At 43.5% G+C, this 57671-nt stretch carries 66 protein-coding genes (2 of these 66 only partly in view); 2 read left to right on the top strand and 64 right to left on the bottom strand.

Annotated features, from left to right (window positions below; all coding sequences use genetic code 11):
• The 51 genes from NQ117_RS04405 to NQ117_RS04655 all read right to left on the bottom strand — a co-directional run.
• Window positions 1-152, bottom strand: the beginning of a protein-coding gene (locus NQ117_RS04405; protein WP_258276779.1) for a redox-sensing transcriptional repressor Rex. Its footprint begins 517 nt before the window's first position; 152 of the gene's 669 nt are visible here — the first part of the coding sequence; it begins with the start codon at window positions 150-152; its stop codon lies beyond the left edge, outside the window.
• 77 nt (window positions 153-229) lie between these two features.
• Window positions 230-3085, bottom strand: a complete 2856-nt coding sequence (gene dinG, locus NQ117_RS04410; protein WP_258278166.1) for an ATP-dependent DNA helicase DinG — start codon at window positions 3083-3085, stop codon at window positions 230-232.
• Between the two features lie 112 nt (window positions 3086-3197).
• Window positions 3198-3878: a tetratricopeptide repeat protein gene (locus NQ117_RS04415; RefSeq protein WP_258276780.1), complete on the bottom strand. Its 681-nt coding sequence runs from the start codon at window positions 3876-3878 to the stop codon at window positions 3198-3200.
• A gap of 118 nt (window positions 3879-3996) precedes the next feature.
• Window positions 3997-4380 carry an aspartate 1-decarboxylase gene (gene panD, locus NQ117_RS04420; protein WP_028593565.1) on the bottom strand — a complete coding sequence of 128 codons (384 nt, stop codon included), beginning with the start codon at window positions 4378-4380 and terminating at the stop codon, window positions 3997-3999.
• Between the two features lie 123 nt (window positions 4381-4503).
• Window positions 4504-5382, bottom strand: coding sequence for a pantoate--beta-alanine ligase (panC, locus tag NQ117_RS04425; protein WP_258276781.1), 879 nt, complete (start codon window positions 5380-5382; stop codon window positions 4504-4506).
• Window positions 5379-6251 (bottom strand): 3-methyl-2-oxobutanoate hydroxymethyltransferase, encoded by an 873-nt coding sequence (panB, locus tag NQ117_RS04430; protein WP_258276782.1) that lies wholly within the window; start codon window positions 6249-6251, stop codon window positions 5379-5381. The genes panC and panB overlap by 4 nt, the downstream gene beginning before the upstream one ends.
• A gap of 253 nt (window positions 6252-6504) precedes the next feature.
• The gene (locus tag NQ117_RS04435; RefSeq protein ID WP_258276783.1) at window positions 6505-7476 is read right to left on the bottom strand and encodes a biotin--[acetyl-CoA-carboxylase] ligase; all 972 of its coding nucleotides are present in this window, start codon (window positions 7474-7476) and stop codon (window positions 6505-6507) included.
• Entirely contained in the window at window positions 7473-8918 is a 1446-nt protein-coding gene (locus NQ117_RS04440; RefSeq protein WP_258276784.1) for a CCA tRNA nucleotidyltransferase, read from the bottom strand. Before NQ117_RS04440 ends, NQ117_RS04435 begins: the two co-directional genes overlap by 4 nt.
• A 60-nt stretch (window positions 8919-8978) precedes the next feature.
• Complete coding sequence (gene bshA / locus NQ117_RS04445; RefSeq protein WP_258276785.1) at window positions 8979-10148, bottom strand: N-acetyl-alpha-D-glucosaminyl L-malate synthase BshA; 1170 nt, start codon at window positions 10146-10148, stop codon at window positions 8979-8981.
• Between the two features lie 100 nt (window positions 10149-10248).
• On the bottom strand, window positions 10249-10959 hold the full coding sequence (gene bshB1 / locus NQ117_RS04450) for a bacillithiol biosynthesis deacetylase BshB1 (RefSeq protein ID WP_258276786.1): 711 nt from the start codon (window positions 10957-10959) through the stop codon (window positions 10249-10251).
• On the bottom strand, window positions 10959-11384 hold the full coding sequence (locus NQ117_RS04455; RefSeq protein ID WP_258276787.1) for a methylglyoxal synthase: 426 nt from the start codon (window positions 11382-11384) through the stop codon (window positions 10959-10961). Before NQ117_RS04455 ends, bshB1 begins: the two co-directional genes overlap by 1 nt.
• A 79-nt stretch (window positions 11385-11463) precedes the next feature.
• Window positions 11464-12264 carry a 4-hydroxy-tetrahydrodipicolinate reductase gene (gene dapB / locus NQ117_RS04460; protein WP_258276788.1) on the bottom strand — a complete coding sequence of 267 codons (801 nt, stop codon included), beginning with the start codon at window positions 12262-12264 and terminating at the stop codon, window positions 11464-11466.
• Complete coding sequence (locus NQ117_RS04465) at window positions 12261-12671, bottom strand: nucleotide pyrophosphohydrolase (protein WP_258278167.1); 411 nt, start codon at window positions 12669-12671, stop codon at window positions 12261-12263. The genes dapB and NQ117_RS04465 overlap by 4 nt, the downstream gene beginning before the upstream one ends.
• Before the next feature lie 206 nt (window positions 12672-12877).
• Window positions 12878-13708 (bottom strand): sporulation protein YpjB, encoded by an 831-nt coding sequence (locus tag NQ117_RS04470; protein WP_258276789.1) that lies wholly within the window; start codon window positions 13706-13708, stop codon window positions 12878-12880.
• 65 nt (window positions 13709-13773) lie between these two features.
• On the bottom strand, window positions 13774-14529 hold the full coding sequence (locus NQ117_RS04475) for a class I SAM-dependent methyltransferase (RefSeq protein ID WP_258276790.1): 756 nt from the start codon (window positions 14527-14529) through the stop codon (window positions 13774-13776).
• A 62-nt stretch (window positions 14530-14591) separates the two neighbouring features.
• Window positions 14592-15227 (bottom strand): DUF1405 domain-containing protein, encoded by a 636-nt coding sequence (locus NQ117_RS04480; protein ID WP_258276791.1) that lies wholly within the window; start codon window positions 15225-15227, stop codon window positions 14592-14594.
• Window positions 15228-15308: 81 nt separating this feature from the next.
• Window positions 15309-16178: a menaquinol-cytochrome c reductase cytochrome b/c subunit gene (locus NQ117_RS04485; protein ID WP_258276792.1), complete on the bottom strand. Its 870-nt coding sequence runs from the start codon at window positions 16176-16178 to the stop codon at window positions 15309-15311.
• A gap of 16 nt (window positions 16179-16194) precedes the next feature.
• Window positions 16195-16866 (bottom strand): menaquinol-cytochrome c reductase cytochrome b subunit, encoded by a 672-nt coding sequence (qcrB, locus tag NQ117_RS04490; protein ID WP_028593553.1) that lies wholly within the window; start codon window positions 16864-16866, stop codon window positions 16195-16197.
• Window positions 16867-16882: 16 nt separating this feature from the next.
• The gene (locus NQ117_RS04495) at window positions 16883-17419 is read right to left on the bottom strand and encodes a QcrA and Rieske domain-containing protein (RefSeq protein ID WP_258276793.1); all 537 of its coding nucleotides are present in this window, start codon (window positions 17417-17419) and stop codon (window positions 16883-16885) included.
• Between the two features lie 170 nt (window positions 17420-17589).
• Window positions 17590-18042, bottom strand: coding sequence for a YpiF family protein (locus NQ117_RS04500; RefSeq protein WP_258276794.1), 453 nt, complete (start codon window positions 18040-18042; stop codon window positions 17590-17592).
• 89 nt (window positions 18043-18131) lie between these two features.
• The gene (locus NQ117_RS04505) at window positions 18132-18311 is read right to left on the bottom strand and encodes an IDEAL domain-containing protein (protein ID WP_258276795.1); all 180 of its coding nucleotides are present in this window, start codon (window positions 18309-18311) and stop codon (window positions 18132-18134) included.
• Window positions 18312-18335: 24 nt separating this feature from the next.
• Window positions 18336-18842, bottom strand: coding sequence for a gamma carbonic anhydrase family protein (locus NQ117_RS04510; RefSeq protein WP_258278168.1), 507 nt, complete (start codon window positions 18840-18842; stop codon window positions 18336-18338).
• Between the two features lie 91 nt (window positions 18843-18933).
• Window positions 18934-20055 carry a hypothetical protein gene (locus NQ117_RS04515; RefSeq protein WP_258276796.1) on the bottom strand — a complete coding sequence of 374 codons (1122 nt, stop codon included), beginning with the start codon at window positions 20053-20055 and terminating at the stop codon, window positions 18934-18936.
• A gap of 234 nt (window positions 20056-20289) precedes the next feature.
• The gene (locus tag NQ117_RS04520; RefSeq protein ID WP_258276797.1) at window positions 20290-20895 is read right to left on the bottom strand and encodes a histidine phosphatase family protein; all 606 of its coding nucleotides are present in this window, start codon (window positions 20893-20895) and stop codon (window positions 20290-20292) included.
• A 44-nt stretch (window positions 20896-20939) separates the two neighbouring features.
• The gene (locus NQ117_RS04525) at window positions 20940-21548 is read right to left on the bottom strand and encodes an anti-sigma factor family protein (protein WP_258276798.1); all 609 of its coding nucleotides are present in this window, start codon (window positions 21546-21548) and stop codon (window positions 20940-20942) included.
• A gap of 7 nt (window positions 21549-21555) precedes the next feature.
• Complete coding sequence (locus NQ117_RS04530) at window positions 21556-22131, bottom strand: RNA polymerase sigma factor (RefSeq protein ID WP_258276799.1); 576 nt, start codon at window positions 22129-22131, stop codon at window positions 21556-21558.
• Between the two features lie 784 nt (window positions 22132-22915).
• Window positions 22916-24010 (bottom strand): prephenate dehydrogenase, encoded by a 1095-nt coding sequence (locus NQ117_RS04535; RefSeq protein ID WP_258276800.1) that lies wholly within the window; start codon window positions 24008-24010, stop codon window positions 22916-22918.
• A complete protein-coding gene (gene hisC, locus NQ117_RS04540; protein ID WP_375163047.1) occupies window positions 24007-25104 on the bottom strand; it encodes a histidinol-phosphate transaminase in 1098 nt (365 codons plus the stop codon). Before hisC ends, NQ117_RS04535 begins: the two co-directional genes overlap by 4 nt.
• Before the next feature lie 47 nt (window positions 25105-25151).
• Complete coding sequence (trpA, locus tag NQ117_RS04545) at window positions 25152-25973, bottom strand: tryptophan synthase subunit alpha (RefSeq protein ID WP_258276802.1); 822 nt, start codon at window positions 25971-25973, stop codon at window positions 25152-25154.
• A complete protein-coding gene (trpB, locus tag NQ117_RS04550) occupies window positions 25966-27183 on the bottom strand; it encodes a tryptophan synthase subunit beta (protein WP_258276803.1) in 1218 nt (405 codons plus the stop codon). Before trpB ends, trpA begins: the two co-directional genes overlap by 8 nt.
• On the bottom strand, window positions 27149-27856 hold the full coding sequence (locus NQ117_RS04555; RefSeq protein WP_258276804.1) for a phosphoribosylanthranilate isomerase: 708 nt from the start codon (window positions 27854-27856) through the stop codon (window positions 27149-27151). Before NQ117_RS04555 ends, trpB begins: the two co-directional genes overlap by 35 nt.
• Complete coding sequence (gene trpC / locus NQ117_RS04560) at window positions 27853-28677, bottom strand: indole-3-glycerol phosphate synthase TrpC (RefSeq protein WP_258276805.1); 825 nt, start codon at window positions 28675-28677, stop codon at window positions 27853-27855. The genes NQ117_RS04555 and trpC overlap by 4 nt, the downstream gene beginning before the upstream one ends.
• Window positions 28667-29707, bottom strand: a complete 1041-nt coding sequence (trpD, locus tag NQ117_RS04565; protein ID WP_258276806.1) for an anthranilate phosphoribosyltransferase — start codon at window positions 29705-29707, stop codon at window positions 28667-28669. The genes trpC and trpD overlap by 11 nt, the downstream gene beginning before the upstream one ends.
• 677 nt (window positions 29708-30384) lie before the next feature.
• Window positions 30385-30759, bottom strand: a complete 375-nt coding sequence (aroH, locus tag NQ117_RS04570) for a chorismate mutase (protein WP_258276807.1) — start codon at window positions 30757-30759, stop codon at window positions 30385-30387.
• Window positions 30760-30761: 2 nt separating this feature from the next.
• Entirely contained in the window at window positions 30762-31883 is a 1122-nt protein-coding gene (gene aroB / locus NQ117_RS04575) for a 3-dehydroquinate synthase (RefSeq protein ID WP_258276808.1), read from the bottom strand.
• A 10-nt stretch (window positions 31884-31893) separates the two neighbouring features.
• A complete protein-coding gene (aroC, locus tag NQ117_RS04580) occupies window positions 31894-33063 on the bottom strand; it encodes a chorismate synthase (protein WP_258276809.1) in 1170 nt (389 codons plus the stop codon).
• 197 nt (window positions 33064-33260) lie between these two features.
• Complete coding sequence (locus NQ117_RS04585) at window positions 33261-34127, bottom strand: CheR family methyltransferase (protein ID WP_258276810.1); 867 nt, start codon at window positions 34125-34127, stop codon at window positions 33261-33263.
• A 134-nt stretch (window positions 34128-34261) separates the two neighbouring features.
• Window positions 34262-34705 carry a nucleoside-diphosphate kinase gene (ndk, locus tag NQ117_RS04590; RefSeq protein ID WP_258276811.1) on the bottom strand — a complete coding sequence of 148 codons (444 nt, stop codon included), beginning with the start codon at window positions 34703-34705 and terminating at the stop codon, window positions 34262-34264.
• A gap of 141 nt (window positions 34706-34846) precedes the next feature.
• Entirely contained in the window at window positions 34847-35821 is a 975-nt protein-coding gene (gene hepT, locus NQ117_RS04595) for a heptaprenyl diphosphate synthase component II (protein WP_258276812.1), read from the bottom strand.
• An 8-nt stretch (window positions 35822-35829) separates the two neighbouring features.
• Window positions 35830-36702: a menaquinone biosynthetic enzyme MqnA/MqnD family protein gene (locus NQ117_RS04600; protein ID WP_258276813.1), complete on the bottom strand. Its 873-nt coding sequence runs from the start codon at window positions 36700-36702 to the stop codon at window positions 35830-35832.
• Entirely contained in the window at window positions 36650-37300 is a 651-nt protein-coding gene (locus NQ117_RS04605) for a UbiX family flavin prenyltransferase (protein ID WP_258276814.1), read from the bottom strand. The genes NQ117_RS04600 and NQ117_RS04605 overlap by 53 nt, the downstream gene beginning before the upstream one ends.
• Entirely contained in the window at window positions 37297-38169 is an 873-nt protein-coding gene (locus tag NQ117_RS04610; RefSeq protein ID WP_258276815.1) for a UbiA-like polyprenyltransferase, read from the bottom strand. The genes NQ117_RS04605 and NQ117_RS04610 overlap by 4 nt, the downstream gene beginning before the upstream one ends.
• Window positions 38162-38899, bottom strand: coding sequence for a demethylmenaquinone methyltransferase (locus NQ117_RS04615; protein ID WP_258276816.1), 738 nt, complete (start codon window positions 38897-38899; stop codon window positions 38162-38164). Before NQ117_RS04615 ends, NQ117_RS04610 begins: the two co-directional genes overlap by 8 nt.
• A gap of 88 nt (window positions 38900-38987) precedes the next feature.
• Window positions 38988-39818 carry a heptaprenyl diphosphate synthase component 1 gene (locus NQ117_RS04620; RefSeq protein WP_258276817.1) on the bottom strand — a complete coding sequence of 277 codons (831 nt, stop codon included), beginning with the start codon at window positions 39816-39818 and terminating at the stop codon, window positions 38988-38990.
• An 84-nt stretch (window positions 39819-39902) separates the two neighbouring features.
• A complete protein-coding gene (locus NQ117_RS04625) occupies window positions 39903-40469 on the bottom strand; it encodes a hypothetical protein (protein ID WP_258276818.1) in 567 nt (188 codons plus the stop codon).
• Window positions 40470-40584: 115 nt separating this feature from the next.
• Entirely contained in the window at window positions 40585-40806 is a 222-nt protein-coding gene (mtrB, locus tag NQ117_RS04630) for a trp RNA-binding attenuation protein MtrB (RefSeq protein WP_375163019.1), read from the bottom strand.
• Window positions 40807-40895: 89 nt separating this feature from the next.
• Complete coding sequence (locus NQ117_RS04635; RefSeq protein ID WP_144988771.1) at window positions 40896-41168, bottom strand: HU family DNA-binding protein; 273 nt, start codon at window positions 41166-41168, stop codon at window positions 40896-40898.
• A 180-nt stretch (window positions 41169-41348) separates the two neighbouring features.
• Complete coding sequence (locus NQ117_RS04640) at window positions 41349-42356, bottom strand: ABC transporter permease (RefSeq protein ID WP_258278170.1); 1008 nt, start codon at window positions 42354-42356, stop codon at window positions 41349-41351.
• Window positions 42357-42370: 14 nt separating this feature from the next.
• Window positions 42371-43864, bottom strand: a complete 1494-nt coding sequence (locus NQ117_RS04645) for a sugar ABC transporter ATP-binding protein (protein ID WP_258278171.1) — start codon at window positions 43862-43864, stop codon at window positions 42371-42373.
• A gap of 132 nt (window positions 43865-43996) precedes the next feature.
• On the bottom strand, window positions 43997-45136 hold the full coding sequence (locus NQ117_RS04650) for a sugar ABC transporter substrate-binding protein (RefSeq protein ID WP_258276819.1): 1140 nt from the start codon (window positions 45134-45136) through the stop codon (window positions 43997-43999).
• A gap of 187 nt (window positions 45137-45323) precedes the next feature.
• The gene (locus NQ117_RS04655; RefSeq protein ID WP_258276820.1) at window positions 45324-45605 is read right to left on the bottom strand and encodes a hypothetical protein; all 282 of its coding nucleotides are present in this window, start codon (window positions 45603-45605) and stop codon (window positions 45324-45326) included.
• Between the two features lie 503 nt (window positions 45606-46108).
• On the opposite strand from NQ117_RS04655, the gene NQ117_RS04660 reads away from it, so the two are divergent.
• Both NQ117_RS04660 and NQ117_RS04665 read left to right on the top strand, forming a co-directional pair.
• A complete protein-coding gene (locus NQ117_RS04660; RefSeq protein ID WP_258276821.1) occupies window positions 46109-47155 on the top strand; it encodes an ArsR/SmtB family transcription factor in 1047 nt (348 codons plus the stop codon).
• A 106-nt stretch (window positions 47156-47261) separates the two neighbouring features.
• On the top strand, window positions 47262-47612 hold the full coding sequence (locus tag NQ117_RS04665; protein WP_258276822.1) for an MFS transporter: 351 nt from the start codon (window positions 47262-47264) through the stop codon (window positions 47610-47612).
• Window positions 47613-47768: 156 nt separating this feature from the next.
• On the opposite strand, the gene spoIVA is transcribed toward NQ117_RS04665, so the two are convergent.
• The 13 genes from spoIVA to NQ117_RS04730 form a co-directional block, all read right to left on the bottom strand.
• The gene (gene spoIVA, locus NQ117_RS04670) at window positions 47769-49247 is read right to left on the bottom strand and encodes a stage IV sporulation protein A (protein ID WP_258276823.1); all 1479 of its coding nucleotides are present in this window, start codon (window positions 49245-49247) and stop codon (window positions 47769-47771) included.
• 433 nt (window positions 49248-49680) lie between these two features.
• On the bottom strand, window positions 49681-50412 hold the full coding sequence (locus NQ117_RS04675; RefSeq protein ID WP_258276824.1) for a hypothetical protein: 732 nt from the start codon (window positions 50410-50412) through the stop codon (window positions 49681-49683).
• Window positions 50413-50431: 19 nt separating this feature from the next.
• Window positions 50432-50797, bottom strand: a complete 366-nt coding sequence (locus NQ117_RS04680; protein ID WP_258276825.1) for a 2Fe-2S iron-sulfur cluster-binding protein — start codon at window positions 50795-50797, stop codon at window positions 50432-50434.
• Window positions 50798-50861: 64 nt separating this feature from the next.
• Window positions 50862-51485, bottom strand: coding sequence for a nucleotidyltransferase family protein (locus tag NQ117_RS04685; protein ID WP_258276826.1), 624 nt, complete (start codon window positions 51483-51485; stop codon window positions 50862-50864).
• A 22-nt stretch (window positions 51486-51507) separates the two neighbouring features.
• Window positions 51508-51810, bottom strand: coding sequence for a 2Fe-2S iron-sulfur cluster-binding protein (locus NQ117_RS04690; protein ID WP_258276827.1), 303 nt, complete (start codon window positions 51808-51810; stop codon window positions 51508-51510).
• A gap of 13 nt (window positions 51811-51823) precedes the next feature.
• Complete coding sequence (locus NQ117_RS04695) at window positions 51824-52003, bottom strand: DUF2768 family protein (protein WP_258276828.1); 180 nt, start codon at window positions 52001-52003, stop codon at window positions 51824-51826.
• A 114-nt stretch (window positions 52004-52117) separates the two neighbouring features.
• On the bottom strand, window positions 52118-52396 hold the full coding sequence (locus NQ117_RS04700; protein WP_258276829.1) for a stage VI sporulation protein F: 279 nt from the start codon (window positions 52394-52396) through the stop codon (window positions 52118-52120).
• 96 nt (window positions 52397-52492) lie between these two features.
• Window positions 52493-53515, bottom strand: coding sequence for an NAD(P)H-dependent glycerol-3-phosphate dehydrogenase (locus NQ117_RS04705; RefSeq protein ID WP_258276830.1), 1023 nt, complete (start codon window positions 53513-53515; stop codon window positions 52493-52495).
• Window positions 53505-54119 carry a glycerol-3-phosphate 1-O-acyltransferase PlsY gene (gene plsY / locus NQ117_RS04710; protein WP_258276831.1) on the bottom strand — a complete coding sequence of 205 codons (615 nt, stop codon included), beginning with the start codon at window positions 54117-54119 and terminating at the stop codon, window positions 53505-53507. The genes NQ117_RS04705 and plsY overlap by 11 nt, the downstream gene beginning before the upstream one ends.
• Before the next feature lie 12 nt (window positions 54120-54131).
• Complete coding sequence (gene der, locus NQ117_RS04715; protein ID WP_258276832.1) at window positions 54132-55454, bottom strand: ribosome biogenesis GTPase Der; 1323 nt, start codon at window positions 55452-55454, stop codon at window positions 54132-54134.
• Window positions 55455-55527: 73 nt separating this feature from the next.
• On the bottom strand, window positions 55528-56154 hold the full coding sequence (locus NQ117_RS04720) for a hypothetical protein (protein ID WP_258276833.1): 627 nt from the start codon (window positions 56152-56154) through the stop codon (window positions 55528-55530).
• Between the two features lie 87 nt (window positions 56155-56241).
• Window positions 56242-57456, bottom strand: a complete 1215-nt coding sequence (rpsA, locus tag NQ117_RS04725) for a 30S ribosomal protein S1 (protein WP_258276834.1) — start codon at window positions 57454-57456, stop codon at window positions 56242-56244.
• A 145-nt stretch (window positions 57457-57601) separates the two neighbouring features.
• A protein-coding gene (locus NQ117_RS04730) for a lysophospholipid acyltransferase family protein (protein WP_258276835.1) crosses the window boundary here: on the bottom strand, window positions 57602-57671 show its 3' portion. Its footprint extends 512 nt past the window's final position; 70 of the gene's 582 nt are visible here — the last part of the coding sequence; its start codon lies off the right edge, out of view; the stop codon is at window positions 57602-57604.

Below are 57671 nucleotides of genomic sequence, written 5' to 3' on the forward strand. Positions count from 1 at the left end.
TCCTTTCGAATTTGGGCTGGATTCAGATCTAGTTTCTGTCCCAAATCCTGAGACGATATGGTTAGTACTTCACTCTGTTTTAGTTCTTTCAGATGTCGCAAATATACAGGCAATCTGCGTACGACAGCTTCAGAAATTTTTAGTGTTTTCATATACCAGTCCCCCTTTCGTTCTACCTATCAACATGCCAACTCTTATTATAATAAACCTTTTACATTTCCACTACTGGTTACTGCTGTTCCTCTTTCAGCCACGTTTCAACTCTCGGAACAACGTGCTCTGTAGCCATATGTTCCATTTTGGGACCAGGTAATGAATACAGAAAATGCTTCCCATAGCTTGTTTCGATAACTCGCGTATCATAAATTAGTACAATTCCTTTGTCCTGTGTTGTTCGAATAAGACGACCAAAGCCCTGCTTGAATCGAATAACAGCTTGAGGCACGGAGTATTTACGAAACGGATTTTGTTTGCGTCGCTTCAATAAATCACATTTTGCTTCAACCAACGGATGATTCGGCGGTTGGAATGGCAATCGAACAATTGCCAAACAAGTCAAAGCGTCACCTGGAATATCTACACCTTCCCAGAAGCTGCTTGTACCAAGAAGCACCGATGCTGATTGTTCCTGAAAACGACGTGTAAGCTTACTACGGTTCCCACTATCCATTCCTTGACCAAGCACTTGAATCCCATGAAGCTTCAAGTGTTCCTTCAAAGGCTCATATACGTCCTTGAGCATACGATAGGAGGTAAACAGCACAAGCATTCTACCTTTCGTCACTTTAGCAATATCCGCTAAAGAGGTGGTCAGGTTTGAGTTAAAATGAGGATCGCTTGAACCTCTCACTGTCGGGAAATCACGCGGTATAATGACCAGAGCCTGTTCACGGTAATTAAACGGAGAAGGCAAAATAACCGTATTCAAACGTCCATCCCTAGCAGCATCTTTCAAACCGATCTGTTCTTCCACAAAGCTGAAAGATTTATCTACAGACAAGGTTGCAGATGTAAGAATGACACTTTTCTTCGGTTCAAAGAAGTACCGGTTAAGCGCTTCACTAACGTCTACGGGTACAGCATACATATTCATGGATTTATGCTTGTATTGCGGATTGCCTTCCATCCAATAAACAGTCTCAGGATCACTAACTTGGACAAACATTCGGAATTCATCTTTAACATTCGCCAAATCTTTTAACAATCCTGTTACATCTGTAATAACACCCTGTAACTCCTCGTCATCAGCTTCTTTCCACTCTTGAGTCAGTTTCTCGCCGGAACGCACGATTTCATTTAATCTTGTATGAATTTCTTGTTCCATCTCAGAAATGGCTGACCATGCTTCGGGCTTATTTGACGATTGCAACCTTAATACAGCCTGTCCCACTTCAGCTTGGCCTGCTTCTGGCGCTGGAAGCAACTGATACATAGCTTCATGCAGCCGATCCCAACTGTCTTTCATCTCAACAATTTGATTCATTAGCTTATCAATGCCTTCTGCCCACACCAATGATTTCTCACTGCCAGATAATCGCAAGCGGGTTTGCAGCAGAACAAGTGAACCGTTCTTACTATCTTTGTACAAACGTACGAGCGGATGTATTAAGGAGAAATATTGCACATGTACGCCAAGATGCTTTCCAGCAGTCTCTTCAAAATGATGTGCCTCATCAATGACCAAATGCTCATATGCAGGTAGCAATCGATGCTCCGCGATCACATCAGTAAACAATAGAGAGTGATTCGTAATAATGACGTCCGATAAATTTGCATTGTTCTTGGCACGATGATAATAACAGCGTCGGAACCAAGGACAGGCACGATTCAAGCAAGAATCGCTGTCGCTGGAGACTGTATCCCAAAAATCAGGCCCTTTATGAACCAAGTGAAGCTCTTCATCATCACCATGTTCGGTCTGACTTAACCAAACAACCATCTGCGCAGCTGTGATGAGATCATCACGAGCATGCACAAACTCTCTATGATTTATTTTATGTTCAAACTTTCTCAAACACAAATAATGACTGCGGCCTTTTAATACCGAAGCTTTGAATGGCACAGGCATTATCATGTCAAGCAGCGGCAAATCCCGTTGGCGCAACTGCTCTTGCAAGTTGATTGTATGTGTACTGATAATGACTTTCTTGTCATTCTTCACACTGTGATATAAAGCTGGGAGCAAATACCCAAGAGACTTCCCAGTCCCCGTACCAGCTTCAATAAGTAAGTGCTTGTCTTCATCCAAACACTCCATAACTTCGTCAAACATCTGCTCTTGCGCAGAGCGAGGTTCATAGTTGGTGAACCGCTGTTTGAGATTATCTTTCACTTGATCCATAAAGGAGCGGAAAGAAACACCTTCTAACGCCTGATCTTTCATGCCCTCGCGCGGTGGTAGCTCATCTGTCCATTCATCCGTCTTAAAACTAAGCTGACGGTACGATTGCTGATCATGACGATCATTGAATCGGGTTGCATCTTGTTCGATACGTGCAAGCTCAGACTGCAGCAGCCAAGCTAGATCATTATCTTCATTTGCAAACAATTCAACAATACGCTGCAGCGTCAAAAGGGGAAGATCTCGAATCGCTTCTATGCAACGAACAAATATGTGTGCGGTTGCCAGTGCGTCACTATCTGCCTGATGCGGCCGCTCGTGTTCGATTCCAAATGTTTGCGCAACCGAGCCTAATTGATAAGATGTTAATGACGGAAATAAGATTCGCAGCATTTCAATCGTATCCAATATGCGGCCTGTAAAAGGCAAATAGCCCGTCTGTTCAAGTGCATTCCTTAAAAATTGATAATCAAAAGCTACATGATGACCCACCAACGCCACATCGCTTAATAGTGGCACGAGTCCTGTCATCGCCTCATCCAAGTCAGGAGCATCGGCAACCATTTCATCAGTAATTCCTGTTAATTGTGTAATAAAAGCAGGAATCGGGATAGAAGGACGGACAAGAGTATGATATTGCTGTTCAATCGTTAGCTGTTCATTTAGCACAACGAAGCCAATCTGTATAATTTCATCGCCAGGCTGATTGCCTGTCGTTTCAAAGTCCAATACGGCAAATCTCATCATTTACATATTCCTCTCGCCCAATTCTGTTTATATAGCATAACAGATGTTCGGTTGTTTGGAAATGAGTAGAGGGGTACATCTTACGAAAAGATGTTCCCCTCTTGTAATTTCATCCCATATGAACCATTCGCTTTTCTCCTAACTGGAGACAGCCATGATTATCTATACATACTTGTAAATTAGCAATTGGCTCGGGAATCGTTGGATCAGCAACATGCGCTTGGTGAAAATAGTGCTGTGCTTTCTCCGTATTTCGATCCATCGCTTGAATACAACCTAATGCATTATACGCCAATGCTTTCAGCATTGCATCTTCCGTCAACGGAATAATAAAATGAAAATGACGGCATGCTTCCTGCTTGCGACCGAGATGCAAATAAGACAATCCCAAATATGCTCTTACTAATAATCGTTCAGGTTGCTGTAGGGCAGCCTGCTCAAACTGAGGTGCTGCTTGATGATACATCAAAAGCGTAAAGTAACCTTGCCCCCGTTGAAAAGGATCACTGTAATCCAAATCCAAAATAGACTTCTGTACAGAGGGCTCTTTTTTGGAAACGATACTTTTTAGACTGTTGCTTGGGCTGTTATGCTCGCCTTCCTCTTGCTTACGAAGTAATGCCAGCTTCTCTTCAAATCGAAGCCATTCTTCCAGAAAATGATCACTCATGGAAGTGAGCAGTTGAATTTGCTGTTTCAGCTCTTCACGCATTTGCCCCTTCGCTTTCGGATAGTGCTTCATAATGTCATCCAACTGATCATTCATCGTCGCGAACATGTGCTGCAACACGATTCATCCCACCTCTACATGTGATGCTGTGCGTTGTTGTTTGGCTCACGTTCATTGTGTGTATCAACGATGCTTTTCATGCGGGATGGCATTGATTCAACAATACTGCCTCAAGCTGTTATCGAATTGTTGCATGAATCTCGACACCCGCTGTTTCAGTGGGACGATTGCGCTCATCAACAAAGACGATCCGAGGCTCATATTGACGCGCCTCTTCATTGGTCATGCCAGCATAGGAAATAATTATGACGTTATCTCCGGGTTGAACAAGTCGGGCCGCTGCACCATTCAAACAAATAACACCAGAATGACGCGCGCCACGGATCACATACGTTTCGAGACGAGCACCATTATTATTATTTACGATTTGAACTTTCTCATTCGGCAGCAAGTCTGCTAATTCCATAAGATGCTCATCAATGGTAATACTTCCGACGTAGTTCAAATTTGCTTCTGTTACCGTCGCACGATGAATTTTCGATTTCATCATTTCACGAATCACGGCATAATCCCCATTTCTTTATGATTCATATATTTGAAAAACATAAATAAGTTAGAAACTAAATTTCGCCTGACATTGAGTGAGTATATAGAACATAAATCGTTATCGGTCGCACACCCGTTCTTATGATTGGTATGGCAAATATAAGTTATCAATCAATCTCGTATTGCCAAATCTGACAGCAAGCGCGATTAATATGTCAGAGTTGTGTTTCGCCAACTGAACAGATGCAGCAAAGCGCTCCATACTTGGATACTGAACAATCTCTACATAGTCAATATTTGCAATTGGCATTGCCTGAATATATTTAACGATTACGTCATTCAGTTCGGCAGCAGTAATGGTTGACTGTTCACGAATTAGCGAATGTGCCATTTGTAAGGACTCAGACAAAACAAGCGCCTGTCTACGTTCTTCATCGGATAGGTACACATTACGTGAACTAAGTGCTAGACCATCTGCTTCTCTGACAATCGGACAAGGTACGATTTGCACATCGATATTCAGGTCATTTACCATCTGTTGAATAACAGCCACTTGCTGCGCATCTTTCAAACCAAAATAAGCACGATCCGGTTTTACCATATTAAATAATTTAGCTACGACAGTCGTTACTCCATCAAAATGACCAGGTCTAGATGCCCCACATAATCCTTCTGTTACTTCAGCAACTCTGATCTTAGTCTTTGTCGCTTGCGGGTACATGACATCAACAGATGGTAAAAATACGATATCAATACCACATTGCCCAGCGAGCTGTAAATCACCTGACTCATTTCGCGGATAGCGTTCTAAATCTTCATTTGGGCCAAATTGAATCGGATTCACAAAGATGCTAAGTACAGAGATCTCATTTTGTTCAACCGACTTCCGCATCAGACTTGCATGTCCTTCATGCAAATAGCCCATTGTCGGTACAAAACCAACTGTACTATTAGGGCGATTGCGGCGCAATTGCTGCACCGCCGCTCTTATTTCTTCAACCGTACGTGCTACGATCAACGAACTTCCACCTTTCCTGGGCCATACAAATGCTCAACTACATCATCTTCTGCTCGGAAGCTGTTTACTTCTGCAGGGAATGCACGTGTCTTGACATCTTGTACATAAGATTGGATGCTTTCTCTTATTGTTGTTCCGATATCGGCATAAGTCTTAACAAAGCGCTTCTCGCGGTAATCTGGTGAGTAGCGGACAATATCATGGAATACAAGCACTTGGCCATCACAGCCTGCACCTGCACCAATACCAATGGTAGGAATGCTCAGGCGCTCACTAATATAAGCAGCCACTTGATCCGTTACTAGCTCAAGCACAATTGCGAATGCACCTGCGCGCTCCAATGCAAGCGCATCTTGTAGCAAGCGTTCTGCATCTTCTTTTGTTTTGCCTTGAATGCGGTAGCCTCCAAGTTGATGTACAGATTGAGGCGTTAGTCCGATATGACCTAGAACAGGCACTCCTGCCTTAACGCACGCGTCAACCATTAAAGTAATCTCCGCGCCGCCTTCCATTTTAACAGCGTTTGCATGACCTTCTTGCATGAGTCGACGAACGTCATTTAACGTCTCTGCAACCGTGCTGTGATAGGTCATGAACGGCATATCGGCTACAATAAATGTATTAGCCGCTCCACGGCGTACAGCGCGCGTATGGTAAACCATATCATCAATGGTGACTGGCAATGTGGAATCGTATCCAAGAACGACATTTCCAAGCGAGTCTCCAACTAGAATCGTATCTACCCCAGCTTGTTCGACAAGTGCTGCAGTTGGATAATCATACGCAGTCACCATTGTAATGGGGTTTTTATTTTCTTTCATATTCTTCAATTTAACAATGCTTACAGGCTGTTTTTTGACTACTGACATGTAAGTCAACTCCTTTGGTTTTTCCTTTTTAGTTTACGCAAAACAAAAAAACCTTTTAGCGTTTCCACTAAAAAGGTCCCAAAGCAAAAAAGAAGTCACATGCGGACGTCTTTCTGTCTCGGTCCCTTCGGCTCAGAGCAGAAATGTGCAGCACAGCTACTATGCAATTAAAGGCACAATTCCGTTGCTTTGCGAGTGCGGTTCCAGTCGGATACCGCCTACAAAGCTAGTATACCAGAAATGTGCCTTCAAATCATGTACTAAATTGCACGTCTCCAGAAAAAACTTTCTTATAACAGCCATCTGCATCCAGCAATAGAAGCGCACCGGATTCATCTAGTCCTTGAGCTACACCGCTAACGCGTCCAAAAGGAGTATCGACGTTAAGCGAGCGCCCGATCGTAATACTTTGCGCTTCCCATAACGAGCGAATTGGGCCGAAACCTTGCTCTTCGTAGAGACGGTACAATTGCTCCCACTCGAACAATACTTCGGCAAGCAGTGCAGCGCGGTCTACTTCTTGTCCACTTTCCCGACGCAGCGAAGTCACAACTTGTCGAAGCTCCTCTGGAAAGTCCTCTTCTTCTAAATTAACGCTAATGCCCACACCTGCGATAACACTGAGCAATCGCTCATCCTCTGCTTGAGACTCCAGCAAAATGCCGCATACTTTTCGTTCACTTACGAGTAAATCATTCGGCCATTTTATACCTACTGGTAAGGAGACAATACGTTTGATAGCTCGACATATAGCTACTGCAGTGAGCAGTGTTAAATGAGGAGTGAAATGAAGCGGTATACGCGGCTTAAGCACGAGACTCATCCAAATCCCTTTACCCGCAGGTGAATGCCATGCTCTCCCCCGACGACCTCGTCCTTCTCCTTGCTCTTCAGCAATGACGACTGCACCCTCTTCTGCCCCTTCTAGAGACCAAGCGAGTGCTACGTTCTGAGTTGAATCTGTGCGTTCAAGCAGCTTCAACTGTTGGCCGAAGCTGCTTGACTTGAGATGCTCTCTAATCGATGATTCATCGAGCTTAGTAGGCTCGCCGATAAGGCGGTATCCAAGCTTCGGAACGGCTTCAAATCGATAGCCTTTTTTGCGCAAACGATTAATTTGCTTCCATACCGCTGTACGCGATATGGACAGCTCCCGACTTATCTCTTCGCCAGAAATATATTGATCTTGATGGGATTGGAACCATCCTAAGAGCGGATCGCTCACACTGTATCCTCACCTTTCATTACTTCATTCATTAAGGCATCGCGCTCGTTCGGGAGCGCACCGATTGCCACCTCTAGCCAGACACGTTCTAGGCTGACTCGTACCCAAGGGCCGGCAGGATGCTCGCTTGTCGCGAGGATGTCGCGGCCCTTAATGGCAAGGTCCGACAGCTGCCGGACCGGCATGTCCTTGAGCCACTGCGGCGCCATGCGCAGCAGCGTGCAACCAGCCTCTGGTTGCGCGTATGCCCGCTGTAGTTCGTCTGCGGCCTGTGGCTGTGCGTATGCAGCCTGTGCCTGCTGTAGTTCGTCTGCGGCCTGCGGCTGCTCGTGTGCTTGCTGTGCTGCCGCAGGCTGCTCGCCTAAACTTACGCCTAGCATCGCTTGGCGGCAAGCCAGGGCTCCGCGCACAGCCGTTTCGCCATAGGCGAGCACGGCTTGCGCGAACGCGCGGCGCAGCGCAGCTTCGCCAGCGCTAACGGCGCTTTGCGCTGCTGCGGCGGCGGATAACGCCTGCGCCGCCGCAGCGAGCTGCGCATGGGCGCGCAGGACGGGCAATATGCCGTCCTGCTGCGCGCCTGAGAGGCGCAGGGCAAGGCATACAGCCTGCGCCTCTTCCGCGCTTGCGCCATGCACAAGCGCAAACAGCGCGAAGCGCAGCTCGGGCGTCTCCATTTGCCCGATCGCTGCGAGTGCGCTTTGCCAACGGGCGCTCCATGGGTGCGCTATGTATAGAAGCGGCTCTTTCGCATAAGCGAGTATCCCGCTTCGCACGACAAACGCCCAGCCCCTAGCAGGATCTGGCCCAGCGGTAAGCTTCCACAACTCTTCGCGCACACGTTCCATCGCGACAGGAGCCAATTCAGCGCGCAGCTTCATCAATGCGCGCCACGTCCCCTTCGCGATCCGCATCTGTAACACAGAAGCGAAGCGAAGCGCTCGCAGCATGCGCAAAGCATCCTCGCTGAACCGCTCCTCTGCATCACCAACTGTACGGATGCGGCACGCAAGCAAATCGACTTGTCCAGCAAATGGATCCAGCACAAAGCCGTTAGCATCAACGGCCATTGCATTCATCGTAAAGTCTCTTCGACGCAAATCTTCCGTCACATCCGTAATAAATTCCACGGACGCTGGACGGCGATTATCCACATAACCGCCCTCACGTCGAAATGTTGTCACTTCATAAGTACCATATTTCGTGACAACCGTAACCGTTCCATGCTGCAAGCCTGTTGGTATGACACGATCAAACACATCACATACTTGATCAGGCTCTGCAGAAGTAGCAATATCGATATCGTGAATGGGACGTCCTAGTATCGTATCACGCACACATCCGCCTACCATATAAGCTTGATAACCAAACTGCTCTAGCGTTCGAATAATTTCTCTCGCTCCTTCAGCTAGGTCACTATTCAACTGTAGTTGAAGCATATCCATTCAAGCCTTTCTTGACATCGGTTTCACGACAGGATGCCGATAATAACCAATGCATATCGATCATGACGTGCACACGGGCTCTTCCAAATTTACTTCCCGATTCAATACACGATAATATATTTTCTCATACTCATGCGTGATGAGATCATTACAGAACACGTGACGAGCTCTATGCAAGCATGCTTCACGCATACGCTCTGCCAAAGCATCGTCTGTCAACAAGCGGACCGCATAAGCTGCCATCGCATCGGTATCTCCGACTGGTGCCAAAAATCCCGTTTCTTCATGAGTTACGAGTTCAGGTATGCCACCTGCAATCGAACCGATAGTCGGAACACCGCAAGCCATTGCTTCCAAGGCAACCAAGCCAAAGCTTTCTTTCTCCGAAGGTAATAACAAAACGTCAGCCAAAGAAATAACTTGAGCGATCTCGTCCTGTTTTCCTAAGAAATGTACGCGATTTTCCAAACCCATGGCCATAATTTTGTGCTGTACTTTCGGCATATCAGGTCCTTCACCAACAAAAACAAGTCGTGAAGGCACTTTTTCCGCCATTTTTGCAAATGTATCAACTACATCACATACCCGCTTCACCGGACGGAAATTAGAAATGTGCATTACGATTTTCTCATCTGGATATGCAAACTCTGAACGCAAGTGAGAAATATCACGCGGATAATACACTCGCTTATCGATAAAGTTATAAGTCAAGTCAATATGACGATCAATATCAAGCAATTCTCTCGTCTCGGAAATCAAGTCTTGGGATACTGCCGTAACGGCGTCACTTTGATTAATCGCAAACCGAATCATGTCCTTTAAAGTTTCATCCTGCGCTAACACGGTAATATCCGTACCATGAAGAGTAGTGACCACTTTTAAATCCGAAGAGCTCATTTGTTTCGCCAAATAAGCACATACGGCATGTGGTACTGCGTAATGAACATGAAGCAAATCCAACTGCTGCATTTTTGCCACTTGTGCCATTTTGCTGGCTAATGACAAATCATAAGGAGGATAGCGGAACACATAATAATCATTCACATCCACCTCATGGTAATAAATATTTTTCTGAAAAGAAGTTCCTAAACGAAACGGAATATTGTGCGTAATAAAATGAACTTGATGTCCACGCTCAGCCAACAGTTTGCCAAGCTCTGTTGCAACCACACCTGACCCTCCAAGTGAAGGGTAGCATGTTATCCCTATTTTCAAAGGCTCCTGTGTCATACCCTGACCTCCCTTACACTGCTGCTCTCTACAACAACGGTTTACTGCTGCTGCATCAATGAAGGATTATATGCCTTCTTTATATTTACGTATTTATGATTTATGATTCCCGTTCTAACAAATATGCAACATGATAAGGACCCTTATAAATAAAACCTTCTGCATACTCAATCCCTCTTGCTTGTCCTATAAGCGCATCGCGAGCGGCAACCCGTTCTACGTAACCTTGATTTAATGGAGTTGCAACGATATCTTCCCCACTTTTTGCGCATGTGAACTGGGACTGATAAGCATAAAGAGCTGCCTGCTTCTGATCATAAACATCTGTTACATCGACGATAAGGTCAGCTGGTGCCAAGTCGTTAATGAAGTAAAAATACACATGTTCAGGCTGATGAGCAGCCAACTCTGGCATGTATCGGCGTAACTTCGCATTAAACAGCGCTTCTTGTACGATACGACTGCACATGACATGGTCAGGATGCCTATCTTCCCAATACGGTACAAAAACAACACGCGGCCGATAGGTACGGATTGCTTTGACAACTTCATCAACATGCGACTTATCCAACTTCAATCCGCGATCGGGCAACCCCAAATTCAAGCGAAAGGATATTCTCAACGCTTCATCAGCCGCCTTTGCTTCCTGCTGACGTATTTCTACCGTTCCATTAGAAGACATCTCAGCATAAGTCATATCAACGATACCAATGCTAAAGCCTGCTTGCTGATGTTTGGCCAACGTACCACCCATCCCAATTTCTACGTCATCAGGATGAGCTCCGAATGCTAATAAATCTACCTGATTCATTAAGCTTCATCGACTCCCGGTTTATATTTATCCGTTAATTCTCGCCAAGCAAAATCTCCACGCTCTAATGCACGTACGAGCAGCTCAGCGGTAGCAATATTGGTCGCTACCGGAATACCTTGCACATCACATAGACGAAGCAACGCGATAATATCTGGCTCGTGAGGTTGTGCCATAAGCGGATCACGCAAGAAGATAATCAGATCCATTTCATTATCGGCAACTAAGGCGCCAATTTGTTGATCTCCACCGAGCGGTCCAGACTGGAAACGATGAATATCTAATTTCGTAGCATCCATAATACGGCTTCCTGTCGTCCCCGTTGAATAAAGCTTATGACCATGAAATACATATTCGTAAGCAATTACAAAGTTGACCATTTCATCTTTTTTGCGATCATGTGAAATGAATGCGATATTTAGCATAGTTAATTACCCTCCGTCTATCTGCGATGTATACAAGTTAGAAGTTTGAATATTATGAAATGCATGTATCGAAAAGCTATTAGTCCATCATGTGCTCAAAACCATAAATTAATTCTTCTATTTCCATGACTTTCTTTACGGCAACATTAACTCCAGGCATGTAGCCTGCACGCTCATAAGAATCATGACGTATTTTTAACGATTGGCCGTATCCACCGAAAATAACTTCTTGTTGTGCAAACACACCAGGTAAACGAACACTGTGAATTCGGAATCCATTGTAGTATCCGCCACGTGATCCTTCAATCGTCTCCTCCTCGTTCGGATTGCCTTGACGATGCTCTTTTCGAACTTGAGAGATCAATTCTGCCGTTTTAACTGCTGTACCCGATGGTGCATCCAACTTCTGATCACCATGATACTCTATAATTTCAAGATCAGGGAAATATTTAGATGCCTGTTGGGCAAATTTCATCATTAAGATGGCTCCAATGGAGAAGTTGGGTGCAATTAAGCCTCCAAGCTTCTTCTCTCTGCACATTTGCTGCAGCTCTTCAATTTGTTCTGCTGTGAATCCGGTTGCTCCGACTACAGGCCTTACACCATATCGAATAGCTAGCAATGTATTATTCATAACTACATGCGGAGTAGTAAAATCAACAAGCACATCTGGGCTTGTCTGTTCCAATGCTCGTTCCAAATCATTTGTCACGATAACACCGCTTGCTGGCAAGCCAACTAGTTGTGCAGCATCAATGGAACCAGAAGATCTATCGATTGCTGCTGCTAGTTCCAGTGTATCATCTTCTAGAACCATTTTTACAACTTCGCGGCCCATACGGCCACCCGCTCCAGTTACAGCAACTCTTATCTTATTCATGATTCATCAACCTTTCCGTTATCATCATGTCCAACGTTCGATGATTGTTCGATTCGAGTCCATCGATTTGCATCACGTGTGTTGAATTTATCCATTACTTTATCGTGAGCTTCTGTCAAATCAATTCCTAAGGAATTAGCAAAGCATAATAGAATAAAGAGAACATCCCCAAGCTCCATTTCGATGGAATTATCCGCTTCAGAGGATTTCTTCGGTTTCTCACCATAGAAATGATTCACCTCACGAGCTAATTCCCCTGCCTCCTCCGTCAATCTAGCAAGCATTGCTAATGGACTGAAGTATCCTTCTTTAAACTGGGATATGTATTGATCGACTTCGCGCTGCATTTCAGCCAATGGCTTATCGCGAAGATTTTCTAATGAAAAGGAACGTTGATGATCCGACATGGTCAATCCTTTCTGTACATGCACATGTTGTATGCCTGCACGATGCCTAATATAGCTAATATGTTATCGCAAAGCATGATGGAAAACAAATGCTTTTTAAGCCCATTTATTGTTGCTGTGCAGGATTGAAGCATGATAGTAAGGGCCGTCATCGATAAATAATAAAAAAGACGACTTCCGCTTTCAGAAGTCATCTTATCCATCATTTATAATGAACCCCAAGGACTATTGTGAATACCATCTCGGTCATAGCGATACTTTTGATACGCCACATACGCTAACGTAACCGTAACAATACACCCTAACCATATTAATACTTGCATCGGAATAGGCTCTTCCACAATAGGTGCAATCGTCTCTAATTCCTTCGTAGATCCAAACAAATTATCTAATATAATGGATTCATAATCTTTTAAAGCACGCTGTACATCTTCATGCTTCACTTCATCACGTATGCCCTTATTAACAAGTGTAATCATAGAAGTTGCCATTTCAATTGCTTCTATAGGACGATCAATGGAAGCAGCAGGCAGCAGCCTATCCATATGTTCCAGCCACTGTAAGGATACCTGCTTCCATACAGCAGCAGTTTTTGCCTCAGCCATCTGTTTCATCTCATCCATGATGACCGTTGCATACTGCCGCCACATTGCATCCTGTTCATGCGTAACTGCGTCAATGACTAATCGTAATCGAGCAGCCGCTCGTTCAAGTTGCTGTTCATCTTGTTTGGCAGCAACCAGCGTCTGCTTAAAGCGTATCACGCTATCGGTAATCGCCTTCATTTGCTCGTAGGTCATATGATCGAACATGCCTGGTGCTGATAGTACCGTGGTGAAATTTTTCATATTGGCATGAATATTTGTCATGTTTCCATTCACGCTATCTTTATACATCGCTGCAGCTAGCCGGTCAGCCTCTTTCCAATTCAAGATGTTGAGATCGGATTGTTTATCAACGGCAGCTTGTACGTACGGAGGCATGGACATTACGGCCCATACAAGTACGAAACAGATAACGATACGCAGTGCATGCATGTACACCCCTCCCCTTCCTTAACCTATGGGGAAGAATGAGAATCTAGAACAATTCAAGTAGACAACTATCTTTTTCTTGCAGCAACAACGATACTAATGGATTTTCCTGTCAAAGGTTGCTCTTTCCACCCGCCCCACATATGAAGCAGTTCAAATCCACTAGCGTCCATCAATCGGATTAATTCCTGCGGGAATGTATAACGCAAATCAATATAGGTTGTATCATCATTATCAATCTGATCATTTACATAATAGGTTCTAACCGTTTTATACCGTTGAATTTGGCTAACCGCATCATAGCTGCTCTGGTAAGCAACTTCACATACTCGACCATCTGCACATGTGTATTTGTGATCAACGAGCAGCTCATCTGGCTGAAAGATTTCATCTGCCAATGGGAATCTTGTGTCAAACAAGCATATGCCCCCTGGCTTCAGCGCTTTATGGAAGGATTGCAGCAAGCGACTCTGTGAATCATTTGTTAGAAAATGCTGAAATGCATTCCCCACCATTGAAACGAGCTGAAAGTTATTCTCCCAGGGTAATTCTTCACAGTCAGCTTGTTGCCAAACAATATCCAAATTCAGCTCAGCAGACTTTAGAGCAGCATGATCAAGCATACCTTGATGAAGATCGACCCCTACTACTTCATACCCTTCCTGTGCTAAAGGTATCGCAATTCTGCCTGTTCCTGTTGCTGCATCCAACACTGGCCCTTCTGACAGCTGACACATTTTTAAAATGGTAGCTAGTTCGTATGTACCTTTATTCTCTTCATCATAACGTATTACATCTGCGTATTCTTGTAGATTATGATCCATTTCGTTCCTCCACATGTTGTATGCATAGATAACCAATCATCCATTTCTTTTATAAAAGTTTATTATAAAAGTCTGTTGTGTTGTCCCCTAATTACCAATCTTGCTGCTGCAACACTAACACCTGTAAGTATAAAAGTGAAAATACAAATAGCGGTCAAATCATCCATTAACAATCGAGACAAACTTGGAAATACACCAAACATATAATCAACCGTATCATTAAGCCAAGTCCATCCTGCTGCAACCATAATGCTAATCGCCCCATAGCGGAACCATTTCGCATACAATAATGCTTCAACTGCCATAGCCAAGTGTGAGGAAATTAACATCCAGTCCTGCCAGATCATGTCCTGTCCTTGATATGTCGCGCTAAAAATCATGACACAAGCCCATATCCCGTACTTAATTGAAGTAACCACGGCTAAAGCTTCGATAATTCCCCTGAATGCAAGTAAAGCAATACTTGTGCCTTTAGGAGGAAATAGTAAGAACAGAAGAGATATTGTAAAAAACAAGCTTGCAGTAGGGCTGTCTGGAACGAAAACAATCTGCCATAACGGAAGATTCATCCAAGTGTAAACAAGTTGTTCTTTGTACCAATAATATCCGTAAATCGTACCTAATGCATTTGACCAGAACAACGCCCATAATACCCAGCGCTTTGTGAAAAAAGCTTGATTACTTATAGGATGTATCATATTACTCCTCCAAACAGTCGAAATGATCGCAGAAAGCCTGACCGCATGATTGCGATCAGGCCAGCATTGTGGATCATTCTACTATTCTTTCTTCTGCTTCGCAAGCCAGTCAGCCAGCTTATCTAGCTCTTCTTCTGTTACTCCTGCTGACGTAGCTGTATCCAGCATCGCTGGCATCGCGCCACGTCCATCTTTAATGACCGTCAAAATTTCTTCTTTCGACAAGCGATCACCTACGCCAAGCAAGGCAGGAGCTCCTCCGCCTTCAAGTTCCCCACCATGACACGCAATACAAGTCGCTTTCTTATACGTTTCCATGGCTGGATCATCAGCAGCTACTAAAGCAACTGAATCGTTAGGCTTCGGATGATTATACGGCTTGCCTGCAAGCGCATTCTTTTCTGCCTCACGAACACGCTTATGATGTTCTGGCTCAATTTTCTGCACTTCAAGCTCATGTTGGTATTGGTCCCAAGAAACTACTGTTAAATAGACACAAGCAGCCAATGACACAAGCATAAGTGAAGATGCAATTGGACGTCTATAGAAGCGGCGCTCCTTGCCAGTGTCCAAGAACGGAGCAAGCATTAATCCACCAAATGCAATACCTGGTATAAGTACGGTACCAATGAGTACATAATTACCGGCAGCATACGGATATTTAAGTAATTGATACAAGAACAAGAAGTACCAGTCCGGTATCGGAATAAACGCTGTATTGTTCGGATCAGCCGGATAACCTAACGGAGGAGCCTCCGAAATCGTTAAAACGAGAAATCCAACAAGTACAACCGCGCCTACCATCCATTCTTTTAATAGAAAGTTAGGGATGAAGGCTTCCGATTTGCCAGGATAGGAAGAATAGTCCGGCTGAAGCGGTTGATGACTTTTCTTCTTGACTCGGGAATCCCCAACGTACACGACTTTTTCATCTTTAGAACCATGTGCCATCTCTTCTCCCCCTCTCTTATAGCGGCCCTGATATGCCTTGACGGCGTATCATGAAGAAATGTGCTCCTAGCAATCCTAGTAGAGCTGCAGGTAAGAAGAAAACGTGTATAGCAAAAAATCTAGTTAGTGTCTGCGCACCAACAATTTCGCCGCCTTGCATTAATTCTTTTAGGTATGGCCCGATATATGGAACCGTATCTGCAATCTCCATACCAACTTTTGTTGCAAAATAAGCTTTGTTATCCCAAGGAAGTAAGTAGCCTGTGAAACCGAGTCCTAGCATGACAAAGAAGATAAGCATACCAACTACCCAGTTCATCTCACGTGGAGCTTTGTATGAACCTGTGAAGAAAACACGGAGTGTATGTAAGAACATCATAACAATGACTAGTGATGCTCCCCAGTGATGCATTCCTCGAACGATACCCCCGAATGCAACTCGTTGTTGTAAATATTCTACGCTGTAATATGCATTTTGAATATCTGGCACATAACTCATCGTAAGAAACATACCCGACAAAATTTGAATAACAGTTATGAAAAATGTTAGTCCACCAAAGCAATACACGAACGCCGAAAAATGATGTGCAGGGTTAACGTGTTCCGGCACTTCATGATCAGCCACATCGCGCCATATCGGCGTGATGTCCAGACGTTCGTCTATCCAGTTGTAAACGCCTTTAAACATCTGTCATTACGCCTCCTTATTTCACGCGTGTATTTGGTTTTATTGCTCCCAAGTAGACAATACCATTATCAACTTTCACTTCGTATTCGTCCAATGGAGCACGTGCAATTGCCATCTGTTTGCCGTCTTTAGTGTAAAACGCTCCATGACACGGACAAAAATATTGGTCTTTATGAGCGGCACTATTATTCCAGCCAACGGTACAGCCTAAGTGCTTGCATACTGGGGATAATGCTAAAATTCCACTCTCATCCTTCGTAATCCAAGCTTTTAATTTTGCTTCATCTTCATACCAACCATCAACTTGCAATCTTTTAAAAGAAAATTCTTGCGGTTCAGCGGTCAATTTACTCTCTTCTACTACCTTAATGTAGTCGGTTACAGCCTTTTCCTGAAGCAAAGGATCGACTGCAAAACGAACCATCGGTAATGCCGCTCCACCCATCATAAACGCGCCAGCCCCACCTAGCGTGTAGGAAAGAAATTGTCGACGGGACATTTCTTTACGAGTTGCCGGTTTGTGAGGTTGCTTGTTCTCAAGCGGTTGACTCATCCTCTCTAACCCCCTTTACCAACCGTTGTTACAGCTAATTATGAGATTTATTACCATCTAACTAAGACATCCCTATAATATCCCAGCACTATGTAAGCGTCAATAATTTACCAGATTAATTGGAACTATCAACCATTAATACTTCATTAATTGTTGATAATTTGTCACATTTAGTGATCAGTTTGTGACGGATTCCACATTTCACTCACTTTAATTTCTATCATTTTAGCTATACTTTTCTCATTTTCCACTCCTACAGAATATGGAGTTAGTATTAAATCAGCCTCAGAAAGATTCTCTTTAGAAATATGAGGCTGACAGGACATAATAATGACATATTTGAACCCGATTCGTTTCACCATACGTACAACTTCTTGTAAAGCAAACCATGCATCTCCCCTATCATTCATTCCGAAACTGCTATAATGATAAGCAGGATAAGTCACAACTCTACCGTGAAAAGGAGTTTCGACTAATTCCAACCAATCCCTCAATTCTTCTAATCGATCTGCAGCCTCCACAGGAGACTCAAGCCCAGTTAACCCTGTAATCGGCAAAAGGCAAGTATCTAGGTATGGTCTCCACTCTGTCCATTGTTCTCTCGTCAAGTCACTAAATTTCATGATTACCCCTCCATGGATTGATTGCCAAGTTGTTCCTATTCCATTATACCTGTACAAACAAAAAAATGAAGAACCGCAAAATGCGTTCTTCATTGAAGCGTCTTTAATTCATTTGTAAGTTGATGAAAAGTGTTTTCATCCCCCGCAGCGAGAGCTCTATCAATTTCTTCGTAGATACGTAAAGTGCGATGCTTTTTTATCGCTTCGTCCCACACCATTTCAGCAGTCAGACTTAACATTGCTTCATACGTTACTTTCATTTTGTCCATAGGATGCACCTCCAACCATAACGATTAAGAGCCCCTATATTCCTTTCCTTTCACCACATAGCTTTCGGTTGTTCGTTTCATACGCTGTAAATCTTCTTCCGTCAGTTCTCGAATAACTCGGGCGGGTGAACCGATGGAAAGAGTATAGGCCGGGATTGATTTGTTTTCGGTTACAACCGATCCTGCCCCTATTAAAGCATATTCACCGATGTCAGCCCCGTTCAGTACAATCGCCCCCATCCCAATTAATGTACCTTTGCCTAGTGTACAACCATGGATGATAGCCCCGTGTCCCACAGACACTTCTGAGCCTACAATTAACGGCTGATTGGTATTAACGTGACCGATGACTCCATCTTGAATATTAGCGGATTCGCCGATGATAATAGGTGCCAAATCCCCGCGCAGTACCGCATTAAACCATATTGTTGACTGCGCTCCAACCGTTACGTCTCCAATTATTTTAGCTCCATCTGCAACATATACCGATTGATGAATGTTCGGTATGATATGATTGTAAGGAATGAGCATCGCTTTCCCCTCCACGTCGGCATGAATAGTTAGTTCACTATCAGTATAGCCGTTCATTTTGGGTTCATCGTAACAATGCTGCATTTTATTGTCAACCTAGCTTAATTTTGTCCTCATGTGTGATAATTACACCTTTAACTAGGAGATTACCTCGTTTTGACATTTGAACAGATGTCCCCGTGTTTGCATCTTCACCTATTTTCAACAAACCAAGATGAACTAACATCTGAATGATCCGCTGCCTAATAATAGACTGTGGTTCATCGTAGAAAAAAGGCTTCACATAAGGGGTCAATGCTTGTTCCATCGATTCAACAGTCGTCCATCTTGCCGTACATAAGTGAATCCAATGAACGATAGCTGACACATTAGGTATTGCATTTTTATACAACTTCAACCAAAACCGATAAATGGGCTGTATCGGTTCATAAGCTGCACCTTTTTCTAGCCGTTCGAGCCCCGACGCTGAAACAACCAACTTCCCTGCATGTTCTTCGATCCAACCTTGATAGAACACGTAGTCGTACAATAGAGACAAACGATTTGGGTAATTGTGAAATCGTCTTCCATAACCGAAGCGCCATTCTCCTTTGGATACGGGTTCTTCCATGACAGACATTTTTTCGATCAGCAGCTGCTGCGTCTTCTTGTACATGACTCCCTCAGGATTAAGCGGTACGTTGTCTGATTCATGAAAATATCGAAGCATGGTAATGATATCCTCGCCAATACGACCATCTTCATCCCGATATGCCTCAGGCTCTTGAACAGATACGAGCTCTTGCTCCATACGTCTTTTCATAACAAGCTTGAAGCGTTCTTTGAGATCTTCAGGAACTTGAAAGAGATATTTGGTTTGCTGGCTAGCTCCGTTGAACAGCCATCCACTCTGCCGCATTTTCACAATCATATCGCGCGGACTAGAAGATTGAGTTTGTTCATCTCTTTCAAATCGTGTCTGTTGAACTCTCGCAATTAACTCTTCTAGACTGAACAACGATCGCTGCTCAAACAGCAATGAGTTAATAAATCGAAGTTCCTCTACACTCATCTCATTAATGAATTGCTCAAACCAATCTTTGTGCCCTATTTTCGTCAAAATCGATTGAATCAATTCACGCTTCGAATGGGCATCACACTCGCAATCGTATCTTTTCGCAATGCTGACGAGCTGCTGAATATCTGCATAGCTAAGCATATCGGCTAAGTTCATGATCCACCTCCAATTGTCCCGTCGTCCATCGCCGATTCTCGTTGTCTAGAATCCATTATTGGACAATTCTGCTCGTTTATACGAATGATTAGAAAAAAATATGATAAACAAAAATAACGACTAAAAATTCTCCATCAAGTTACACTTTTCACAAAACAAAAAAAAGGTTGTTCCAAAGCTGATAAACAGCCTGTGGAACAACCTTTTCATAAAGACTCACAAATGTTATTCAATTTACCGTACCTCAAAAGTCGTTTCTGCTATGTGACGAGAACAATTCAGCAGCAAAGGCTCCCAAATCTGCTCATGTTTCTCAACGACTGTAAATGACAAGTTTCCGATATGACTTGTACATTCTTCGCCGAACCAAGTATGGAACAGCTGAGCTAACCAGCTTCCATGGCTAATTATGAGTATATTGCGTTCCGGCCATTCATTGGCAATAAAGTTCACCGCTTCTACCGCTCTCGACCTAATAGCATGATCTGTTTCTTGACCAACATCTTGAGCTTTCCAGTCCACTCCCCATCTAGAAGTACGTTCTTCTAGTGTGGTTCCTTCCGCGAGCCCGAATGCCCTCTCCAGCAAACCTGCATGCGGCTCTAATAACGGAATCTGTAAATGTGATGCAATGATAGCGGCTGTTTCTTCAGCACGTTGCAGACCACTTGAAATAACGGCATCAAAGCGATAAGGCTCCTGCACTAATCGTGCAGCAAGCTTCATCGCTTGATCTCTACCGATATCATTCAGTGGAATATCAGTCTGACCTTGAATACGACCAAGCGCATTCCAATCAGTCTGCCCATGTCTTACTAATCCTATTTGTTGTCTATTCATTAGATTCTCCTGCCTGTTCCAAATGATAGCATCATCTTACCATATTAACGCCTAATCCGCGCTAAATAATGATACAGCAAGGAGGCAATGATGATCCCTACAAGGGAGTAAACAATCCAATACTCTGGAATAGTTGGGACAACTTGTAGAATTAGCGGTTCACTTGTTTCAGAATAAGGAACATCTCCGATTGTGATATCCAATTCTGTTGAATTACTGCCTGCTATTGCGGTTGGTATAATGCCACCCTGATCAGAAGGCTCCGTTTCCACTTTGTTTGGGTAAACAGCCATCACAATCAAACTGCTCATAAATACAACGATACAAAATGACATTACCCCAACCAAAATGTTACGCATCTTAAGCGACATCACATGAGAACGTCTATGGACCGGCATAAGCCATTCTTGTTCACTGTATATGCGGTCCATCACGAGAGAGGAGTCAAACGTAATAGGCCCATTCATTTCTGCCTCTGCTAAGCTTGACTCTACTAGGTCATCAGTCCATGCCTCGCTCGCTGCCCAAATCTGATACTCTTCCGCACAGCCTTCACACACTGACAAATGACTTTGAATGCTAAGACGTTGCGGATCGTCTTCTGGCATATCGCTGTAGACCGATATCCATTCGAGCGCTTCCGCACATTTCATTTTCCGTTCATCCCTTCAATCCCGGGTCAGTTATGTATCCTTCCATTTGACATTTAATACTTGTGCGAGCCCGGAACAACAATGATTTTACTGAGCTTACCGTCTGTCCTAGCTGATTGGCTATCTCTTGGTAATCCAGTTGGTCATATTCACGCAGGATGATGGCAGAACGCTGCTTTTCAGGCAAATTGTTAATCGCTTCCCTAACGAGCTGTACTTTCTCATTACGAAGAGCTGTATATTCAGGTGTTAGTTCTTTAGGAGCTTCAGGTACGATGCTATTATCTTCATCAAGTGACACTTGAAGACTTCGTTGCTTACGAAGTTCACTTAACACCGTATTACGAGCTATCGTATAGAGCCATGTAGAGAATGATGCTTCTGCTTCTCTAAACGTATGTAAGCTGCGGTATGCCTTATAGAATGTCTCTGCACACAAGTCCTCTGCAAGTAACTCCAACTGAGAATTACGAAGCATGTGATAAATAAAAGCTAAAACTTTACGGTGATAACGATTCATCAAATCCGCATACAAGTCGGTGTTTCCTTCCTTGATTTCACGGATAATTAGGGAGTCAGTCATGGATTGCGATCCTCCTTGCTTTCCATTTCGTCCCCGATGCGCTACCTTTAAGGATATTATACATCACAAAAAATAAAAAGTTGCGAATCGGATACTACTTATATTTAAGAAACGAATAGATAATTTCCAACGATACGACAATAAATCCTATGATTTTACATCTTTGTTTACTACATTGTTATTTTAGCATAAGACATACATGCGTAATGTTAATTTTTCTTAAGATTCTTTTAAGGTTGAACATTTGCACAAAAAAGAACCTCTTCTTAGTGAAGCGGTTCCGCGTCTTACATATTAACATATATTATAAAGAAGTAGTACGAAATTGGAGAATTACAAGCATGGTAATTAATGTTTCTTTAAGATTTCTACTCCATGATGAATTTGTAGTCTTGCACAATAATTCAAGAAAAATTACTTCCGAGTTCCTCCTCGACAACCCCTCATCACAGCTTGAAGGTGTTACTGAGTTACTGATGTTGAATCACGTATCGTTTTCTAATGATACTGTGTAACCCTTTGATTCTTTAATGTTTCTCATGGCTCTCCAGTGTCCCTTAAGTCCGTATCGTTCATTCTAGATTAAGACAAAAAAAAAGAACCACTCCATAATGGAGTGGTTGCACAAAGTGCATATTTGGATAGGAGTGGAGAGAAACCATACTGTAGTTATAGTATAATGTATACGTTTTCATTCTGTCAATAACTTCTACCGAAAAAATTTCATCTCTTATCAATATTTTCCGTTTCCACGTAAAAAAGCCCTTTCACAAGGGCTCTTTTACTATACATATACTTCATATCCCAAAGATCGCAAACACACCTGAGCGCGCTCCCAGTTCTGCTCTTCTCGGAATGAAAGCCGCAGTACGCCTGGGACATCTTCTCTACTTTCAATAATCTGAAGGTTGCTAAGATTAATCTCTTCTTGTCCCAGTTTGGTTGCAATACGCCCAATAATACCAGGTGTATCAGGTATGTCCATATATACATCATAAAGCGCATGGATAGCCCCTTTACGTCGTTCAGGCATTTGATTGCGAAAATGTCCAGAGAGGCGGAATGACTCTTCTATCCATTCACCATCTTCACGCAGTAATACATCTTTCCATTCCTCGACTTTATCCTGCCAGTCTTGAAGCAAATCCAGCATTACTTGGCGATTATTAATCAAAATATCTCGCCAGACAGTGGGATCACTGGATGCAATCCGAGTAATGTCTCGGAAACCACCAGCGGCAAGTATAAGATGCAACTCATTAGAATCATTGTACTGGCGTACTTGGTTGACTAATGCAGTTGCCACAATATGCGGCAGGTGACTAATCGCTCCAACAACACGATCATGCTCTTCTGCATTCATTTGGATAATATGAGCTCGCGTATGTTGCAGCAGTTGACGAAGTTCTTGAGTCACATTTTCCGGACAGTCATTTGTAGGAGTCAAGACATAGTAAGCATTCTCAAACAACAATACGGAAGCTGCTTCCACACCAGAACGCTCAGATCCTGCCATTGGATGACCACCAATGAAATAAACTTCATTCCAATTCAGCTTACTCGCACATGCAGTAACCGAAGCTTTTGTGCTGCCAACATCCGTAATGACACAACCGCGTTTAAGCGTTAAAGTATTTAGGCGAAAAAGAGTATCCTCCAGCATGCCTACGGGAGAACAAATAAATATATAGTTCGCCTCTTTTACTGCTTCTTCAAGATCCGTTGTTGCTTCATCAACGACACCGCGCTCCACATACTTCTCAGCTGATGCTGCACGAGGGGAATATCCAATGACATGGAGCCCTGGCTTTCCTTTAAAACATAATGCAAGCGAGCCTCCGATGAGGCCCACTCCAAGAATTGCAATCTTTGTAGTCATAGGTCCACCTTACATTCTAATAAAATTTGTTCAATAGCTTGAATAAATGCTTCATTCTGCTCACGACTGCCTATCGTGACACGAATAGCGTTCGGATAATGTCGGAATCCTGCTCGAACGATAATCCCTTTGGAAACCAGTTGTTCGAACATGTCCTTACCAAGCATCGGAACCTCAATCATTATGAAATTACCGTGCGCTGGCATTGTACGTAATTCTAACCGTTCACACTGCTCTTGTAAATACCCTAGACCCTCCGTGTTCCATTGCTTGCATTGCGATACATACTCCTTGTCATGAATCGCAGCTACCCCTGCTGCCTGTGCAAAGCGTGACGTATTAAATGGCTCTCTAACTTGATTAATAGAGCGGATCACCTCGGGGTGGCCGACTCCATAACCAAGCCGTAGTGATGCTAAGCCATGAATTTTGGAAAATGTACGGAGGGCAACAAGGTTCGGATAATTCGCGATTAGTTCAATTGAATTAGGATAGCTTGCATCCGTAACATATTCACAATACGCTTCATCCAAAGCAACTAGCACATGCGAAGGAACCCGATCCATGAACGCAATAAGCTCATCTTTCGTAACTATCGTTCCAGTGGGATTGTTAGGGCTGCATATCCACACTACTTTCGTTCGTTCTGTAATGGCAGCGAGCATTCCTTCTAAATCATGCTTGCCTTCCTTCAATGGAACTTCAATGGTACGGGCTCCCTCAATATCAGCATTATGCTTATATTGAGGGAAGGTTTGATCCGCGGCAATAGACTCATCATTCGCAGTTAGAAATGCACGACAAATCATTAGTATAACGTCATCTGATCCTGCTCCAAAAATTAGCTGTTCGCTGCTAACTTGCAACTGATCTGCAACTGCTTGCTTCAATTTAAGTGCAGCTCCATCAGGATATTGACTCAGTTTGCTCAATTCTTCTTCGAGCGCCTGTTTAACTCTAACTGAGCAACCGTACGGATTTTCGTTGGATGCTAGCTTAACGACTTTATCAATTCCGTATTCTCGCTTCACATCCTCAGCAGATAAACCAGGCTGATAGATAGGAAGGCTCGCGACGATGTCTTTCGTTTTGATACGCATCCAAACACACCTCTCCGCTTCAAGGTATTAACTTACTGAAACTATGATTTCAATTCTCTCACAAATTTACAAATTTGCAATACGCCATCTTGCACGGTCTGTGGTGATTGCAGTAATGGTAGCGCCTCTTCGATTTGACGAACAATCGCACTTCCAACCACAACTCCATCACAATGTGAAGAGAATCGACGCACATGCTCTGCATTGGAAATACCAAATCCGATTGCGATTGGCAGATCTGAAGCTGTACGAACCTCATGCAAAAAGTCTTCTATATTGGCAGCAAATGAACTCCGAACGCCTGTAACACCTAATGAGGACACGCAATAAATAAACCCTCGGCCGTGATGTGCGATTTGTTTGACCCGCTCCTTCGAAGTTGGTGCGACTAGCGGCACAAGATGAATCGAGTAACGATCCGCTATTTCTCGAATAGGCGCGCTCTCTTCAAGGGGCAAATCAGGTATAATAATGCCACTAATCTCCGAGTCTACCATTTCTTTAAATAATTTCTCTGCTCCATATTGGAGCACTGGGTTGTAATAAGTGAACAGTACGTAAGGGATGGACGCACCGTGCTCCCTAGCTTTCTTCGCGACCTGTAAACTATCGCGAATTGTAATATGATTTTGCAGCGCGCGGGCTGAAGCACGTTCGATAACGGGTCCATCAGCAAGCGGATCTGAATAAGGGACACCTAATTCAATAATATCCGCGCCTGATTGTTCCATACCAAGCAATAGCTCTAACGTAATATCGATATGGGGATCTCCAACCGTAATAAATGGAATAAGTGCAGATTTCCCTTCTGACTTCAACTTTTCGAATGCTGCATCCATACGATTCATGACGGCGTTATTCATGTTTATCCCCCCCTAGTACTTCCATGATCGTACCAACATCCTTATCCCCACGACCTGATAAACAGATTACTAATAACTCATCTTGCTTCATCGTAGGAGCGAGCTTTATCGCTTGGGCTATGGCATGAGAAGACTCTAATGCAGGGATAATTCCTTCTGTGCGACACATAAATTGAAGGGCATCTAGTGCTTCTTTATCTGTAATCGGTGCATATGTTGCTCTACCGGATGCATTCAAGTGAGCATGCTCTGGACCTACACCAGGATAATCAAGCCCCGCGGAAATGGAGTGAGCTGGCTGCACTTGACCAAACTCATCTTGTAACAAATAGCTTAATGAACCCTGAAACACACCTGGTGTCCCCAAAGTCATGGTAGCCGCATGTTCTTTCGTATCAACACCTCGCCCAGCAGCTTCCACACCAACAAGCTTTACATTCAGATCATTAAGAAATGGATAGAACATCCCCATCGCATTACTTCCACCGCCAACAGCAGCAACGCATACATCCGGCAATTTTCCTTCTAGTTCTTGTATTTGCCGTTTCGTCTCATCCCCGATAATACGTTGAAAGTCACGAACAATCATCGGGTAAGGATGAGGACCTACTACAGAACCTAAAATATAGAATGTATCTGTTACGTTAGAAACCCAATAGCGCAAAGCCTCATTTCCTGCATCCTTCAATGTTCGTGTACCAGAAATGACGGGTACGACCTCTGCACCGAGCAGTTCCATACGGAAAACATTAAGTCGTTGACGCCGCATATCTTCTTCGCCCATAAATACTTTGCATTCTAACCCAAGTAAAGCACATACGGTAGCTGTAGCTACACCATGTTGTCCGGCTCCAGTCTCTGCGATCACCTTCTTCTTGCCCATTCGCTTGGCAAGCAATGCCTGACCGATTGTGTTGTTTATTTTGTGTGCCCCAGTATGGTTCAGGTCTTCACGTTTCAAATAAATCTTTGCTCCACCGAGCTCCTTCGTCATGCGTTCTGCATAATAAAGAGAAGTCGGACGACCTGAATAGCTTTGTAGCAACTGCTTGTATTCCGTCTGAAACTGCTCATCCTGTCGGTAAGTTTCATAAGCTTGCTCAAGCTCTATTAAGGCATTCATCAATGTTTCAGGGACATATTTTCCACCAAATTGGCCATAACGACCGTTCGCATCAGGATAACGGTAAACTTGTTCTTGTATGGACATGCTGTCTCACCCTTCCTATAAATGTATCTACTTTGCTCAAGTCTTTGTTTCCATCTGACTCGACTCCACTGGAAACGTCTACACCATCAAGCTCATAGCGTGTAAGTAAACTGCCAATGTTGTCAGGAGACAGACCGCCAGCAACATACAGCGGCATACCTAATTGTTTGGCACGAGATTGATAACTTGGGATAACATCCCACTGAAATACTTTCCCTGAGCCTCCACCCTGAACCGGATCATGAGTGTCAAGCAACAATAGATCAATGTATGGAGCTGCTGCCGATAAGCGCTCAAACTGTCGATTCAATTCATCTTCAAAATCTATCTTGCCAACGTTCGATATTGGAAATGTTAACCAAACACTCATATTACTATTTTCTTTCACCCATCGACAAATGTCCAGTTGTTCGTGGGCATGAAATTGCAACGCCTGAACCGCGCAGGAATTCAGGACAGGCTTTAAACTATCCGTATCAACATGTGCAAATACACCAACCGTATGAGGAATGTGAACTTGCTCATCCTGTAATTGATTTAGAATGGATTGAACGGTATCAGGAGACACTTGCCTGCGGCTTTGTGCGAATACAAATCCGATATGATCAGGATTGCATGCGATGACGCCTCTTGTCATTTCTAAAGACGTCATTCCACATATTTTAACGTTCATGAACTCACACTTTCTGAAGCAAAAGGAGTTTGCTCTACGGGTTCCATCAGCTTGTGAACAGCCTCTCCAATATTGTCGTTCCGCATAAAATGCTCACCTATAAGAACTGCATCAACACTAGACTCATACAAATGAGCAATATGTTCTGGCAAGTGGATACCACTCTCACTCACTAATGTGCATTGGTTAGGAACCAATTTTCGCAATTGATCGGTTTGGGCCAAGTCTGTAACAAAGGTGTGCAAGTTGCGGTTGTTTATGCCAATTAGCTCAACTTGCTCCAACTTCAACACACGATGCAATTCATTTTCTTCGTGCACTTCGATTAATGCTTCCATTCCCAATTCTCTGCTTTGCTCAAATAGTTCCTTCAACTGTTCATCATCTAAAATAGCAGCGATGAGCAAAACAGCGTCCGCCCCTATTAATCTTGCTTCAAGCAACTGCTCACGACTTATAATAAAGTCTTTGCGCAGCATAGGAACATCTACCTGCGAGCGAACTTGCTTAAATATATCGATTCCACCCTGGAAGTAGGAAACATCAGTCAACACAGATAAGGCATCAGCACCCGCCTGAACGTAGCTTTGTGCGATCTCTACAGGATTAAATTGCTCGCGAATGATCCCTTTAGAAGGGGATGCTTTTTTTACTTCTGCTATTAATCCCACTCCACGATTACGATTCGTCGTAATCGCTTTTCTAAGTGAACGTACTGGCATGAACGTAGATATATCTGCTTCCGCTTGAGCAACGTTCAAATGCTTCTGCAGTTGCTCAACTTCTGACTTCTTCGTTTCTACAATACGATTAAGAAACATGACTCATCCCTCCAGTTGTCTCGATCAATTGTTGCAGCTTACTATATGCCTTTCCAGTATCTATCATATCAGCAGCAATGTGTACCCCTTCGCGTATGGAATCTGCTTGACCAGATACATAGATGCAAGCACCTGCGTTTGCAAGTACAATATCTCGATGCGCCCCGCGTTCGCCTTTTAAAATATCCAGTATAATTTTTGCATTGTCAGCCGCTTCACCGCCAAGTACGTCACTTAACGACTGTGTCCGTAAACCCATTTCTTCGGGAGTAAGTTCATACGTGCGCAGATCTCCATCTCGCAGTTCACTAATACGAGTTGGTGCAGACAAGCTAATCTCGTCTAATCCATCGAGACTGGATACGACCATAGCCCGTTTCAAGCCAAGTTCGCGCAGCACGGCTGCAACGGTATCCGTTTTCGTCTTGTCATAAATGCCAAGTAGTTGGCGATCTGCCCCAGCTGGATTCGTCAACGGGCCAAGCATGTTAAATACGGTACGTATGCCTAGCTCTCTACGAGGCGCGGCCGCATATTTCATTGCAGGATGGAACATTTGCGCAAACATAAAGCAGATCCCAATCCGATCCAGACATTCTGCAGCACTCTCACTCGATAAATGGATATTCACACCCAGTGCTTCCAACACATCTGCACTGCCTGAACGACTGGAGGCTGATCGATTTCCATGTTTAGCTACACGAACAGATGAAGACGCTGCAATAATAGCGGAAACTGTTGATACGTTGAGTTTATGAATGCCTGACCCACCAGTACCACACGTATCAAGTAATTGTTCACGGGACGTGTTCACTTGCTTCGCAGCATTTCGCATCCCTTCTGCCAACCCTGTTATCTCATCGACCGTTTCACCTTTAAGGCGAAGGCCTGCAAGTAATGCACCAATCTGAGCAGGCGTTACATCACCACGCATAATATCTTCCATTACATGCCTAGCTTCTTCCCTTGTTAAGCTATCTCCGCTCAGCAACTTACTTAAAGCTTCCTTCACACGATAGTCGTTTGTCATATGATCCTCTCCTTTTCGTTTCTTTTTTTATTAGTAACTGTATCTGTCTTACTATCTCAACTTGTTTATGAAGAGATGTTCATTACTAGTTCCCTAATTGGATACCTTATGAATTGCTTCTTGTTAGCGAGTTAAATTGCATAACGTTCGCCAATCTTCTATGGGTAAATTCGGTATGTGTGAGAAACGAAAAAGAGAAGACATTGAACTCGTGGGATCATTCCTTAGTTCATTCATTGGAGGAATCATCGCGCACACTCCTTTCCCTTACTTGCATTTATAGGGAGAGATAGCTGTTCAACAACAAAAAAACCTCTGCTTCCGCAGAGGTGTGTTGAACGCGATGATAATATTGAAGAAATAAAAGGTGTTGTTATCAGGATGCAAGGTATATCGAATAAAGGCAATCATGCCATTACATCACCTATGCATAAATATGGACGTATAGAAGGTACGTCAATGAATGCACCACCCTTGTTATACAACAAGACTAAGGATACATAGCATTGCAAATTCTTCTTAACTCCATCTATATCTGATAGCCTATAACACGCTTATACTCAACTCTACTCATCTAATCTCATCTCAACTACACTATACTCAACTCTGCTAATGCCAACTATACACTAGCATGTGGAAGTCGTCAATGACCTAATCACATGCCTATAACCACATTACTACGAAGCAGGTTCTGCCAAATCAGGACGCAGCTGTGCCGAATCCTTTAAGTATACATGCTGAATAGCCTCTTGTGATTTTTCCGTGTTAATATGAACCATCAATCGTATACATTTAGGCAAACTGCCCTCAACGGGTATTTCTAATGCACACATGATAGGAACCAGTTCCCAATTCGGCAATGTACGAATGGCACGAGCTGGGAATGTTGCATTTAAATCTTCAGTCATTGTAATCCAGACACTAGCAATAGATTCTGGCTCAACACCATTACGCTGAACGATCTCATCAAGCAGCTCTGATGTTGCTTGTAAAATTTCATCTGCATCATTTGCCTGCACGGTTGTTGCTCCACGTATTCCTCTCACCCACATTGTTAAGCCGACTCTCCTTTCAATTTATCCACTACACTGCGCACAAGCTCAATAGATATATCATGTCTAATATCTACTTCGCCCACTGCAGTTGGAATAACAAACGTCGTTCTTCCACCACTGAATTTCTTATCATGCATCATCGCTGACAAAATAGCGTCCGTATCATAATGTAACGGGATTGACGTCGGTAATCCGAATGCCTCCAATATGCGACGAGTGTATGTGACAAGCTGTGAATCTTCACCGAGCAGCACAGCCAACTCCGCTGATCCTACCATACCAATAGAAATTGCCTCACCGTGAAGTAGTTCACCATACTGGCCTACTGCTTCAAGTGCATGGCCAATCGTATGCCCTAAATTCAAAATTGCGCGTAAATTTTGTTCACGCTCGTCTTTAGAAACGACCTGCGCTTTAACATTACATCCCATATAAATGCCATATGCAAGCTTCGCCCGGTCTAGAGCAACTAAATCATCCGCATGTTCCAAGCACCAATCCGAAAATGCCTTATCCCATATCAAACCATGCTTAATCATCTCAGCGAGACCAGCACGAACTTCTCTAATTGGAAGCGTGTGAAGCGTCTCCAAATCAAAAATGACCGCCTCAGGCTGGTGGAAAGCACCGATCATATTTTTGGCCAACGGATGATTAACCGCTACTTTACCCCCTACGCTGCTGTCATGAGCTAAAATGGTAGTAGGAATTTGAATAAATCGAACGCCTCTCATGTATGTAGCGGCTACAAAGCCTGCCAAATCTCCTACCACACCGCCACCAAGTGCAAGTACTGTCGATTTCCGATCCAATCCCGCCTCTATGGCAGTCGTCATGCATGCTTCATAATGCGATAAAGATTTAGAGGATTCGCCAGAAGGAACAATATGTACAGCTGTGTTATAACCGCCTTCTTGCAAAGCTTGCTCTACAACCGCAAGATGATGCTTAGCAACCTGCTCATCGGATACGAGCAAGAGCGGACTCCCATTTGATATGCCACGTTTAAGCAGTAACGCACTTAAGCGAGGGAGTAGACCACTCCCTATCCATATTGGATAGGAGCGATCCTCCAAAGAGACGATAAGTTCACGACATCCCAAAGATTGATTGTTATCCATATCTATCACCTTAGTACTGTGCTAGTTGATTCAAGTAATTTTCGTAGTTGGAACGAATTTCTTCCATGGAATCTCCACCAAACTTCTCAAGAAATGCCTTAGCTACTTCCCAAGCAACTACATGTTCCATCACTACACTTGCAGCAGGTACTGCGCAAGCATCTGAACGCTCGACTTGAGCTGTGAACGCTTCTTTTGTATCAATATCCACACTACGCAACGGCTTGTACAAGGTTGGTATCGGCTTCATTACACCACGGACAACAACAGGCATGCCATTTGTCATGCCGCCTTCAAAACCGCCTAAGCGATTCGACGAACGTGTATATCCATTTTCCCCATGCTCAATTTCATCATGAACCTGAGAGCCGCGAAGAATACCTGCTTCAAAGCCAATTCCAATCTCAACGCCTTTGAAAGCATTAATGGACATGACTCCTTGTGCAATTCGACCATCCAGCTTACGATCATATTGGACATGACTTCCTAATCCTACAGGCAGCCCTTCAACGATACATTCAACAATGCCGCCGATAGAATCGCCCTCTTTTTTAATCTGATCGATGTAAGCTTCCATTTTCTTTTCTGTTTCTTCATCAACGACACGCACAGATGACTGCTCTGTACGCTCGATTAATTCATCTATTGAAATATCCCCAACTGGAGGTGCCTCAATCTCTCCAATACGAATAACATGACCTGCAATTTTGATTCCAAATTGTTCAAGGAGTTGTCGAGCCAAAGCACCACAAGCTACTCTTGCAGCAGTCTCACGTGCACTGGAGCGCTCCAATACATTTCTTAAATCTTTTAAGTTATATTTTAATCCGCCATTCAAATCCGCATGTCCAGGACGTGGGCGGTGTACACGACGCTTCTCTTCGTCTGTTCCCTCAATCGGCTCAACGTTCATGATGGAAGTCCAATGCTTCCAATCCTTGTTCTCAACAACTAGTGCAATTGGTGCACCTGTCGTACGACCATGGCGAACACCGCCTACGATTTGTGCAGTATCTGTTTCAATTTGCATACGACGACCGCGGCCGTAACCTTTTTGACGACGTAGCAAATGTTCGTTTAGCTGTTCAAAATTTACAGTCATATTACTAGGCATACCTTCTATAATAGCGGTTAATTGCGGACCGTGTGTTTCACCAGCTGTCAAAAATCGTAGACTCATTTACTGTTCCTCCTTTAAGCTGTGATGCTGTGAATGGCTAAAATCTCAGACTCTTTGCTCATTATAGTATAGGTGACATCGTTTGACAAGAAAGCATCAACCGCAAGCAATATGTCACCATATTAGAAAATCAAGGATTACATTCGTTTCATTCCTACTACTCGAACGGTATAGCTCACAATTCTGCGAGACTCTGACTACAATTTACGATAGAAGAAGGTCTCTTGTGTTTCCAAGCCATATTGCACTGGATTAAAGATTTGTTCTGTGCTGCCTACAAACAGAATTCCACCTGGTCGAAGCGCCTGAGAGAACTTTTTATAAAGTTCATGTTTTGCTTCTTCCGTGAAATAGATCATAACATTACGGCAAATAATCAGATCTAAGTTCGATTCGAACTTGTCCAACAATAAGTTTTGCTTTCGGAATTGAACATGCTGCTTCAACATTTCATGTACACGATACATATCTCCATCTTGCTTAAAATACTTTTGTTGAAAAGCAGGCGGAACATCCTTCAATGCCCGTTCAATATAAATACCATCCTTTGCACGCTGCAATGCGTTTTCATCAATATCAGATGCAAAGAGAGTTGTGTGCTTGAAACAATTTTTGTCATCAAGAATCATCGCAAGCGTATATGGCTCTTCGCCCGTTGAACATGCAGCACTCCAACAACGAAGCTGTTTACTTTCTGCCATTAATGCCGGAAGAACGCGATCTTTTAATACTTCCCAACGATTTGGATTCCGCCAAAATTCGGATACATTGATCGTCATGCGGTCCAAAAACTCATAAAACAGCTTCTTGTCTGCATTCATAGCATGCGCAAATTGTTCAAATGTAGAATGACCATTCTTTACGCGCAATGTCGTCAGTCGACGGCGCATCTGAGCTTCTTTGTATTGGGATAGATCAATTCCTGTCTTCTGTTTAATTAATTGTATGAATCTTACATAATCAGCATCTTCTTCTTGAGAGTATACGATTGTGCGTGTTGGAATATCGGCTAGCGCAGCTAACTTCTCTGCTTTTGCCTGATCTTGGTATGTAGGTCTCTCCATCTGCTGCTTCTCCCATCATTTTTCATATGTACTGTTTCTTCACTTATATCATACTAGCAAGGACTATGCACCAATTAAAAAAGACACGACGAAAAAATTTCGTCATGCCTGTTCGTATAACAACATTATTCAACTTAAATCCACGGTTCAATTGTCCGAGTATATCCAAGCAACTCACTATCATTGAACATATTAGCAATCTCGCGCTCTGCACTTTCAGGTGCATCAGAACCATGCACAAGATTGAAGTTCGTATGAGCAGCATAATCACCACGAATCGTTCCTGGCAATGCATCAGCAACCTTTGTCTTACCAATCATAAGACGGGACAGCGAAATGACATCGTCACCTTCCCATACCATAGCGAACACTGGACCAGAAGTGATGAAGTCTACCAATTCTCCGAAAAATGGCTTTTCTGCATGCTCGGCGTAATGACGCTCTGCTTGATCACGCTCAATAATCATCAACTTACCTGCTGCTAGCTTAAATCCCTTGCGTTCAAATCGGCTTACGATCTCACCAATCAGGCCACGCTGCACGCCGTCTGGTTTAACCATGATGAATGTGCGTTCCATACGTTCACTCCTTGATACATATGTGAAGTTGTCCAACACAGAAATTATACCAGATATTGTTTGTAAGCGCATCCTTTTCTAAAAATATAGCCTATGCATTTATAGCATAACGATTGTCTAGCTATTGCATAAGCTCTATTTTTAGTGATTTCTATTGGCGATAAAATGTGCAATATCTTTTAAATTACGCTTTGCCCGTTGATTAGGCAGCTGTGCGAGCGCATCCATTGCCTTTTGTATGTAGCGATCTGCTAACTGCTCCGCTATCTTAATCCCATTGCTGTAACGAATTAAATCAAGTGCTTCTGTCGCATCTGAATGACCATTGTTCAAACGTATTTCGTCTATGTGTTTTAGCAATGGTTGCTGCAAACGAGGTTCTTGCAGTGCGTACAGAACAGGAAGCGTAATGTTCCCTTGTAAAATATCATTACCCGGCGGTTTGCCCAACTGTGATTCGGTGCCAATCAAGTCAAGCACATCATCACGAATTTGGAATGCCATCCCAACGTTGTATCCATAGCGATACAATAGTCGGCTCACATTTCGATCTGCACCTGCTGCCAAAGCTCCTAGTTGACAACTGATGGCGATTAGCAGTGCCGTCTTTCTACGGATACGCAGCAAATACTGGCGAACAGATTGACTCGTATTAAAGAAGTCACGGATTTGTTCCATTTCACCAAGACACATCTCAACCATTGCTTTCGAGAGAATAAGATGAATATCCGGGTTTTTCAGTTCCGTTACGAGAGTCAATGCTTTCCCATAAATAAAGTCGCCCGTATACATGGCAATGCGATTATCCCATTTTGACTTTACCGTCATGCTGCCTCGACGTGTGTTTGCGTCATCTATGACGTCATCATGCACGAGGGAGGCCATATGAATTAGCTCCAGCGGCACAGCAACTTTTTTGAGCTGCTCCAAATCGTACGTGCCAAACTTGCCAGAGAGCAGAACAAATACAGGTCGTATTCGCTTGCCTCCTGCCTTTAATAAATGAAGTGTCGTTTCATTAAGCAATTCATGATCAGATACGACAGTACGCTCCAATTCACGCTCAATATAGGACACGTCATTTTTCATTGTTGCATAAATATCCCACAATTTCATACCGTCACCTAACCAACCTTATTTTCAGACCATATATCGAGTTGAACATGATGATCAATAAGACCTAGCTCATATGCATATTTAAAATACAACTGCAACCCTTGTTGCTGCCTTGGACCAAAATCATAGTTCAAGTTTGCAAAATAGTGACGCCAAAACTTCTCCGTACCTCCGACTCGCTGCACGGCCGTTTGAATAAGGGGATCAGTGTTGTGAATGCTCTTCTGCTTGCTTCGCTCAAAAGCTTCAACGATGCGGCCAATGTCAGAAGGGTGACTAACGAGTGCCTGCTTGCGAACAGCCCAAACAGCGAATGTCATCCAATGCCCTGTCCATTCATGCCACATCTGCCCCAAATCCAACACCTGGTAGCGACCATGCTGTTCATTGGCCCAATAAGCTCGAATCGCATGATCACCTATCAGTAATGCCGCATCGGCATTTTCCATCATCCGATCAAGTTGGGGATCCATCGAAATATAGCTCGGTTGAGCGCCATAGCGCTTCTCAGCTATTATTTTGAACAGATTAATGGAGGTAGCAGAAGACGTAGTCAAGGCAATCGTACCTTGCAGCGCTTCTATCAATGGCTTATTCAAAAATAGCAAAATGGAATTGACCGCCCCATAGGCACTAACCGACAAATCAGGAAATAACACATAGTCTTCACTGGATATGCCATACGCAAACGCTGAAATAGGCCCCATATCGATACTGCCTTCCATCATCGCCTTATTCAAGGTCGAAGGAATAGCAGGGACTAGCTCAACAGGTGACAACGTTTGTTCCGGCTTAAAGTGATAGAAAATGGGCCAAACGTTCGTATAATCAATTTGGCCGATTCGTATCGTGCTCATCTGCGGATTCAACGGAATGCTCATTCGGCTCTCCCCACCTTGTAAACAGTTGATGTTCAATATCCAAGCTGTCCAATACCTTTCCAACAAGGAAGTTTACGATGTCATCCAATGTCTGTGGACGATAATAAAAGGCCGGCATCGCAGGAACTATCTTCACACCTAAGCGGGACAGCTTGAGCATATTTTCAAGGTGTATGGCATGCATTGGCGTTTCACGAGGAACTAAGACAAGAGGTCTTCCTTCCTTAATCATGACATCAGCTGCACGTGCCATCAAGTTATCAGATGTGCCATGAGCAATGGCAGACAACGTTCCCATCGAGCAAGGCATAATGATCATGCCTTTAACGCGGAACGATCCACTCGCAATGCTTGCTCCTATATCTTGGATAGGATGATATTGAATACGTTCAGCAGCATCACCGAACGCTTCCTTGATTGCTTCCTGCCTTTTGGTCACTTGCCAGTCCAGCTCTTCTTTAAGGACACGCCAGCCTGCATCAGAAATGAGTAAATGAACGAAGTGACCAGCAGTTAGCAAAGATTGAACTAGACGCACACCATATATAGCTCCACTTGCTCCTGTAATGCCTACGATCCAACGTTCAGGACTACTCATGAGCGCAGCACCACCAAGTCAAGCAAACTAAACACGAATACGACGACACTGAGCACACCATTCATGGTGAAAAATGCAGTATTCAAGCGTGTCAAATCATTCGGCTTTACGATAAGGTGCTCATAAATCATCAAGCCTGCAGCAATTAATGTTCCGATAAGGTACAGCCAGCTCAGCTCAGTCATAAACGTTAACGATATAAACCCAACTGCTGTTACAATATGAAAACCGCGGGCTATCATAAGTGATTTTGCAATACCAAATCGAACAGGAATGGAATGCAAGCCTTCCTTCTTATCGAATTCATAGTCTTGACATGCATACACAATATCAAACCCTGCCGTCCAAAAAGCAACTGTCAAGAAAAAGACCATTGCGGTCCAATCGACGACATTCGTTACCGCAACCCATCCACCAAGCGGTGCAAGTGCAATTGTGAACCCGAGAATAACATGACAAAGCCAAGTAAAGCGCTTCGTAAACGAATAAAATACGAGCATAAACACAGCAATAGGTAATAATACAAAGGATAATGGCTGTAACTGATAAGCTGCCCATATTAATAATCCAAACGAAACGATGGTAAACACGATTACTTCACCAAACTTTAACAATCCGGCTGGAATCGCTCGCTTAGCTGTGCGAGGATTTTTTGCATCATACGCTGCATCAATGACACGATTCAATGCCATAGCAGCACTGCGCGCGCCAATCATAGCAACTAAAACCCAACCAATCTCTGTCCAGCTCGGCATTCTGCTTTGTAAGGTCATTGCGCCTAGAATAGAACCCATAAACGCGAATGGCAACGCAAAAAGCGTATGCTCGAACTTGATCATTTCCAAAATTATTTTTATTTTATTAAACATGTTCGTTCCCCTTCGTCCCCATATGAAGCGCAGCTACACCCATAAAGAATGGCTTCACTTCAACTCGCTCTAATCCCGCTTCCTCAAACATACGGGCCAATTGTACATGGTCAGGGAATGAAGCCTGCGATTCTGACAGCCACTGGTATTGTTCATGTCGCTTTGCAACCAATTTGCCTACCATTGGCATTAACTTCTGGAAGTAAAAATTATAAACGCCTTTAAAAGGCTGTTTTAAAGGCTTCGAAGTCTCTAAGCAAACGACTTTTCCACCGGGTTTGACGACTCGACGCATCTCACGAATAACCTGCATGTAGTCAGGCACATTCCTCAAGCCGAATCCAATCGTCACATAATCAAACGTGTTATCCTCAAACGGAAGCTCCATCGCATTACCTTGTACAAGTGTTATTTGCTTGTCCAATCCTAGCTTGTCCACTTTGGTCTTTCCGTGAGCTAACATATTCGCACTGAAATCCAAACCGTAAACAGCACCTGTTTCCGTTGCTTGTGCAAGCTGGATCGTCCAGTCACAAGTGCCGCAGCATAAATCGAGAGCTGTTTGACCACGTTGAACGTTCATTTTCTTCATCGTGAACGTTCTCCATGCTTTGTGGCGACGGAAGCTTATAATATCGTTCATCACATCATATTTCGGTGCAATATTTTCAAATACCGCGTGTACATGTTGTTCTTTAGCTTTGCCTTCCCTTGGCGAATGTGTCTTCACGTCACGTCACCTAGTCCTTTCATCGCCTATTTTATAACTGATTCGTCACTTAACGGCGTTGAGCTGCAGCTTGTACGCAAACACAAACCTATATCGCAAGTTCAGAAACAATTGATTCTACAAAAGAAGACTGCGTATCGCTCACGTTTGTACCTAATATGGTTGACAACCGCTCTTCAACAGACTTCATTCTCTCTTGCAAGATCACTTCTGGCTTGCATTGGCTCAGCAATTCGTCCCACTCTTGCTGCATGATTGCTTCATGTTGCCAACGACTGTGCTGGGAGGATGAGGCATGTTCCATAACTAACCAGTACGTCCAACTATGAGAATCCACAGTATGCTGCTTCACAATCTCTAACTCATCTTGAATTACTTCTCGTTCACTAATTAGATCAAGCAGTTGCTCGTATAATTCTACATCAGTACGATTGAGCCATTCATTAAAAGCGTGGAACAAACACTGTTTTATTTTCACAGCGTGCTCATAATAGCGGCTGTGATTCATAGAACCATCACGCACGCTAGCAGCTACGGTCATCTTCAAGCGATTAACTTCACAAACTGCTCTGCTGAGCAGCTGAATCGCTTCAATTTGCCCTGCTTCGGCTAACATTTGATAAAAGCGACTGCTAAAATAGTCTCCTGCCAGCACTTTGAGCTGTCGAGAGCGCATATTTCGATCACTTGTGGAACTGGACGCATACTCAACCGTATTGTGCGTATCAATTCCAAGCTGTACAAGCAGCGTCACAGCTGCCATACGTTCCGTAATCTGCTGATGGTCTTCGTTCCGCTTCAAAAAGGCGTACAGCAAAGCTATCCGCTCATTCGCGAACGATGGCAGCTTCGTGTGCGCCTGAATCATGTCATGTGCGACATAACGCTTTACTTCTTGCGGAATAGCATATCCTTTCATCCTCGTGCCTCCGAATGCATTCATCCATTTGGATGTCGTGATCTTGATTATTATAACATATTGTCAGTAAGACGGTGATATTTTTTATAGCTTTGCCCGCACTCCAAATTGTTCAGTCCACAGTGTAGTATAACTCAATCGCATGGCTCTGATCGCTTGGACAGAAGGAGGATGTCCATTCCGGACGAACTCATTCAAAATGGATTCGGTTACTTGATTGCGAAGTGTATCCAGTGCGAGAAGGATTTGTTTTTGGCCGCGCTCTTTATTTTCAATAACTACTCTTAGTTCCAAGCGGTTAACATTGTCCGTCTCATAGAAACTGAAGTGAAGCCAACGATACAATTCTTCATAAATAATTCTTGGATGATGAATACTGGAAGCAACCCGGATGTCCAGCGAAAGTACGCCCGATTTATTCCATTGCACACGACTAATAGGTAATTGAGTAGGCAAAGTTAGCAGCGTATCTACAAGCCTATCATCCTTTATATGCGTGATGGGACTAACTGCACTCATTACTGGTGTTACTCTCAGCTCATCGCCATGCAAGCTGCGCTCTGAGGAAAGAATCCCTAGAACATAAACTACTGTAATGACGCACAATACGTGCAACATCGTTATTCGGAGTGCCTTTTGCCATCTACGCAACCTCATACACCCTTTCGCCTTTCACCAAGTCATCGCAAGATATACTCCCAGTGTCGACGGACGAACTTATGTCCATACCTCATTCTATAATGAAAAAAAGCAGGCTATGCCTGCCTTATTCGTCTTTATCCGTATGAACCGTACCGTGCTTGCTCATAATCATGGCCTTTCCGCGAATTTTAATTGCGGATGTATGATCCGTGAATTGTGCAATGAGAACCTCATTCTTATCTAATTTTTCAGTGTGATGAAATTTCGTATCTTGTCCTCTCGTCAATCCGATAACCTGTACCCCTTGTTCTTTCGCCTTAATAACAATAAAATCCGTTTGGTCCACGTTAATCCCTCCTTATTGAATAAGTGTAACACATAAAAGTAAGCCGTGACATTCGTCACGGCTGAGCAAAGACATTCCTATGTAAAAGCTTATTTGATGCCTTCCTTCAACGCTTTGCCTGGTTTGAACGCAGGAATCTTGCTAGCAGGAATCTCGATCTCTTCACCCGTTTGCGGATTACGGCCCTTACGAGCGGAACGCTCACGAACCTCGAAGTTACCGAAGCCTACCAACTGAACCTTATCGCCCTCTTGCAGAGCAGTAGAAATCGCTTCGAATACTGCGTCTACAACTTTTGTTACATCTTTCTTCGAAAGTTCAGTTGACTCAACGACTTCCGTAATCAATTCGGACTTGTTCATGTATGCTCACCTCCCGATTCAAGTATGTGGTTATCCATTGTTTACACTAGTTCCTATAAAAATATACATGAGTATATCCTATACGAAGTCCCTTAGCATGTAATAGTGCATTTGGAACAAATTTATAGTAATATACCATCTGATCAATTGCAAGTAGCGATGTGACAGCAATCTTACAATTTACGATGAAGTAGAGCGTCCTCGATTGACAACATAAAACGTAATCGAAAGAGCCAACACGAGAACAGTCCCTTTAATAATATCATGTGTGTAGTATTGTAAGTTCATCATCGTCAATCCGTTGACTAACACACCTATAAGCAATGCACCAACAAAGGTTCCAAATACATTCGGCTTCCCCGCTCCAAAAACAGAGAAGCCAACAAATACCGCCGCAACCGCCTCCATCAAAAGTGGTGCGCCAGCATCAATTTCCCCTGTGCCTACTCTTGATGTGAATAAAATACCACCAATTGCAGCGCAAACCCCTGATATGACATACGCTAGTGTCCGAATCCGATTGACTCGAATGCCCGATAAACGCGCTGCCTCACGATTTCCACCAGTCATGTACAGCTGTCTGCCGAAGCGAGTATAGCGTAATAGTAAATGTGCTGCCACAATGGCCAACAGCATGAAAAGTACGGGAATAGGGATTGTAAAGCTGCCAATATAGAACTCTCCTTGACCAATCGTCTGGAATGAAGTTGAAATGACTCCTGGCGCTTTGGAACCGTCAGGAAATAGCATATGGTCATTAATAGAGTAACCTTTCGTATAAGTCTTGTGAATACCTGCAATAATGTACATTACCGCTAACGTCGCTAATAGATCGGGAATACGAAATTTAATAATAAATAATGCGTTCAGCAAGCCTACTAATGCACCAATTAAGAGCGGCACTCCGATTACGACGATCATCGGCATCTCATACCAAACCATCATCGATGCAGTTACGACGGTCGTAAGCGAAACCGTGGATCCTACTGACAAATCAAATCCATCCACAATAAGCGAAAAAGTAACCCCCAACGCAATAAAGGTGACGATTGAAATGGACGCCATAATATCCCCAATATTAGATGCCGTCAAAAAATTATCCAGCCGCAGCGAAAAATAAACAAACACGCCAATGACTACAAAAATCGCTCCATAGCGGAATAAAAAGTGCAACAGTTTATGTTTGATACCTGCTTCCATACTTATAGCTCCCCTTCTTTGCCGGCGCTAGCGTAGAACAAGAGCTGTTCTTGGGTAGCGGCTTCTCGATCAAATTCTTGAACAATCTTACCGTCACACATCACAAGAATACGATCTGCAATCCCTATCGCCTCTGCAAATTCGCAAGTAAAGTACAGAATGGCATGTCCCTGCTTCGCTAATCCACCAATAATTTGGAATATATCCTCTTTGGCACCGACATCAACACCTTTAGTAGGCTCATCAAATACGTATACTTCCGCGCGGGATTTCAACCATTTTCCGATTGCTATCTTTTGTTGATTACCACCACTCAAATATTGAACCAGTGTCTGTACAGATGCTGTTTTAATTCGAAGTTTTTCGACTATTTCTGCAGCAATTAGACGCTCTTTTTTACCGTTGATCCACCCGCTCCAGCTAGATAGTCGGTTTAATACAGGAAGACTTAAATTGGTTTCCACCGATTCATGCACAATAAGCCCTTGTTTGCGTCGCTCTTCGGGTACGAGTACAATTCCTCTGGCGATTGCATCTGCAGGCTCCTTAAATCGAACGGATTGTCCTTTGATAGAAATGGAACCCTGTTCAGTCTGGTCTACCCCTGTCAGCAATCTTGTTGTCTCTGTCTTCCCCGCACCAACGATACCAACCACAGCCACTATCTCACCTTTACGGACCGCAAGATCAACACCACGAACTCTATTACCAGACACGAGATTTTTCGCTTCCAGCACGACTTCTCCTATCGGTACAACTTCCTTCGCCACCTGCTCTGCAAGCGAGCGTCCAAGCATATGACCGACAACATCCTGAATTGATAACCTCGCAACATGATCCGTATGAACCCTTACCCCATCCCTCATAACAGTAATGCGATCGCAAATGGCAAATACCTCAGGCAAACGATGGGATATAAAAATGACGACCAGCCCTTGTTCTTTCATTAGCTGCATAACAGCAAATAGACGTGCAGCCTCTTCCTGACTAAGTGGTGCTGTAGGTTCATCAAATATAACCACTTTGGCCTGCTCCACAAGTGTCCTTGCAATGAGAACCATCTGCTTCTCTGCCAATGAAAGCTCTGATACAAGCTTCGTTAGCGGCAGCTCGACCCCGAGCTTAGCACATGCAACAGCCGCCTGCCGATGCTGTTGTGCAGGACTGACCCACCACGAAGCTGTGTCTTTCGCCATTTGATCCAGCGTAATATTTTCTGCGACTGTTAATTGTGGGATAAGGGCTGTATCCACTTCTTGATAGACACAGTAAATTCCCACACTGCGTGCGTCTTTCGGCTCCTCAATTTGCAGTTTCATGCCATGGAGCTCGATCTGGCCTGCATCAGAAGGATAGGCGCCAGAGAGCACATTCATAAGCGTACTCTTGCCAGCCCCATTTGCCCCCAATAATGCATGGATCTCACCACTGTAAGCTTCAAAATCAACCTGCTTTAGTGTCGGTATCCCATTAAAACTCTTTTTTATGCCCACCATGCGTAATAAGGAGCGAGGGATGTCCCTATCGCACTCGCTGCTTAGCTCCTTATATGCAACAGTGGGAGAAGATTCTGTTGCGCATTGTGTTGATAGCGTCATATAAGCCCCACCTTTGCTGTATGTTGGAACTTATTTGTATGTGTACGATTTCATCCATTCTTTCTCACCTTGCTTGCTGCCACTCCACCCTTGTACATACTGTCCAAGTTCATTAGTTGATACCTGCTTGTCTTTTGGCAAATCATCACGCTTTACAAATATCGGTTCAAGGACAACACGATCTTCGGTTTGTTCACCGTACAACTTTTGATATAAATAGCGAACTTGTACGCGGCCAATGTCTTTCGGATCAACAGCTGCCGTGGCAATCCAAGCGCTAGTAGGATCTTGAAGCATTTGCAAATCCTCATCACTCATATCAATGCCATACACTTTGATTTCATCACGTCCTGCTTGCTTGATCGCTCGTGAAGCACCTTTAGCAAATTCATCCCAGGCAGCCCAAACTGCCGTAATGTCACCCTTATTAGGATACTGCTTCAAGATAGCCTCCATCTTAGCCTGCGTATCCAGTGCTGTACTACTGGATGCGGCACCAAATGCGGCAATTTCTTTAATGTCCGGATACTTTTTTTGGAAAGCTGCATACGCCGTCTGACGGCGTTCCATTGGAGCAAAGCCAGCTACCCAGATCTTTACGATGTTTCCTTTTCCACCCGCATCTTCTGCCAACTGCTCCAATGTCAACTCAGCCATTTTCTCATCCCCTTGTTCGAGGACCGTTACACCTGGAATATCTAATAGGGCATCGAAGGCAACAACAGGAATATTATTTTCCTGTGCCTTTTTAATCCCTTTTGTCAATGCTTCTGGTGTGCCGTGATCCGTTAAAATGCCATCAAACTTTTGATTCACAGCCATATTTACGTAGGTAGCCATTTTAGACTTGTCTCGTTCAGCAACAAAAGTTGTAAGCTCCCCACCGAATCGCTCAACTTCTTCCTTAACGCCTTCAGCATATTGCTGCGAGAATGTCCCTGTATTTAATTCCATAACGAGCGCAATACGCTTGCCTTTAAGGTCTTTATCATTATCAGCTTTCTTTTCTTCTTGATTATTTGCTGATGTAGTTGTTTGTGTCGTTCCAGCTTCACTGCCGCCTGTCGTCTGCCCTGCTGACTTAATCCCACATGCAGATAAAATGATAGAGAAACATAGAATTACAGTGAGCATTCCCCACTTACGTCCTCGTTCCAACGCTTTTCCCATCTCAACATCCCCTTTTGTATAATTAGCGTGCTTATAACCAACATTTACCGCACAACTATTAGACAATAATATATACGCTATTCCCTAGTATGTAAATCGGTTTTAAGGTATTTCGTTATTTTTCATTCATAATCGCATAAAAAAAGGGTGCTTACCCTCTAAACGGTAAGCAACCCTTGAGTTATAATTATATTGTTTCGCCTGCTTGTTGTGCCGCCTCCAATAGCGTATCGAACAAATCGTCATCTGCTTCCAATCGTTCATCCAACTTCAACATCTCTTCTTCTCCACCACTATCTGAAGTATAATGAAGACTATAATCCCAATCTTTTCCCCTTTTGCTATACAACGTCAACTCATACGGGTGCTGGTAGCCTTCAAGCTTGAAAACAACCGTTCCAAGGTATGCACCTTCCTCATCTGTTTTCATCTTCGCTGACACAATATGTACTTCATTTTGCATACTCATCACAAATCCCTCACTCTTCTTATCCTACTCCCCACAATTAGGGACTTACTATGAGTATACCATTTTCTTATTTAAACTTCATGAAAGCCACTTGACAGATACAGGAATTCCCATTAAGTTAATTATCATGGTTATCGAAAAAGATATTAGATCAATAACGAATAGAGGTGACACTATGATCAATCACTTTAAATCCAGTATTTTAAACTCAAAAAAACGTGTGCTTCCCATCACTGCTCTTAGCACACTATTTAGCCACAAGAAATCAACACAAACAGAATCTGTGCGATTTGAGCATTTGACAGTCGCAAGAACTACCATCACATTATACTCTAATCTGAAATGATATTCGGCATTTATCGAAAGTCAGATACGAACCTAATATGGAATACATCTTCACGTAAAAAGTCAGTACGAATAAACACTTGACCGCTCCATGGAATGCCATTATATTGTAATGTGTATCAATATTCGATAATTATCTAAAAGGAGATTCGAACTTGGTGAATAACCACACATCGTTCCCATTAAATACAAGCAGCTCCATTACCGTTGAACTATTGGCAGCAATGTTTCGACTCGCAAATCATGACCAATTGGTTCCGCAGCATCCATCCATGCAACTACACCAAGATAATCAACTCAACCAATATATTCACGAAGCACAGCAAAAGCTTCCAAAGGAGACTTTGGAACAAATTCAATTGTTTTTCCATCAAGATAATGCCTGTGGCGTATCTGTACTGCCTACTATTATTCAAAACAACATGTCCATTGAAAGTCTTTTACAATGGATAGAGCAATTGCCGTCCAACGAGCTCTTCCTTCATTTCTTGAACTACAGCTTAGATCCGGAAATCTCTACCGTTTCCGAACTCACTAAGAGCAATATACTAGAACGGTTAGAACAAACGTCATTACCAGAAAAAGAACGTTGGAAAATGCTCTATTTCTATGCAGATCCTGAACGCATGAAGATCAAATATCTAGAACTGCTAAACGGTTTCTATGAGCATGTTTTCAAGTTCTGGGAAGATGAGCTTACTGCACGATTAGATCAAAGTTTGCTGCAGCTTAATAAACTTATTCAAGAGAACGGTGTTAAGCAGCTGAACAAGGCTTTAAGAACAGAAATCGTCCATGTCACAATGAACGATCTTCCGATTCATGTACTTCCCTCTTATTTTATGAACACAGCAGCATTCATGTATGATAGCGATGAAGGATTTATATGCTTGCTAGGCATCAATCGACTGGACATGATAAGCAAACACGATATCATTCATCAGCAAATTGGTGACTCTCTAAAGGTACTGGCAGATGAGAAGCGGATTCATATTATTCAACTATTGAACCGCGCACCGCGGTATGGACATGAACTTGCTAAAGAACTAAGCCTTACTAACTCTACAATTTCTCATCATCTCAACGCATTAACGACGACAGGAATTGTAAAAGCTATCCGCCAGGAAAATAAAGTGTATTACCATGCAGATAAAGAACGTATCGCAGAAGTGCTTCAGCATTTAACGCAGCTGCTAACCGAATAACACAGCTTCAGCGCTGTGTTATTCTTTCGAATTTATATTCGATATTAATCGAAAGTTATATTTTATAACGATATAAACCTTCCTACTAGCAATCGGATTAGCAGGAATGACCATTATTCCAAGTGTTATTATCACCGTCGCAGCAACTGTTATCTTTTTTACTGGCATCGTATCATACAACATAACAACCGCATCACTAATACAAACACATGTTGAAATAGACTATCAAGGACGAGTGAGTACGTTCATTCAATTGGCTTGGATGGGACCTATGCTGCTTATGTCACTTATAATCGGTCAACTGTATCCAGCAGTGTCAATCAACTACTTGTTTATAGGAACAGGATGTCTCGTATTCCTGCCTGCGATTGCAGTGGCTTATCGTATCGCTAAATTGCAAGCCGACTCTCGTCCACTCTCGATGGCCATGGAGCAAAACAAGCTGGCACAATCTTGATGAGAAAACTTCTATCGAAGTCCGTTGAGACAAGCGAACACATGAAAAAATTGTTTTTGTCATAAACAAACACCCCCTTCTTTTATGGAGGCTCTCGAATGAGCTATCTTCCATATGAAGGGGGTTACTTATTTAGAACATGAATCGTTAACGAGGTTATAATATGATAGCTATCAAACCACCAGATCCTTCGTTAATTATGCGACCGAGCGTCTCCTGCAGCTTGTAACGCGCATTATCCGGCATCATAGCAATCTTGCCTTGAATGCCTTCACGCACAATCGAATGAAGCGAACGGCCAAATATGTCGGACTCCCAAATCTTCGTAGGATCATTCTCGAAGTCCTGCATTAGATAACGCATAAGTTCCTCACTCTGTCTCTCCGTACCAATAATCGGAGCAAACTCTGATTCCACATCGACACGTATCATATGTATCGACGGAGCAGTTGCCTTCAATCGAACACCAAAGCGAGAGCCTTGACGGATGAGTTCAGGCTCATCAAGAGCCATTTCAGCGAGAGTAGGCGCCGCAATACCATAGCCTGTTGTCTTCACCATTTCTAACGCCTCTTCGAAGCGATCAAATTCTTTCTTCGCATGAGCAAACTGCTGCATGAGTTGAAGCAAATGATCTTTGCCGCGAATTTCGACGCCGACCACTTCCATTAGAATTTGATCGTACAGCTCATCTGGAGCATACAAATCGATCTCAGCAACACCTTGCCCCATATCCATGCCACTCAATCCGGCACGTGCGATAAAGTCGTATTCGGTGAACTGTTGAACGATGCGATCTACATCGCGTAAGCGGCGAATATCTTTCACCGTATCACGGACTGAACTCTCATAGCTGGAACGAAGCCAGTGCTGCTCATTCAGTACCATTACCCAGCTAGGCAAGTTCACATTTACTTCATGCACAGGGAACTCGTACAGTACTTCGCGCAATACGCCAATAACATCATCTTCACCCATCGTAGCAGCACTAAGCGCCAACACAGGTATATCGTACTTCGCATGCAATTCATTACGAAGCGCCTGCGTTTCTTCACTACGCGGTTTCGTCGAGTTGATAATCAGCACAAATGGCTTGCCGACTTCCTTCAACTCATTAATGACGCGTTCTTCTGACTCCACATAGGAGTGACGTGGTATTTCTGCGATCGTTCCATCTGTTGTCACTACTACACCCAACGTTGAGTGTTCCTGTATCACCTTACGAGTTCCTATTTCCGCCGCTTCCTGGAACGGAATCGGGTCTTCAAACCACGGCGTATTAATCATACGCGGACCACTTTCATCCTCGTATCCTTTTGCACCTTCCACTGCATAACCTACACAGTCTACCAACCTTATATTCACTTCTAGACCATCTGTAACTTTAATCTGAACCGCATTGTTCGGAACGAACTTAGGCTCTGTTGTCATAATCGTCTTACCAGCCGCACTTTGTGGAAGTTCATCCACTGCACGAATGCGATCGGATTCGTTCGTAATATTCGGCAGCACGACCGTTTCCATGAAACGTTTTATAAATGTTGATTTACCCGTGCGGACCGCACCAACGACCCCGAGGTAAATATCCCCGCCGGTACGCTCGGCAATGTCCTTAAAAATGTCTACTTTCTCCAATTGATATCCCCTCCTCAAATAATTCCCGACGGACATGAAGGCAGCGTCCGCCTTCCGCCCTTCAGAAACAATTAGCACCGTTGCTGGAATTGAGCTATTGCCGTTGTCGCCAGTGTTCGCCGCCCGGTTCATATGCAGCAATGAGCAAGCGATGCAACCTGTACATGCTTTGGACTAGTAACATCATATGATAGAACGCCATAAATATGACGATCAGCCACACTTTTTTTACTATCGCTGCTCACAATGTTAGTAAATAACTATGAGGGGCTCTTCAGCAGAGCGACGCCTTCCTACACAGGTATATGCTTTTTGTTCAAATATATGACAACCATTATGTATTTCTGTATGAGAAAACGTATAAATTAAAAAAGCAAGTGCAGCCTCTTAGCTGCACTTGCTTCTATTTGCTATAGGATTGACTAGACTTCACTCATGAGCCAACGCTTTTCTTGGGCCAAGGTGCGTTGTCTCTCCATTCATAAACAGGAGATTTTACAGGCACAAACAAACCTTCCGTTACGAGCAACTCCTGAATATCATCTGTTTGGTCAGCAGGTTTCTTGCCCGATTTCTCAACAGCCTTCATGATGTCTGGAGCATAATCAGCATACACATTTCCTTGCTCATCCATAATAAAAGTGAGGGTATCACCACTGTAGGGACTCCTAACATCGACAGGGCGAGCACCTATCTTCTCTAGTGATATTTCGAAAAATCCAGGATATAATTGTTCTTTGCTTGGCAGTTGCCCTGCATTCTTCTCTCGATACATCGTAACGGCTCGCTGCAGATCATTTACCCTTTGAGCTGTAGGAAGATGCATTAGACGAACCGTAGGTTTTTTCTCTTCGTTAACGATTAGGTAAACCCCAGTCCCACCGCTCTCAAATGCATTCGCAGGAATTGTACCGAGCACTTCATTGGCCAGCAAAACTTCAAAATTGATCTTGAATTTCTCGTATCTCGGCACAGATTGGTCAGCAGTAACAATGGGAAGTAATGAATTTTGTTTCTGATATTCGTCAACTGCATTCTGAACGAGCAAAATTCCATCTTTAGCAGAAGCTTGATTCTCTTTCCGAAGCTCATTCGGGTACATACATCCTTGCAAGAGCAAACATACAACGAGAATGATGCTGACTACGAATTTAGTACGACTCAATCCGCCTCTCCTCCCCCGCCTACCATAGACGGTCTTCCTCTTGTTGCTCCAACAGTCGTTTACGAACTGCCGCCTTTAAAGGATCTTCTGGTACATGAACGATCACTTTACCATTTGAAGAGCCAGATCCAATAATACGAGCCTGACAGGCTAATCGCTCTCCACAAGTTGAGAAAAAACCCATCTTGCGCTGTTCCGCCTCAGTGGGGGATTGAATTAGCCCCTCATCAGCTTCTATTGTTACTTTGCATTGCAAACAGCCTGCTTTGCCTTCACAACGAGTCCGAATGGAAACACGTGCTTTGCGCGCAGCCTCCAACACACTCATTCCTTGCTTCATTTCAATATGTTTGCCATCAGGTTCAAACTGAATGCTAACGCTCATGCAGCACCTCCTTTATGTGGATGCTGGGAGAGTTGTTCCAACAACACATTGTAGAATTACTCACTTAATCATTGCTGTGTACGTTAACTTCATACGCTTCTAGGCATAATTCAGGTAATACACGTTGAATGTTTATATATGCGCTAGAGGATGGCTGACATCTAGATAATACATATGACAAAACCTCTTCATGCTGCTGGGGATTGCATCGGATTGCCGCTGCAATTGCATCTACACGCTCTATTCTTCCCCTTAGCATATTAAAAAGCAGTTCATGTATGAGTGGTGTCAATCTAATGGATTGTGCTCCAACTATCGCAGGTGGCGCATACTGCCACAAACCCGTGCTAACTTCCATCTGGTAGCTGCACCATTCATTCCTTACATTGAATTGTCCAACAAGCTCTACAGAACAACGATATATCTCATAATGACTTAGCAACGAGCGGTACATTTCTGTCTCATTCCAAGCCGCGTCATCCGTAGATTTGCTCCGCCATAATTGATGCAGCAGCTCTGCATCGCCTTGATCGGCGAATACATCAATATCATTTGGCGGAGCCAGTAGCTCCACTCCTTGTAACAATAGGCTGCAACTGCCACCTATTATCCATTTCGATGATTCATGCGATTGACTTGCAAGCCACTCAATCGCATGAGCCATCGTTTCTGTCATTTGTTGATGCATAGTAAACCCCGTCACAATTTCATTAGTAATATGGTGCAAACTTCGCTGTTATTGTCGTATTAGCTTCTAACACTTTAGCCTGACATGCTAATCGGTAACCTACTCGCAGCTCATCTTCGTCCATTCGATCCCACTCAGCATCTGTTATTTCGTTCAATTGGAGATGCCCTTCCTCAACCAGACAGCGGCACTGTGCACACGTTCCTCGTTCACATCTATATTGCCAGTCCAATTGAAGTTCAATTGCTGACTGCAGCAACGTTTTGCCTACAATGATATCGGCTTGTCCTTCTTTTGTTCGACCCCTTAATTTAAGTTCTCCCATATGTACTGAGCCCCTATACAATTGAAATAAAGCTGTATAACATTCCAAGCAAGAGTATGACAAATGCGACTAACGTTAATATTGCCTTAATCCATCCACGAGTCTTGGATCGGGCAAACACAACGAGGATTGCTGATAAAGCCATGAGACCAATTCCGATAAAAGAAACCCACATCTTCGTTAAACCATCCATGCCAACGTCTCCCATTCTTCCAAACTGAACCTATTATAACATCCGTCATAAAGAAACAAAAGACGACATATTGGTTGAATTAACCAACATGTCGTCTTTACGATTAGCTGCAGCCTATTTCTTCATCATCAGTTTCATCAGTGACTCTAGACTGCCTCCATTTATCCCGCTCTTTTTCACGGTAGTTACAATCTCATTCACCGTTGACTCCGTAACGGGCACATTCGCCATCATAGCGACCTGCTTAATGAGCTGTCGAAGCTGAGCCTCACTCTGCATCGTTTCTGAAGTTACAGTACTCGCCACGTTTTTGATCTGATTTTCTGAGATAGGTTTGCTAATCTTCTTATTAATTGCTTGGAGTGCATCTTTAGGAACTTTCCCCTTCGACATGTCACTTGTCCCTCCTCAACTGAACTCTTCATAGTGTATGAAAGAGCAAGCACGAAGGTGAGGCTCGTTACCATGTCCAATTGAAATCATGTCCATTTAGAACGAGATATCTTCAATCTCATTTTTCCGGACACGGCCCATTAACTTCTCTACAGCTGTCTTAGGGTCAAGTTGTTCGAACAGAACTCGATATAACTGCTCTGTGATTGGCATTTGTACATCGTGCTTCTCAGCCAATATATAAGCAGCCTTCGTTGTACGAATACCTTCCACAACCATGCCCATCTGCTCAAGGACTTCATCAATAGGCATTCCTTGACCAATCATGGAGCCAGCACGCCAATTCCGACTATGTTGACTTGTACAAGTCACAACTAAGTCACCAACACCTGCTAAGCCAGCAAACGTTAATGGATTGGCCCCCATAGCTGTTCCTAGGCGAACAATTTCAGCTAGTCCACGCGTAATGAGCGCTGCTTTGCCATTATCACCGAATTTAAGACCATCTGAGAGCCCCGCACCCAATGCTATAATGTTCTTTAGCGCACCAGCCAGTTCTACACCAACTATATCTGAGTTCGTATAGACACGGAAATAAGAATCATTCATAAATAAATCTTGTGCCATCGCAGCCGTTTCCAGTGACGCTGAAGCGATAACGACTGTTGTTGGGCATTGACTAATTACTTCTTCCGCGTGGCTTGGACCAGATAACACAGCAATGCGTTCTTCACCACATTGAAGTTCGTCATTAAGCACCTCGGACATTCTTGCAAGTGTTTCCGTTTCAAATCCCTTAACGGCATGTACGATGAACATATCCTGCTGCCAATGCTGCTTCATTTGTGCTGCTACACCGCGCAATGCTGCCGATGGGGCCACAATTACACATGCATATGCGCCATTCATCGCATCCTCGATGGAAGTTGTTGCCCGGATAGCAGAACTCAAGATTGCATTTGGCAAATACTTTTGATTCGTGTGCCGTTCATTCATTTCAACAGCTTGCTGTTCGCTGCGCGTCCAGACGACTACTTCATGTTGATTGTCAGCCAATACTTGGCATAACGCTGTTCCCCAACTCCCAGCTACAAATACAGCAACCTTTTTAACGGACACGTGCTTCTCCTCCCTTATTGGCCCCGAGACGATTCTCTGTGCCCTTCATCAGCTTCACAATATTATTGCGATGAGCGAAGAAAGCAAAGAGACAAAGTAACACGCTGCCTAAGAAGATACTACTGTCGTATTGATATAACCAAATAAACACTGGTGTCAAAAATGCAAATACTAGCGAACCAAGGGATACGTACTTTTTCCATACGATGGTCAATATCGCGAGCACAGACGCTGATAGTGCTGCCCAAAATGCCAACACGGCGAGAACCCCAATCGTAGTAGCGATTCCCTTCCCACCACGAAAACGGAAAAAGATCGGCCAGTTGTGGCCGGCAATAGCTGCGATTCCACAAACTACAGCTACCCATGAGTCATCCGATACAAGGTAGCCCAACAAAACAGCAGCAATACCTTTTAATGCATCGAGCAGTAATACGCAGATAGCAGGACCTTTCCCTAATACACGCAACGTATTGGTCGCACCAGCGTTGCCGCTGCCATGGTGCCGAATATCAATACCACGAAGCCATTTGGCAAACAGCACGCTGAAACTAACTGAGCCAATCAAATAGCTGCCGATTATAGAAAGTATGGGTAACGTCAACTTAGATCGCTCCTAACTCTCGTCTGATTTGCGACGCGTAAACAATCGCATCGGCGTTCCTTCAAAGTCAAACGAAGCGCGAATGCGGTTTTCCAGATAACGCTCGTACGAGAAGTGCATAAGTTCTGGATCGTTGACAAAAATTACCATCGTAGGTGGTTTAACCGCTACTTGAGTAGCATAGTTGATCCGCAGACGACGACCTTTGTCAGTCGGCGGCGGGTTGTAAGCAACCGCATCTGAAATAACGTCATTAAGCAAGTGAGTCGGGATACGTCTAGCATGCTGTTGCGCTACATGTTGAATAACTGGCAGCAGTTTATGTAAGCGCTGCTTCGTTTTCGCTGACAAGAATACGATTGGAGCGTAAGTCATAAACAAGAACTGATCTCGAACGTTCTGCTCAGTCTGGTTCATCGTCTTGTCATCTTTATCAACTACATCCCATTTGTTCACAACGAATAACGCTGCTTTACCAGCTTCATGAGCATAGCCTGCAATATGCTTATCCTGTTCAATGATTCCTTCTTCACCATTAATAACGACCAATACAACATCTGCCCGCTCTATGGCTTTAAGGGAACGCATTACACTGTACTTTTCCGTTGTTTCATACACTTTACCACGCTTACGCATACCTGCTGTATCAATAATGACATATTTCTGACCGTCTTTTTCGAACGGTGTATCAATCGCATCACGCGTAGTACCAGCAACTTCACTTACGATAACTCGATCTTCACCTAGTATAGCGTTAACTAACGAAGACTTACCAACATTCGGACGGCCGATTAATGCTACTTTAATGACATCATCTTCATACTCATCTTCAGTCAAATCAGGCAATTTTGTTACAACTTCATCCAACAAATCGCCGATTCCCATTCCGTGAGAGCCCGATATTGGCACAGGGTCACCGAATCCAAGTGAATAAAACTCATAAATATCATCCATACGGCTCATGTTATCGACTTTGTTAATTGCTAAAATAACAGGTTTACCAGAACGGAAGAGGATTTGTGCCACTTCTTCATCCGACTGTGTTACACCGCTCTTAGCCTCGCACATAAATATGATAACGTCCGCTTCTTCAATCGCCAGTTCTGCTTGAACACGAATGGAACGAAGAATATGATCGACACCGTCAATCTCGATTCCACCTGTATCAATAATGTTGAACGTCTTCCCGTTCCATTCGCCCGAGCCATAAATACGATCTCTAGTAACGCCGGGCTTGTCTTCCACAATTGCCAATCGATCGCCTATGACACGGTTAAAAATGGTCGATTTCCCGACATTCGGCCTTCCGACGATGGCAACAACGGGTTTTGCCATGCAGTTCACTCCTTCATTTACCTAAACAATATACACGTAAAACATCATATCAGAAAAATCACGGATTGGCTAACTATTCCCGACGCATGTACATGACAAATCGCTCTGCATAGAGTAAAATTAATGCGCTAAGGCGGCATACAACAAAGGTCATCCACCATTCATCAGCTGTTGATAATGTACCAAATAACATACCGAGTGTTGCTTTATCACGTGCTTGCACTAACCATTCCTTACATAGTAGAACACCTGTCACAACGATAAATGAACTGCTCGCAGACGAATACATAATCCCTACAACTACTCCAACAACTACACTTATCAACAACGGAGTAAAAGAATTGACCCACGTGTCTCCAGCTTCACGTAATAGCTCAACGATCATCCATAATGCGGCAATGATCGCTATCTGTCCACAAAGCACGATGCAGTCTGAAAAATTCATGCCTTCTCGCCATAGCTGCACGAACATGGCTATTGCAACGAGGCAAATAAGCAGCCATCCTAAGTCCCAAATTGTTTCACCTACTCTAAGTTGTAGTCCTGTCACCCATAACCAAGTCCCAATACCGAGGATGAGCACATAACTTGACGCATGAGGCAAAATCACCTGTCTCCAACCAGTAAATACGAGGATGATGGAACAGACCGCACATAATGCTGCAACGGTCCCTGGCACTGAAGCAATCTGTAGCCCCATCTTGCATCCCTCCATTCTATGTTAGGATGGGATAAAGCAAGACAAAATAAACGGCAACCCTCATGAGGATTGCCGCTCGTTTACATCTTATTTCAAGTTATTCAACTTGTCGCCAAATCGTTCAGCCAATGTAAAGCTCATCGTTTCATTACTCAAGGAAACGTTTGGATTGTTCAGCTCTTCTTTCACCCTTTTTTCAGGTTTCTCAGTAGGAGCTGGTGCTTCTTCTGTTTCTTTGATGCTTAAGCTAACACGCTTCTCAGCAGGGTTGAAGTCTAGTACTTTAACTTGAACCTCTTGGCCTTCCTTCAATATTTCGTGCGGAGTGCCAATATGGCGATGTGAAATTTGGGAAATGTGTACCAATCCTTCTACACCCGCCGCTACTTCAACGAAAGCGCCAAATGCAACCAAACGTCTCACTACACCAGTCAATACATCACCAATCTTGATGGAGCCTCCAGCTTGTTCCCATGGACCAGCTTGAGTAGCTTTCATACTCAAGCTAATTTTGCCATTAGCCGGATCAACCTTAAGTACTTTAACTCGTACTTGCTGACCTTCTTGAACAACATCAGCAGGCTTCTCAACATGTTGCCAAGCCAATTCGGACACATGCACAAGGCCGTCAACTCCACCTACATCAACGAATGCTCCGAATTGAGTTAAACGCTGTACAGTACCTTCAAGCTCTTGGCCTTCTTTAAGACCTTCGATCACTTGCTTTTTATTTGCTTCGAACTCTTCATCAAGCACATCTTTCTGAGAAAGGATCAGCTTGTTGTTCTCGCGATCAACTTCTTTAACTCTAACACGTAAAGTACGACCTTTATAATCACTGAAATCTTCTACAAAATGGCGTTCTACCATGGAAGCTGGGATAAAGGCACGCACGCCAACATCAGCTACAATGCCACCTTTAACAACATCAGCAACCGTTACTTCGAATACTTCTTTGTTATCGAAGCGCGCTTGCAACGTTTCCCATGCAGATTCGCTATCGATAATACGTTTCGACAAAATCAAGCTTTCTTTGCCATCATTAATGCTGACAACTTTAGCTTCAACTTCTTGACCAATTGTTACAGCATCAGAAGCTTTCTCTACTGATACTGAAGATAATTCACGAACCGGAATAATACCGTCGTATTTATATCCAATACTTACATATGCTTGATTGTCATCAATCTTGACAATCGTGCCTTTGACGGTATCTCCTTTTTTCAAAGTCACGATGCTGTCCACCGTTTGTTCAGTAGCATTTTCAGTTACGGTTTCAACTTGTTTCGTTTCTTCAGACATGTCCATACCTCCTCGATTAGAACCCCATTTATAGAAAGCCGCTTGATATAGCAGCGTCCATAACGAATTGGCTTACATATAAGCTCGAAAATAATACCAATAGTATTGAACGTTGATCTACAATTCATGCATAATTTTAATGCTATTACGACTTGGAATCAACCAACGCATAAATGTGCTGCATAATTCGATCCGTCGCTTGCTCTAGCATATCG

It is taken from the genome of Paenibacillus sp. SC116, from assembly GCF_024733555.1.
Classification (GTDB): Bacteria; Bacillota; Bacilli; order Paenibacillales; family Paenibacillaceae; genus Paenibacillus_B.

Excerpts from the sequence above, each read along its gene's own strand:
- NQ117_RS04555 (WP_258276804.1), bottom strand. The coding sequence starts at position 27,856 with ATGAACGTTAAAATATGTGGAATGACGTCTTTAGAAATGACAAGAGGC.
- NQ117_RS04690 (WP_258276827.1), bottom strand. The coding sequence starts at position 51,810 with ATGGGAGAACTTAAATTAAGGGGTCGAACAAAAGAAGGACAAGCCGAT.
- panB (WP_258276782.1), bottom strand. The coding sequence starts at position 6,251 with ATGTCAGTAGTCAAAAAACAGCCTGTAAGCATTGTTAAATTGAAGAAT.
- NQ117_RS04485 (WP_258276792.1), bottom strand. The coding sequence starts at position 16,178 with ATGGCACATGGTTCTAAAGATGAAAAAGTCGTGTACGTTGGGGATTCC.
- NQ117_RS04620 (WP_258276817.1), bottom strand. The coding sequence starts at position 39,818 with ATGAAAGGATATGCTATTCCGCAAGAAGTAAAGCGTTATGTCGCACAT.
- ndk (WP_258276811.1), bottom strand. The coding sequence starts at position 34,705 with ATGGAACGCACATTCATCATGGTTAAACCAGACGGCGTGCAGCGTGGC.
- aroB (WP_258276808.1), bottom strand. The coding sequence starts at position 31,883 with ATGGATAACAATCAATCTTTGGGATGTCGTGAACTTATCGTCTCTTTG.
- NQ117_RS04655 (WP_258276820.1), bottom strand. The coding sequence starts at position 45,605 with ATGAGTATGCAAAATGAAGTACATATTGTGTCAGCGAAGATGAAAACA.
- trpB (WP_258276803.1), bottom strand. The coding sequence starts at position 27,183 with ATGTCCATACAAGAACAAGTTTACCGTTATCCTGATGCGAACGGTCGT.
- NQ117_RS04695 (WP_258276828.1), bottom strand. The coding sequence starts at position 52,003 with ATGGATGGTTTAACGAAGATGTGGGTTTCTTTTATCGGAATTGGTCTC.
- NQ117_RS04635 (WP_144988771.1), bottom strand. The coding sequence starts at position 41,168 with ATGAACAAGTCCGAATTGATTACGGAAGTCGTTGAGTCAACTGAACTT.
- NQ117_RS04680 (WP_258276825.1), bottom strand. The coding sequence starts at position 50,797 with ATGAGCGTTAGCATTCAGTTTGAACCTGATGGCAAACATATTGAAATG.
- NQ117_RS04475 (WP_258276790.1), bottom strand. The coding sequence starts at position 14,529 with ATGGATCATAATCTACAAGAATACGCAGATGTAATACGTTATGATGAA.
- aroC (WP_258276809.1), bottom strand. The coding sequence starts at position 33,063 with ATGAGTCTACGATTTTTGACAGCTGGTGAAACACACGGTCCGCAATTA.
- NQ117_RS04505 (WP_258276795.1), bottom strand. The coding sequence starts at position 18,311 with ATGGACAAAATGAAAGTAACGTATGAAGCAATGTTAAGTCTGACTGCT.
- NQ117_RS04525 (WP_258276798.1), bottom strand. The coding sequence starts at position 21,548 with ATGAAATGTGCGGAAGCGCTCGAATGGATATCGGTCTACAGCGATATG.
- NQ117_RS04700 (WP_258276829.1), bottom strand. The coding sequence starts at position 52,396 with ATGTCGAAGGGGAAAGTTCCTAAAGATGCACTCCAAGCAATTAATAAG.
- NQ117_RS04650 (WP_258276819.1), bottom strand. The coding sequence starts at position 45,136 with ATGGGAAAAGCGTTGGAACGAGGACGTAAGTGGGGAATGCTCACTGTA.
- hepT (WP_258276812.1), bottom strand. The coding sequence starts at position 35,821 with ATGAAATTGTGGGATATTTATGCAACAATGAAAAATGACGTGTCCTAT.
- NQ117_RS04500 (WP_258276794.1), bottom strand. The coding sequence starts at position 18,042 with ATGAAATTTAGTGACTTGACGAGAGAACAATGGACAGAGTGGAGACCA.
- der (WP_258276832.1), bottom strand. The coding sequence starts at position 55,454 with ATGGCAAAACCCGTTGTTGCCATCGTCGGAAGGCCGAATGTCGGGAAA.
- NQ117_RS04645 (WP_258278171.1), bottom strand. The coding sequence starts at position 43,864 with ATGGTGGGCATAAAAAAGAGTTTTAATGGGATACCGACACTAAAGCAG.
- NQ117_RS04520 (WP_258276797.1), bottom strand. The coding sequence starts at position 20,895 with ATGAATAGACAACAAATAGGATTAGTAAGACATGGGCAGACTGATTGG.
- NQ117_RS04510 (WP_258278168.1), bottom strand. The coding sequence starts at position 18,842 with ATGCTCATTCCTTACAATCATATCATACCGAACATTCATCAATCGGTA.
- NQ117_RS04535 (WP_258276800.1), bottom strand. The coding sequence starts at position 24,010 with ATGACTACAAAGATTGCAATTCTTGGAGTGGGCCTCATCGGAGGCTCG.
- trpD (WP_258276806.1), bottom strand. The coding sequence starts at position 29,707 with ATGACAAACGACTATCGTGTGAAGGAAGCTTTAAGTAAGTTGCTGAGC.
- NQ117_RS04600 (WP_258276813.1), bottom strand. The coding sequence starts at position 36,702 with ATGAGCATTCCGTTGAATCCGCAGATGAGCACGATACGAATCGGCCAA.
- NQ117_RS04470 (WP_258276789.1), bottom strand. The coding sequence starts at position 13,708 with ATGCATGCACTGCGTATCGTTATCTGTTTCGTACTTGTATGGGCCGTA.
- NQ117_RS04720 (WP_258276833.1), bottom strand. The coding sequence starts at position 56,154 with ATGGGGCTACAGATTGCTTCAGTGCCAGGGACCGTTGCAGCATTATGT.
- rpsA (WP_258276834.1), bottom strand. The coding sequence starts at position 57,456 with ATGTCTGAAGAAACGAAACAAGTTGAAACCGTAACTGAAAATGCTACT.
- NQ117_RS04685 (WP_258276826.1), bottom strand. The coding sequence starts at position 51,485 with ATGCATCAACAAATGACAGAAACGATGGCTCATGCGATTGAGTGGCTT.
- NQ117_RS04610 (WP_258276815.1), bottom strand. The coding sequence starts at position 38,169 with ATGTTTAATAAAATAAAAATAATTTTGGAAATGATCAAGTTCGAGCAT.
- bshA (WP_258276785.1), bottom strand. The coding sequence starts at position 10,148 with ATGACACAGGAGCCTTTGAAAATAGGGATAACATGCTACCCTTCACTT.
- trpC (WP_258276805.1), bottom strand. The coding sequence starts at position 28,677 with ATGTTTCTTAATCGTATTGTAGAAACGAAGAAGTCAGAAGTTGAGCAA.
- NQ117_RS04605 (WP_258276814.1), bottom strand. The coding sequence starts at position 37,300 with ATGAGTAGTCCTGAACGTTGGATCGTAGGCATTACAGGAGCAAGTGGA.
- dinG (WP_258278166.1), bottom strand. The coding sequence starts at position 3,085 with ATGAGATTTGCCGTATTGGACTTTGAAACGACAGGCAATCAGCCTGGC.
- NQ117_RS04440 (WP_258276784.1), bottom strand. The coding sequence starts at position 8,918 with ATGGATATGCTTCAACTACAGTTGAATAGTGACCTAGCTGAAGGAGCG.
- NQ117_RS04455 (WP_258276787.1), bottom strand. The coding sequence starts at position 11,384 with ATGCTAAATATCGCATTCATTTCACATGATCGCAAAAAAGATGAAATG.
- aroH (WP_258276807.1), bottom strand. The coding sequence starts at position 30,759 with ATGTGGGTGAGAGGAATACGTGGAGCAACAACCGTGCAGGCAAATGAT.
- qcrB (WP_028593553.1), bottom strand. The coding sequence starts at position 16,866 with ATGTTTAAAGGCGTTTACAACTGGATAGACGAACGTCTGGACATCACG.
- NQ117_RS04530 (WP_258276799.1), bottom strand. The coding sequence starts at position 22,131 with ATGACTGACTCCCTAATTATCCGTGAAATCAAGGAAGGAAACACCGAC.
- NQ117_RS04495 (WP_258276793.1), bottom strand. The coding sequence starts at position 17,419 with ATGAGTCAACCGCTTGAGAACAAGCAACCTCACAAACCGGCAACTCGT.
- NQ117_RS04585 (WP_258276810.1), bottom strand. The coding sequence starts at position 34,127 with ATGGAGAGACCTACATACCAAGATCAGGCAAAAGCAGAGAAGTTAGCT.
- bshB1 (WP_258276786.1), bottom strand. The coding sequence starts at position 10,959 with ATGAATCAGGTAGATTTATTAGCATTCGGAGCTCATCCTGATGACGTA.
- NQ117_RS04515 (WP_258276796.1), bottom strand. The coding sequence starts at position 20,055 with ATGAACTTAGCCGATATGCTTAGCTATGCAGATATTCAGCAGCTCGTC.
- dapB (WP_258276788.1), bottom strand. The coding sequence starts at position 12,264 with ATGAATAAGATAAGAGTTGCTGTAACTGGAGCGGGTGGCCGTATGGGC.
- NQ117_RS04465 (WP_258278167.1), bottom strand. The coding sequence starts at position 12,671 with ATGTCGGATCATCAACGTTCCTTTTCATTAGAAAATCTTCGCGATAAG.
- NQ117_RS04480 (WP_258276791.1), bottom strand. The coding sequence starts at position 15,227 with ATGATACATCCTATAAGTAATCAAGCTTTTTTCACAAAGCGCTGGGTA.
- trpA (WP_258276802.1), bottom strand. The coding sequence starts at position 25,973 with ATGAATAACGCCGTCATGAATCGTATGGATGCAGCATTCGAAAAGTTG.
- NQ117_RS04665 (WP_258276822.1), top strand. The coding sequence starts at position 47,262 with ATGACCATTATTCCAAGTGTTATTATCACCGTCGCAGCAACTGTTATC.